Below are 52,708 nucleotides of genomic sequence, written 5' to 3' on the forward strand. Positions count from 1 at the left end.
TTGGTCTAAGAATGAATTTAATTGCTGGAATGGTGAATTGGATGCTCTTAAATTAACTTTCGCAAGAGATCTAATATGTGAACTTGATACATCTCAATTGAGTCATAAAGACGCATCAATATCCTAATGTGTAAGGTGATCACATCACAGATTGCTAGCGTATAATTTGATTCAAAGATTTAGGTGTTGTGCTGCAGTTTATCTATTATGCTCAATAGAGCAAATCAATTCATCAAACCGTAACTTGAGACCGCTATTCTCTTCATTAAGCCTAAGCTTTGACTTAAGCTGTAATAACAACGATACATGCATCACTCACCTGCTTTATAGCAGGTTTTTCTTTTGGTTCACTTAAGCTTTCAATATTGTATAAAATTTGCAGCCAAATATGGACTGCTGAAATCATCTTAATACGATGAAAAATGCCTTAACGCATAGGTCATATTACCTTTTAAATATCAGCTGTGAACTCGCCAAATACTAGATGTGTAAATCATTGCCATAATGATATCAAACACTTGTTGGAGGGGTTCATCATCAACACGCTCTGTAACTTAATGTACTTATTATTCATCATTTACCTTGGGTGGCCATTTAGCTTGTTTTAGCATCGGCGATCTCACGTTTAAATCAAAAGAATATAGAATAATGTAGAGCTTCAAATCTAAATGTTAGATACAGAAAACAATGATAGCAGATAGGCTAAAACTACTAAAAGATGACTAAAATGATCAAATTCTGCTACAGACTATAGAGAATCGCGTTTAAAAAAATCAACATTGCTTATAATGAAGTGCACTCTTGCTTGAATCATTGTGTCATTTATGGGTTGTTGTAATAAGCAAATATGCGTAAATAAGGGACCGAAAATCTCACTAAAAACTAAATCTTGATCATAGAATTGAGGCCATTCGTCACGCTTAATTGCAGATTGAAAAATATGTTGGCCAACTTTTTGGCGTTCTTGCCATAAGGCAAGGTTCATTTGTTTTAAATTAGGGTCAAAGGCAAGCATCATCAAGGTTTTACCAATTTGCGTTTGCAACAGCTGTGCAATGGCATGCAAATAATGTTGAAGATCAGCAATTAAATTTCCGCTATTGATGACACTTAATTGGCTATGTGCAAATTCTTTAATGGCATCAATCATTAACGCTTCACGAGTTGGCCAACGTCTATAAATTGTGGTTTCGTGCACATTCGCGCGTTGTGCAATCTGCCCAATGCTAAAGCCGATATAGCCTTGTTCAACCAGTTCAAATAAAGCATGCGTTAATACATCTTGACGTACTCGTGCACTACGTCCACCTGTGCGTTTTTTTATGGAAAGTTCTGCCATAGAATGTCTAAGAAATCATAAAAGTATAATGGGTGAGTGTACAAAAAATCAGCGTGACTATTCAACTTAATTAAAGCAAGATATATTGCTTTTAGGCGTGAATGGGCTTTTTTAGCAGCGCATACACTATAAAATACTAAAAATGCCATGAAATAATGGGATTAAAAGATTTATGTTATTTGAGCTGTTTTTACAGACGATGAGGTATGTATAGGCAAGTAAAAGTATAAATTGTCATAGTATTTTGTTTATACTGCAATTTGTTTAGACCAAGTGAGATAACCTTGTCATGCATAAAGATGTGATTGAAGAACAAAAATTGGTATGTGAGCAATATGGCTCTGCTTATCGCGCTGTGAGTGATCAAGACGTTGTTGCGATTGCTGTAGCATCTTTAAAAGAAGAAACCATTGTTGGAATTCGTCATTTGCCCGATAGCGATGGGATTGCTTGGTTTATTTATGGTGGTGAGTTACAAGACGGTGATGACTTTTTCCAAACCATGACTGTTAAAGAGCTTGAAGAGGCTTTTCCTGAAGCCTTGCCATTTTTAGCTTTAGAAACAGGCTATCGCTTTTTGATTGATCATGACGAATACGAAGATGTATGGCGTGAAGGTGAACTCGACATTTAACTTCTCTATTGCATATTGAGCTCACTGCGGTGGGCTTTTTTATCTTTATACAGCCCAAATGTTTTGAGCTGTATAATATCTGAGTTTACATTTAAGCTAGCTTATCAAGCTGCGAGTTTAAAATCATATTAAACTATTTTTCTAAAGCGCTGCAGTGTCACGTCCTGTGTGTACAGTATGAATTAGATCATCGAGTTGATAACCTAAATGTTGTGCATAAGCCAAATATTCTGCTTTGACGTCGTCATTTAAATGTACATCACGATGTAATAGCCATAAATATTTTTGCTGAGGTTCGCCGACCAAGGCGGTACGATAATCGGCATCAATTTTTAATACCCAATAATCTCCTTTGGTAAAAGGAATCCAACGTAGGCCTTCAGGTAAAAAGCTCACCTCAAGTTTGCCTTGGTTTGCATCGACTATAGTGGCTTCACCAATCGATTCATCCAATTCGGCGTTACCATCTAAGCAACGATTTTGTACACGAATTTTTCCGTCATCTTGTAATGAATATTGTGCAGAAATATCAGTGCTATCTTCTGGTTGATATTTCATGGGTAATCGAGCAATTTCATACCATGTACCTAAATAGCGGTTAAGTTCAAAATCTTGAACGGTGCTGACTTCTGACATTTTATTATCCTATGTGTTATAGCTGTGCATTGATTAAAGCCTAGTTGTATGTTTAACACCTTAATCAGTTTGTTCAGGTTATGTTGGTTTATGTGAGTATTTGCATCAGACGATAAATTTTGTAAAGTCAGTTTCCCAAAAATGGATAAGCTACGCGGTTCATAGATTTATAATTTAATTTTGAAGTTGGCAAATGATTGATGCCGTTCACAGCAATGATTTTTAAAAACAGCACGACAGGGCTTGTCGTGCACATGATGCGATTTATTGTGTAAATATTGATCAAAAGCTATCATGGCATTTTGCTTCTTTTATCTCTGTCTATGTCTGATCGTATTCGTGAAAAACTGCAAATTTTGGCTGATGCTGCCAAGTATGATGTGTCTTGTTCATCAAGTGGTAGTAAACGCCAAAACAAAGATAAGGGCTTGGGCAATACCGGTAATGGTATCTGTCATAGTTATACCGAAGATGGGCGCTGTGTGTCTTTGCTTAAAATTTTATTTTCTAATGTCTGTATTTATGACTGTGCTTATTGTGTGTCACGGCGTTCCAATGATGTGAAACGTGCTGCCTTTACTGTGCAAGAAGTGGTTGATCTGACCATCAATTTTTATCGTCGTAATTATATTGAAGGGTTGTTTTTAAGTTCAGGTATTTTTAAATCTGCTGATTACACTATGGAGCGTATGCTGCAGGTGGTTAAAAAACTTCGTCTTGAAGAAAACTTTAATGGTTATATCCATTTAAAGACCATTCCCGGTGCATCACCTGAAATTATTCAAGAAGCGGGTTTATATGTTGATCGTATGAGCATTAATCTTGAGATGCCAACTGAAGAAGGTTTGCAGAAATTTGCACCGGAAAAAAACCATGCCGAAGTGCAAAAAGATCTTGGCATTGTGCGTGATCGTCTGATTGAACTTAAAGATGAGCGTAAATTGATTAAGACTGTCCCTACATTTGTTCCGGCAGGGCAAACCACGCAAATGGTGGTGGGTGCGCATAGCGAAACCGATAAAGACATTATTTTAATGGCAGATCGTCATTATAAAGAGTTTAAACTCAAGCGTGTTTATTACTCGGGTTATATTCCAATCAATGAAGAAGACAAGGGCTTACCTATGGTTGGCTCGGCACCGCCTTTGTTGCGTGAAAATCGCCTGTATCAAAGTGATTGGTTGATGCGTTTTTATGGTTTTGAAGCCAACGAATTGGTGGATGATGAACACCCCAATTTAGATTTGGATGTTGACCCGAAATTGGGTTGGGCACTGCGTCATCCTGAATGCTTCCCCGTTGATATTAACCGTGCTGATTATCAGATGATTTTACGAGTACCTGGTATTGGTGTACGTTCGGCTAAAAAAATTGTCTCAGCACGGCGTTTTGCTCCTATTCGTATTGATCAACTCAAACGTATGGGAGTGGCTTATAACCGCGCGCAGCATTTTATCCGTTGTGTAGATAGTCCAAAATTTGCCAAAGAACAGCAGTCTGGGCAGATTCGTCAACATATTTTACAGGCGGGTCAATCTAAATATACACAGCAACTTTCACCACAATTGGGCTTTGGTTTCTGATGATTTATGTGTTTGACGGTACGATGACAGGCTTACTGAGTTGTGTATTTCGCGCATTTTCATTTAAGCAATTTGATGTGCGCATTACTCAAGATGCAAACAGCCAAAATGGCTTATTTGATGAGATGATTATCGTACCTTCTAACAATCAACATGCCCAACGTGTGTGGACAGCACTGAAGCGTAAAGTGTCGAGTAATTCGCTGCGGCATTTTTACTATAGTTTTTTATCTGAACAAGACCCAGCATTTAACCATATGTTTGGTTTTGCCTGCTATGTGTTTCAAAAGCAGTACCGTGTCGATCAAGACTATGGTCACGTTGATGTCTTAGGGATTAGTCAATGGGCGAAACAAGTCGGGCGTGAAAAGCACCGTATGGAGGCCTTTGTACGCTTTAAAAAATGCCAAGATGGGCTGTTTTTGAGCTTGGTGAAGCCAGATTTTAATGTCTTGCCAATTATCACGCGACATTTTAAACAACGTTACCAAGATCAACGTTGGTTGATTTATGATGAACAGCGTAAATATGGTATTTATTATGATCTACATGAGGTTCATCAAATTGAGATGAATCCGCAAGTCATTGATCAAAATATTGACACAGGCTTTAGCCAAGATTTTATGATTCAACTTGATGATGAAGAGGTACTTTATGACCAACTTTGGAAGGACTATTTCAATAGCGTTAATATTCAAGCACGTAAAAATTTAAAATTGCATATTCAATATGTACCCAAACGTTATTGGCGCTATATGAATGAAAAATATATTTAGTGTGTATTTACTGTATTTAATTAAGCCCAGATGGAGCCCAATCAAAGAAGAACTTTAATAGTTTTTCACCAATAAAATGAATAATTTTTCACTTGGCTGATATACATGCTATAGCATTAATCCGTTTAGCGTCTGCATCTTATTCTGCTGAGGTATGATCCATTGGTACTGTTGCAGCTGGTTGCATTGTTGCCTTAGGTTCGCGATTTGGCATGTAGTCAGGTTCAACCGACATGGCTAAATACAAAAAAGTAAAAAATACAGCAGTGATACCCGCGACAATTGCAACAAATTTCCAACCCAAAGTGGTAGATTCTAAATCGTTAGATGAGTGATCATTTTTCATAAAGTAACCTAAAGCACAAATAAATAATACGACAACACTATGATTATAAAACTAATTTGTATAAAAATCCACCTAGTGTTCTTTTGACGCATACTTTGTCTGATCAATATTAATTGCTTTTATCAAACTTATTAGCTATTGCAACTCAAACGGATAATCATATTATGAAATAACTTTAATCTTCATCTTTTATAATTTAACTCGATTTTAAAAGCGAACCTGACATTAAAAATCAAGTGCTTTGGTTATAATGGGTTAATTTTTCACGCCATTGACTAAAGATCAACATATCGTTTTAAAAAGTTAGATAAGATCTGCCCATGTATATTATTGAGCTTAAATCAGCAGTGAAAAGTTCTATCATCTTTATGTTAAAGCGTTTAGGGCTTTTAGATGTTGGTCGTGCCGAAAGCAATCTTGCAGTTGCCCAAGATCAAATTATGCATATCAGCCAGCAAGGTATGGACCTGATTACACAATGTGAGGGACTAAAACTCAATGCCTATTTATGTCCTGCTCATGTGTGGACCATTGGTATTGGCACTACTGTGTATCCAAATGGAAAAAGGGTACAACAAGGTGATGCCTGTACCCATGCGCAAGCTGTACAATATAAGCAACATGATTTAAAGCGCTTTGTTCAGCTGGTTAACCAAACTGTTTATGTCGAACTTAATCAAAATCAATTTGATGCTTTGGTTTGTTTAGCCTATAACATTGGAGCACAGGCATTTCGCCAATCTACTTTGGTTAAAACTTTAAATACAGGTGACTATAAATCAGCATCCGAGCAATTTTTAGTCTGGAATCAAAGTCGTGGGCAGGTGTTAAAGGGCTTGGTACGACGTCGAGCGCAGGAACGTCAGCTTTTTTTAAGCCAAAGATAGTTGTATTTACACTGGTCATTATTTTCAACGATGATTTGACGTCTTTTACTGCATTCACTTAGACGTTAATCATTGGATAGTATATTGCACTTCACTTAAGTATATTCAACAAAACTTATACTGACCAAAAGGTATACGTAATGGCAAATTACATAACGTATCACTATCAAGGAGTATGAGTTGTGAATGATTCAGATCAAGCTGTTAAACCGCATAAAGAATCAAATGATGATAAAGGCAATCAAGATTCGTATAAAAATACCACCCCTGAAAAGCAACCAAATCAGCAGCCTGAACAACCAATGAAAGAACAAAAGTAATTTATACCAAAAAAGATCCCTTATATTCGGGATCTTTTTTGTTTTTAAAATATTCAGTGTTAAGTTTTTTTAGAGTTTTTAGTTCACAATTCACCCACCTAATATTATATTTTTCAATAAAGTTATAGTGTTTTAATACTAAAGTTTTAAATTTTGCGCTATAAAAAACCAATTTAAATACAATTAGATAGAAAAATACTATTCAGAGTAATTTGCTAGTCTTTAGTCTTATTGTGCATTAAATATGAGGTACGTATATTCATGCTATAAAATAGAACTTAATAGTTTTTATTAAGTATGGACAAGTACTCATGGGAGATGAGAACGATGAAGACGGATAAAATAGATATCAATCCTATTGTCGATCACGCCAAATTTACGCCTTTTCACTTCAATGTAGTTGCTTGGTGTTTATTAATTATTTTATTTGATGGCTACGATCTTGCGATCAACGGTGTGGTATTGCCCATGTTGATGGAAGATTGGGGCTTAAGCGCAGTACAAGCAGGTATGCTGGCAAGTACTGCACTTGCTGGTATGATGTTTGGCGCGATGATTTTTGGCTCTTTGGCGGATAAGATCGGTCGTAAAAAAGTCATTATGATTTGTATTGTACTCTTTAGTGGTTTGACTTTTGCAGGTGGTTTTGCATCAAACCCAACTGAATTTGGTATTTTACGTTTCTTAGCCGGCTTAGGGATTGGTGGTGTAATGCCAAACCTTGTGGCACTGACCTCTGAATATGCACCGAAAAAAATGCGCAGTACCTTAGTCACAGGTATGTTCAGTGGTTATGCAGTTGGCGGCGTAATGGCAGCACTGTTAGGTTCATGGTTAACCCCAAGTTTTGGTTGGGAAGTTATGTTCTTTATTGCAGGTATTCCATTGCTCCTGTTGCCCGTTATTTGGAAGTTTTTACCTGAATCTTTAGGATTTATTGTTAAACAAAATGACCAAGAACAAGCCCGTAAGATTGTAAAATGCATTGCACCCAATGTGACTGTAAATGACAAAACTGTCTTTACCTTACCGCAAGAAAGTGTGCCTGAAGCTGCCAACGTGGTGAGTTTATTCCGCCGTGGTCGTGCAATGAACACTTTATTATTTTGGACAGCGTTCTTTACTTGCTTACTGACCATGTATGCTTTAAGCAGCTGGTTACCAAAATTAATGATGGCAGCGGGTTACTCAATGGACAACAGCCTCATGTTTATGATGGTGATGAACGTAGGTGCAGTTGTAGGTATTGTAGGTGGTGGTATCTTGGCGGATCGCTTCCATCTTAAACCTGTACTGATGTTCTTGGGTATCATGGGTGCAATTGTAATGAGTCTAATGGGCTTCCAAAGCAATGAATTTTTACTCTATATCTTGGTGTTCTTAGCAGGTGCTGCATCCATTGGTTCGCAAATGTTGCTTTATAGCTATGTTGCACAGTACTACCCACTTGCAGTACGTTCAACAGGTATTGGTTGGTCATCAGCAATTGGTCGTATGGGCGCGATTGTAGGTCCAATTTTAATTGGTGGTTTATTGGGCATGAACCTTCCTGCATACTTTAATTTTATTGCAGTAGGTTTACCTGTATTAATTACAGCGATTGCAGTTGCCTTTATCATGAATGAAAAAGACAAAGAGAAAGTTCAAATGACTGACGCGATCAGTGCCAAAGCTTAAAATAACATGATAAAAAAGCCTCCTTTAGGGAGGCTTTTTTTATGTTTAATATGCTTAAGCTTATTTAGTCAAATCACCGAAGCAACATGTGTGATATTTCAAGAAAATGTCACCAAAGTGCAGCGTTGTTGTCATCAAGTCAGGTTTAAATAGCCGAAGATTTAATCACTTGACTTAATTATGAAAAAACTCACCTTATCTTTGCTTACCTTAAGCATGTTGGCCCTGAGCGGTTGTAATGATGATAACGATAGCGTATCAGCATCAGCGAAACCGAGCGTCACTGAGCCGACTTTAATTTCATTTGCGAAACTCAAAGTAGATACTTATGCACAAGGACCAAACTCGGGTGCGTATGTCAAAGGTGCAAACGGGATCTATCCACCATTTATCGGTCAGCCTGTACAAGGTTTCTCAGCAGCGTTAAAAAACGCTGATGGGACCTATATGGCAATGTCAGATAATGGTTTTGGCTCACAAGACAATTCAGCAGATTACCTCTTACGTATTTACAAAATTACCCCTGATTTTCGTAGCAAAGATCAAGGTACTGGTGAGGTTAAGGTCCACGACTTCATTCAACTCAAAGATCCAAATGGTTTAATTCCGTTTGATATTATCAATGAAAATACACCTGAGCGTTTACTGACAGGTGCTGACTTTGACCCTGAATCAATGCAGCGTGAAGTAGACGGCAGCTTTTGGATTGGCGATGAATTTGGTCCATACCTTTTACACTTCTCCAAAGACGGTGTCTTATTAGATGCGCCTATTCCACTACCGCATCCAACCCAAGCAGGAGTTGAACTTCGTTCACCACAAAACCAACTTAATAAAGCCAATATCAACTACGTTGAGCCTTTAGTGCAACGTAGCGGTGGTTTTGAGGGAATGGCGATTTCACCAGATGGTCAGTATTTGTATCCATTGCTTGAAAAGCCTTTAAGCAATGACAGTACGGGTCAACTTATCTTGTCGCAATTTGACCTTAAAAAGAAAGCCTATACTGGTAAATACTATTTATTTGCATTAGACAGCAAAGCCACAGCGATTGGTGATTTCCAATTGTTTAGCGAAACAGAAGGGGTCATTATTGAACGTGATGACACTGAAAATAACCTAGGTGGATACAAAAAACTCATTAAAGTGAAGCTTAAAGAAGCAGGCCAACCAATTGAACGTGAGGAGATTGTTAATCTGATGGATATTGCCAATCCAAATTTACTTTATGGCACACCTCGTGATGGCGATATTGCCGTAGGTGAGCGTTTTGGTTTCCCATTCCAAACCATTGAAGACTTAATCATTGAAGATGCCAATACTTTAACTATTTTTAATGATAATAACTTCCCAGGTTCTTCAGGGCGAAATGCCAAACTTGCCGATGACAATGAAATGATTCAGATTACATTGCCGAAAAAACTGTATTAATAGACAAACAAAAAAAGCCAATCTTTTGATTGGCTTTTTTAGTTTAAAAAATAGCCTAAGTATTTTATAAAGCGCTATAATCTAAATTTAAACTCGACACTAAAAATTATGACACCTGCTTGCAAAATTCTTAAAGCTAAAAAAATTGATTACTCAATCCATGAATATCAACATGAGCCTCAAACAAAAAATTTTGGCTTAGAAGCAGCAGAAAAACTAGGTTTATCTGTACAAGAAGTCTTTAAAACGCTGTTGGTGAGCGATGACAAAAATTATTTTGTGGCAGTATTGCCTGTTGACTACCAACTCAATCTTAAAAAAATCGCCACTGCTGTTGGCACTAAAAAATTACACATGGCTGATCCTAAAGATGCCGAGCGCTTAACCGGTTATTTGGTTGGTGGAATTAGTCCACTTGGGCAAAAGAAACGCTTGAAAACTGTCATTGATGCTCATGCTGAAAAACTTGGCAAAATCTATGTCAGTGGTGGCAAACGTGGGTTAGACATTGGTTTAAATCCACAGGATTTAGCACACCTTTTAGGTGCAAGCTTTGCAGATATTGTGGATTAATTTAACGGCATGCTCTCATAAAAGAGCATGTTTTTTTGAGTTTAAAGGCCTAATTCTTTACGATATTTAGGCACCAACATATGGCTAGCTTTGGCCATACGCGTTAAAAATGGAACATTGATCATACCCACGATAGGTAAATACACCACACCTTTTTGACGACCCAACGTAATGGCCATCATTGGATTGTTGGTTTTGGCCTTATACGTCTTGAGAGCATGTGGTTGGTCTTCGAGTAGACAACGAATATTATGTGCTGCCACAGGAATTTGACCATTAATGTGCCAAGCCATTTTATTTTCAGCCAAGTCTGTAATATCGCCTAAAGCAAAAAGTCGCGGGTGATTTTTTACTTGCAAAGTACTTTCAACCTGTACTTGCGCACGTTGATTAAGTAGATCACCAAAGTGTGCCTGTAAATATGTAGTATTGGCACGTCCACCGATACACCAAACGAGTAAATCATACGCTATTTGTTGTCCATCTGCTGTCATGGCAACACCTGCTTCGGTGCATAGCGTATCTTTAGAATGACTGGCTTGCACAAGCTGCGTGTTAAGAAGTACATGAATACCACGGCGTTTAAAATCTTGTTGGATGTAAGTACTAACTTTGGCTGTCGTTCCACTGACTAAACGCGTTTGAGATTCAATAATGGTGATGTTTTTTTGTGGATAAAGTTCATTAATCTCACCTGCAAGTTCTACCCCAATAGGTCCGCCACCAACTAACACAATAGCTTGTGCTTTTTTGATGGCAGCAGAGAAATCTTGATAGAAATTTTGGCGCTGTAATTTACTTTGACTTTCCCCGCGTACTAAAGCGTTGCAAAAGTGACTGCCTGTGGCAATGACGCTGACATCTGCATGTAACTGGATCTCTTGCCCAGTCTTTAAGCGGACAATACCAGTGTAATCGGGATTAAGTTGAATTAAATGCCCTTGAATATGTTGTACTTTTGGCAAAGCTTGCTGAAAAGGAATGATGGCTTGTTCGGCAAAGTTGGCATCTACAATACTGCGTGGTGTTGCCATAGGAATTTCAAAATAGTCATTTGAATCGACTAAGGTGACTGCAAAGCTTTGGCAAAGTTTCTTGGCTAAAAAAGTCCCTGCCATACCGCCACCATAAATCACGATACTTTTCAATGTCTTTATCCTATGCGCTATATCAGCCATCCATGATACGCAATTTTCTCATAAGATGTAGAAACATTTAAAGGCTGATGGTGTGTCGCACATCGAAAAAGCAATGAGCATTGGCTATTTAAATAATCAGGTCATGTGGTGTTTTACTGAATGTGAATATTTTGATAAACACTGCTATCCATTAAGCTTTGATAATGCCTGTGTATCTTGAGTGATGTGAAAAAATATTCAGTTTTATTCTCTTATCCATCAAAAAAATGAGAAAAACCTTTCAGGAAAAGCAAATGTTCTATCGCTTTGCACTGATTTTTTTTCAATCTTAGTTGAGTTTAATTCAGTTTAAACACTTTTTTAAATGCCTCGCTCGGATGGATATAAAACGTTAAAACTCGGTAATCTTTATATAAGAAACTGATTTTAAATTAAATAATTTAATAAATTTCATTTGGCTTGATTTGATTTTTCTTTCAATCAACGCCATGTTGCACTTCAAAATATTCATTTTGATTACTGTTTATTCAAATTGAATTTTATTCATCTTTTATTGAAATTGTATCGTTTTACTCATGTAGTGATCTGCGTTTTAATCTCTCCATACAGAAATTTAGCTTTTACAAAAAATTTAAGGCGCATCTCCATGAGTACAGCATTTCAATGTTCAATCAAACGTATTCGTTTTGACGAAAACTACCAACCGGCCAACAACACCCGCTTAACCACTAATTTTGCCAACCTTGCCCGTGGTGAGAGTCGCCAAGAAAATCTTCGCCGTACACTTGCGATGATTAATCATCGTTTTAACAGCTTGGCAAGCGTAGATAATCCAAAGGGTGATCGTTACTCACTGGAAATTGATATTATTTCGGCAGAAATTGATATTGAAGGCAATGGTCAAACTTTCCCGTTCATTGAAACCTTAAAAAGTACCATTATTGATCATCATACCAATCAACGTATTGAAGGCATGATTGGCAATAGCTTTTCATCTTATGTACGTGATTATGACTTTAGTGTGGTATTGCCAGCGTTAGGTTGTCAAACAGGTGAAAAACCTGAAGATTTTGGTGATTTACATGGCAAGTTATATAAACACCTTGTGAACTCAGACGTATTTAAAGCTGAATTTAGCAAACAACCTGTGATTTGCTTAAGTGTTTCAACCAGCAAAACGTATTTCCGTACAGCCAATGTCCACCCAGTACTTGGTGTGGAATATACCAACGATGATGATTCACGTACCGATGAATATTTTGCCAAAATGGGTTTAAGCGTACGTTATTTCAAACCAGAAAATGGTAATGCACCTTTAGCCTTTTATTTCGCTGGTGACTTATTACGTGACTACACAGATTTTGAGTTAATCAGTGCAATTAGCACCATGGAAAGCTTCCAAAAGATTTACCGCCCTGAAATTTATAATGCAAATTCACCAGCAGGCGTTGTGTATCAGCCAAGCCTAAACTACGCAGATTATTCATTGACACGTATTGTGTATGACCGTGTTGAACGTGGTCAATTGGCAGTTAAACAAGGTAAATGGACACAAGAGAACTTCATTCAGCCTTACAAAGCCATTTTAGATGAATGGGCAGCCAATTTTAAAGATCGCGCAAACAGCAACGCTGCTTGATCCACCCTAATATTCAAACATTTAAATAAAGAAGATTCATTATGGCAATTTTACTCCCAACCTCAACCGCAGGTAGCTTACCAAAACCAACTTGGCTTGCAGAGCCTGAGACATTATGGTCGGCATGGAAACTAGAAGGTGAGGAACTGCTAGAAGCAAAACGTGATGCGCTCAAACTGTCTTTGCATGAACAAGTACATGCAGGTATTGATATTGTCAGTGACGGTGAACAAACGCGTCAGCACTTTGTGACGACTTTTATTGAGCATCTTGAGGGTGTCGACTTTGAAAAGCGCGAAACCATGCGTATTCGTAATCGTTACGATGCAAGCGTGCCTTCAGTTGTCGGTGAAGTATCGCGTAAAAAAGCGGTCTTTGTAGAGGATGCAAAATTTCTACGTAGCCAAACCACGCAACCTATTAAATGGGCATTGCCTGGTCCAATGACCATGATTGACACATTATACGATGGTCACTACAAAAGCCGTGAGAAATTAGCGTGGGAATTTGCTAAAATCCTTAATCAAGAGGCACTTGAGTTAGAAGCAGCGGGTGTAGATATTATTCAATTTGATGAGCCTGCGTTTAACGTATTCTTTGATGAAGTGAATGATTGGGGCGTTGCCACCTTAGAGCGTGCGCTTGAAGGCTTAAAATGTGAAACAGCCGTGCACATTTGTTATGGTTACGGTATTAAAGCCAATACCGACTGGAAAAAGACTTTAGGCAATGAATGGCGTCAATACGAGCAAGCATTTCCAAAACTACAACAGTCGAAGTTAGACATCATTTCACTAGAGTGTCAGAACTCCCGTGTACCGATGGATTTAATTGAACTCATTCGTGGTAAAAAAGTCATGGTCGGTGCAATTGATGTTGCCACTAATCAAGTGGAAACTGCTGAAGAAGTGGCCAATACTTTACGTAAAGCATTGCAATTTGTAGATGCCGATAAGCTCTATCCATCAACCAACTGCGGTATGACTCCTTTGTCTCGTCAAGTAGCACGCGGTAAACTCGAAGCCCTCAGCGCGGGTGCTGCAATTGTGCGTCAAGAACTCGGCGCTTAACACGACGTGTGATGATTGCCATTGGCGCAAAGCAATTGCCATCAGGGCAATCATGCACACATCATATATACATTTGAGATCAAAGAGATGATTGAAGCAACTGACTTTAGAAATGCAATGTCTTCATTAACGACTGCTGTGAACGTAATCACCACACAAGGACAAGCAGGGATGCATGGTTTTACAGCATCAGCTGTGTGTAGTGTGACGGATACACCACCGACATTGTTGGTTTGTATGAATCAATCTTCTCGCTCACATGCACATTTTATTGAAAATAAAGTGTTGTCAGTGAACGTATTAAGCACACAGCATGAACAGATCTCCAACGCTTTTGCCTCAAGTAAATTCACCTCAGAAGAGCGTTTTAATTTGGGTAAATGGAGTACATTGCACACAGGCTCACCGATTTTACAGGATGCTTTGGTGAGTTTTGATTGTGAAATCGAGCAGATTCAAGCCGTGGGTACACATAGTATTTTTATGTGTCGTGTGGTTGCCATCCAACAAAGTCAGCAAGATGGCAGCTTGGTGTATTTTAATCGCGGTTACCATCATGTTGGATCAAACCCAAGTGTTTAATGGGATGTTGTGATTCACCTTTAACTCCTATTGTGAAGTAAATATTTCGTGGAACTTATTATTTTCCTCGCCATCGGTGCACTTGCAGGATTTGCTGCAGGACTGTTTGGTGTTGGCGGTGGTACCATTATTGTACCGCTACTTTTTATTGTGTTTACCCAAATGGACTATAACCCAGATGTGATTATGCATTTGGCGTTAGGGACTTCACTTGCCACTATTATTGTCACCTCTATTAGCTCACTGATGGCACATCATAAAAATGCTGCGGTGATATGGCCGGTGTTTAAAAATCTTGCCGTGCCAATGGCATTAGGTGGTTTTTTTGGGGCAGGCGTTGCCGGTGAGTTATCTAGTTTATATCTACAAGTACTTGTCGGTATCTTCTTGATTTGGGTGGCTTATACCATGTTTACGGGCGCTAAGAAAGTCATTGACCCAAGCCAGACGTTACCCTCAACACCACAACAACTCGCCGCAGGTTCTGTGATTGGTGTAGCTTCGGCCATCTTTGGGATTGGTGGGGGCAGTTTAACGGTACCTTATTTGACGCGCTATGGCGTGGTGATGCAAAAAGCCGTGGGTACTTCTGCTGCTTGTGGTTTACCCATTGCAATTGCTGGGGCACTCGGCTTTATGTTCTTTGGGATGAACAAAGACATTGAAGTACCCAATACCGTAGGCTTTGTGCATATTTATGCATTTTTAGGTATTAGTATCATGAGCTTTTTTACCGCCAAGTTGGGTGCAAAAACAGCGCATGCCTTATCACCTGCAATGCTTAAAAAATGTTTTGCAGTGTTATTGGTGATTGTCGGTATTTTCTTTTTGGTTAAAGGCTTTAGTTAAGTATTTTGGGTCAATTTAGCTGCGAAAAGAGCCTATTTTGATAGGCTCTTTTTATTCTTAGATATTGAATAACAACAGGTTTATTTTTATTTTACGCTTAAAAACACAAGCTTTGTGTTTTGATTTATTTTTTTAATTTGAGCCTCTCCTTAACATGATTGAACTACGACATTTAAAAACACTGATTGCTTTACGTGACCATGGTACATTGGTCGCGGCGGCCGCCGAGCTGTGTTTAACACCATCGGCCGTGTCCCACCAACTCAAAGAATTAGATCAATTGTTTGATACAGACGTGGTATTACGTCGGACCCGTCCTGTGAGTTTTTCTAATGTAGGGCAGCGTTTACTGGATTTGGCCGATGAGATTTTGCCGCAAATTCAAACCGCTCAAACCGATATTATGCGCATTTTACATGGTCAAACAGGTCGCATTATCTTCTCATCAGAATGCCATAGCTGTTTTGATTGGCTGATGCCTTTACTCAATCAGTACCGCTATCAATATCCCGATGTAGATTTAGATTTTGCCGCAGGTTTTGAATCAAATCCACATGAACTGCTACAACTTGGTGAATTTGATCTGTTGATTACCGCTGACCCAATAGCCCTAAAAGGGATTGAATATTGTCCAGTTTTCGACTATGAATCACGTTTGGTGCTATCGACCACACATGCTCTGTTAAAAGCTGAAAATATCAGCATTGAAGATTTGGCAGAAGAAACTTTAATTACTTATCCGGTGGATAAACACCGCTTAGACATCATGGCAAAATTATTTATTCCCGCCAATATTATGCCAAAACATATTCGTACCACCGATCTTACCCAAATGTTAATTCAATTGGTCGCCAGTGGACGGGGAATTGCTGCATTACCTGATTGGGTGGTGAATGAATATGAGCAAAAAAATTGGGTGGTGTCACGGCGTTTAAGCTGTGTAGCTGAGCAGGGTTTACGAAGAACCTTATATGCAGGTTATCGCAGTGAAGATAAGGACAAAGATTATTTTGAAGGATTCTTAAAACAACTGAATAAATTTTCAAAGTTAAGAAGCTCATATTATGCTTAGTCAATGATAAAGGTTTGAAATGCTATCTTCTCAGGTTCAACTTAACATGAGCGTGAGAAGAAATTTATGCTGAATGATGATGAGCATATCTTTTAAATTAAAACCAATGACTTTTTCTAAAAAAATTATAGCCATATGATATTTCTTGATTATTTTTATGCCATAAATCCTGTTATGCTATTTAAGACTTAACTTCACATAGATGATGAAACATGACATATCAAGACGAAACACTCGCCATTCATGCCGGCTACTCGCCAGAAAGCACCACCAAAGCAGTGGCGGTACCCATTTACCAAACCACGTCTTATGCCTTTGATAACACGCAACATGCCGCCGATTTATTTGATCTTAAAGTGCAAGGCAATATTTACACCCGTATCATGAATCCGACCACTGCTGTGCTTGAACAGCGTGTTGCAGCACTTGAAGGTGGTATTGGTGCACTAGCATTAGCCTCAGGTATGGCAGCCATTACCTATGCTATTCAAACTATTACCGAAGTTGGTGACAATATTGCGTCTGTATCTACGCTGTATGGTGGAACCTATAACCTATTTGCACATACCTTACCTAAACAAGGAATTGAGGTACGTTTCTTTGATTATCAACAACCTGAAAGCTTGCGTGATTTAATTGATGAAAAGACCAAATTGGTATTTGTTGAATCTATTGGTAATCCACTTGGCAACATTATAGATTTAGAAGCCATTGCTACGATTGCACATGAATATGGTGTGCCAGTGGTTGTAGATAACACAGTGGCTACCCCAGTTTTACAAAAATCATTTGATTTTGGTGCCGATATTATCGTGCATTCACTGACCAAATATATTGGTGGGCATGGTAATTCTATCGGTGGCATGATTGTCGATAGTGGTAAATTTCCATGGGGGAAATACCCAGAGCGCTTTAAAGTATTAAACACGCCAGATCCTAGTTACCACGGGGTTAATTATGTAGAGGCTTTAGGTGCTGCGGCGTATATTGCGCGTGCACGAGTGGTACCTTTGCGTAATACGGGCGCTGCAATCAGCCCACAAAATGTTTTTTTAATTTTACAAGGCCTAGAAACCTTAAGTTTACGTATGGAGCGCCATACCGAAAATGCGTTAAAAGTGGCTCAATATTTACAGCAACATCCTAAAGTCAACTGGGTCAATTATGCAGGTCTGCAAGATCATCCACAGCATGCTTTGGCGCAAAAATATGTGAAAGGTAAGCCATCGGCAATTTTATCTTTTGGGGTACAAGATGGTCGTGCCGGTGGTACGCGTTTTATTGATGCCTTGCAACTGTTTACGCGTTTGGTCAATATTGGTGATGCCAAAAGTTTGGCCTGTCATCCTGCCACCACCACGCATCGTCAGTTAAGTGCAGATGAGCTTAAAGCAGCAGGGGTGAGCGAAGATATGGTGCGCTTGAGTGTAGGTATTGAACATATTGATGATTTAATTGCAGATTTAGCACAAGCTTTAGAACAAGTATAAGTGAGTTTTCAACCCATGCATGCATCAAATGTGTGGGTTTTTAAATAGATTAAGTGAGGTTGAAGATCTTAATAATTTTACTGTTGATCACGATTTGAAAAAAGTGATCCAAGTTTGGATCAATCGTTCCGCCTTCAACTTAATGCAATGAATGTCAAAAGAGGATTATTTTAATCTTTTAGTATCAAAGGTAACGTTAATGACATGCTGTATAGAAAATTGATCTAGGTTTATATTTTTTTAACGATGTTGTAAAAATATCAAGCATAAAAAAAGGTACGCTAAGCGTACCTTTTTGATCATCAACTGCTTCTAAAATTATAGAGCAACGATGTTTACAGCGTTAGGGCCTTTTTGACCTTGCGCGATGCTGAATTCAACCTGTTGGCCTTCAGCTAAAGTTTTGAAACCTGAGTTAGCGATTTCGCTGAAATGAGCAAAAACGTCTGGACCAGATTCTTGTTGAATGAAACCGAAACCTTTAGTTTCGTTGAACCATTTAACTGTACCTTTAACTACTGGTGAGTTTGACATCGTATATCCTTCATTTGAAATAATTTTAGCCATTAAATGACTGGGTGTAACTTTGAAAATACTAAAGAATGGGACTTAAAATCTAACAAACGCAGGATTATGAATAAAACGACGAAGTACACAAGAGATTTATCGCAACAAGACTTTTTTTCTAGTTAAGCCAAGTATAACTTAAAAAATCAATTAATCAAGTTTTCTTATAATTATATTGAGTAAATTTATAAAAAAATTGATAAGTATTTGTTAAATATCAGTTTAAAAAAATAAAAAACTTAGATTTTTTATAAAATTTTGAATATGTTTGACAGTATTGGCTGTGGGGATTATCTTGCACATTGTATAAGGTGCTTCTATTAAGAAGTGAAACTGGGAAGTTAGTTTAATGAGCATTCGTTAAAAGCTAACACTGCCCCCGCAACGGTGAATAACGCATCGCGTTTAAGTCCGGAGACCGGCCTCATACACAACCTAAACAATGCGGTGGGCGTTATCAGGGATTGTATGATTGTCTGTTTAAGACAAATCGTGCTTGCCCAACAATCGCCTTCGCATTTTATATCACTATTCGCACGGGCGGTGCGATTTTGGGCTACGTCAAATATGTACACATCTAACAACACCATGCTTGCGGGTGTAATTCTATCCTCGCGATCTACTCTAGCACCTTGCATCCATATAGGGCTCAATTTCACTGCACACAGCCATCTGGCGAGTTAAGCAGTGACTCAGTGTGCTTATTGCTTGGTTTATCTCCAGTAAGAGCATGACCTAAATTTCAAGTTAAGCCTATATCAATATTGGGTGATCTCAATCGACTTGATTGTGGTTTAACGCTTCATATCAGCTGTGTTTGGTGCAGCGCGCATTTTAAGCATTCTTTTTATCAACCCCGCTATGGTGTGTTGAGGTCAATCAATCATGCAAATTTTTAAAAAAACTATCTTAGCAAGTGTCATTTCAGCATCTCCTTTGATGCTATATGCCAATCAAATCCAATTGGCTGATAACGCTACAACCTTCAATCAACAAGCGCTTGCCATTGGTCAAGATGCAGCCGCTAAGTCAGGTGATTCAATTGCCATTGGTCATGAAGCGATTGCGCAAGGTGGTGTGTTTGTATCGTCTTTAACCGGTGAAAAATATTATCCAGCTACCGCAGTGGGTGCTGCTGCACAAGCCACCTCAGATTATGCGACAGCTGTGGGCGCCAGTAGTCGTGCTACGGCTCAATCTGCCACTGCACTTGGTCGTCAAGCCATGGCTGATGCAGAAGGTAGTGTCGCAATTGGTTGGGGCGCTATTGCACGTGAAGTAGGTGATGCTACATCTGCTAAAAATGCAGTTGCCTTAGGTAAACAAGCCAAAGCAGAAAATGATAACGCCACGGCTTTGGGTGCATCATCAACAGCACATGGGCGTGTGTCTGTGGCATTGGGCAACTTCGCTGGTGCTTATCAAGAAGGCTCAGTGGCTATTGGTGCAGATGCCAAATCTCACGTCAAAGGCTCGATTGCGATTGGTCAAAATGCAGTGGTTCAAGTCAAAGACATTAAGGCCGCAGGTGTGACAAGCTATTTAAGCGATATTGCCAATCAAGATGCACGTTTTGGGGTAGTCTCTTTTGGGCAAAAATCAACGCGCTTTAATGTGCCTGATACCACGCGTCGTTTAACCTTTGTGGCCGGCGGAATTGATGATACTGATGCAGCCAACATTGCCCAACTTAAAGTATTAGATGGTAAAATTGCAGGCTTAAAAAACCAGATTGATGATGTGTTACTTGGCCATACAAGCTCATCTCAAAGTACAGCACTGCAAAGCCAATTAGATGAATATCAACAAGAATTACAAAATTTAAAAACCCAGTATAGCACTATAGCTGATACGCTTGAGCACAGTGATGCCACAGACTTAAGTACACAAGCAAAATTGCACGAGCAAAATGTAGCCATTGAACAGACACAACAGCAGTTGAGTCAAATAGAAGATAGAGTTACAACACAAAGTGAAACCTTAGCAGTACAAGGGCAGGAGCTCACACAACATCGCAGTGCAATTTTTGATTTACAAGACACTATGGCGCAATATATGCCAGCGCTTGAACAAAATGTCGCTGATCTCAACCAACGTGTCGATCGTTTAAACACTCAGGTGGAACAAAATCGTCGACGTGCTGATGCTGGTGTAGCAGGTGCGATTGCGATCGCTTCGTTGCCTCAACCTAGCGCCATGGGCCGTACGTCAGTGGGCATGGCTATGGGTTTTAGTGGTGCTGAAAGTGCAGTGTCTATGGGCGCTGTACATCAACTTATGCAAGGTCAAGCCTCGGTAAAAATAGGTACTGCGTTTAATAGCCAAGACAAACCTTCAGGTGGTGTGGGTTTTGGTTGGACATTTAATTAGTTTTTTAAGCTTAGCGCGAGGATCGAATCTAGCCTCGCGCCATGACGTTTAGATTTACCTGATTTATTTTTGCCATCTATTGGTTTCTCTCATGTTTGGTCAATATACATGTGGTGTATTGATCTGTAGCAGTCTATTACAGTTGTAAATCTTATGAAAAGTAACATCTCATCAGCTGCCCAAGCTTTATATGCGTCGAATAAAGCTGAACACATTGGCAGTTTTTTAAGAGCTTTAACATTAAAAAAAGCCCGTTATGACTTTGCCGATCGGGTCATTTATGAAGAAACCTTACGTCAAGTTGAAAATACTGAAATTGACAATTTAATTGATATTCAGCTTGATTTAGATTGTTCGGTCATGACTGATGGTGATTTTCGCCGTGCATGGTGGCATTTTGACTTTTTAGAACAATTCAATGGCATTGATGGCTATAAAACCCGTCACGGCCTGCAATATAAAGATGCTATCAGTAAAGCTTATGATGTGCGTGTAAGTGATAAAATCTCCTTTCATGCTGATCATACTTGTTTGGCGCATTATCGTTATTTACATGACGCGATTGAGGGTTTTGCCACTGCAAAATACTGTATACCGAGTCCTAATATGATGTTATTGCCACATGTGCGTCAGAATCGAACCTATGGCGATGATCTACAAAGTTACATTCAAGATTTAGGTCAAGCCTTTAAAGATGCCATTCACGCCTTATATGCTCAAGGTTGTCGTTATATTCAGATCAATGATCAGTTTTTAGCGTATTTAAGTGATGATCGTTACCGCGAGCAAGAGCTGCTCAATGGTATGAACCCAATTCAATTGGCAGATTATGCGGTAACAACCCTGAACTTAGCTTTAGCAGATAAGCCTCGTGATTTGGTGGTTGGATTGCATATTGAACGGGGAAATTTTAGCTCGAGTTGGTTGTATCAAGGCGATTATGCCTTTGTATTTGCGCATATCTTAACGCGTCTTGAAAACATAGACCGTTATTTTTTAGAATTTGATACACCACGTTCAGGTGACTTTACATGTTTAGCGCAACTCGAACATGTTGATGCAGAGGTTTTTTTAGGTTTAATCTCCACCAAAACAGAAATTATTGAACAACCTAAGCAGATTATTGCGCGTATCCATACTGCGGCCCAATATTTACCCTTATCACGCTTAGGGTTATGTTTACAAAGCGGTTTTGCATCTACCGAAGAGGGCAATAAGGTGTCTTATGATACACAATGGAAAAAAATTAAATTGATGAATCAGGTGGCTCAGCATATTTGGGCTTAATGTTATACTCAGCTCAGATAAACAGCCAAGTGGGTGATCATTTGGCTGCTTTAGCGTATTGCATACATGGTAATCGTTAATTTTTTTGAAGATCATGACTTCAATGCATACCACTGGAAAATTCACTTACACTCAGGGTTAATATGAGCATTTCAACTGCGCTGCCATCTTTAGACAGTATTTTACTGGCGCATCAACACCTCAAGCAACAGCGTCCGTTGGTGCAATGTTTAACCAATACGGTTTCAGTGAATTTTATGGCCAATGTCCTGTTAAGTGCAGGTGCTTCACCAGCAATGGTGGATAATCCTGAAGAAGCAGCAGAATTTGTAGAAGTTGCACAAGGCATTATTATTAATTTAGGTACGCCCACCACCGCATTGGTTGAAGCCATGCGTTTAGCAATTGCTAAAGCTCAACAAATCGGTAAACCTTGGGTACTAGATCCGATTGCAGCAGGCGCCTTATCATGGCGTGGTCAATTGGCCGCTGATTTTTTGTATTATCAACCGACAGTCATACGTGGCAATGCGTCTGAAATTATTGGTTTAGCGGGTTTGGGGCACAATACTAAAGGCTTTGATAGCTCTAATGATCCGGCTGATGCTGTAGACGCAGCACGCTCATTATTACAACATACTCAAGTCGTCTCAGCCTCTGGCGCAGTTGATCATATCATTGCCAAAACGGTGCAGCAGGGCATAGAACAATATTGGCTGGCTAAAATTAAAGGTGGCAGTGAGTTTTTCCCATTGGTGACCGCATCAGGCTGTGCGTTGGGCGCTTTAGTGGCAGCCTATGCTGCTGTAACTGACGCATTTAATGCAGTAGTGAGTGCCCATGCACATTTTGCTGTGGCTGGCAAAAAAGCACATCTGTTGACACATGCACCCGGGGATTTTCAGCGTGAATTTATTAACCAATTATATTTAGTCAATGCCGATGACTTTGCAAACCACTTGCAGTTGAGTATCGATGAGTTAAATGCGCTATGAGTGCATGCTTATCAAGAACATCATATTCATAATGCTCAATATGTTGCTTTAGCCAAAAAACTAGTGATAGTCCTTTTCAATATCAATGCCCATTGCTTGAGCAATTTATTCAAGATTTTGAAAGTTCAGGGCAATTTAAACACATTGATACTGAATTTTTACAGATCTTTTCCAAGACATCATTATTTATTGTGGCAGTGGCATCACAGCAAGTGTTACTGCATTAACTGTTGGTAGCATAAAAGCTAGGACTCAATATTGCAAATTGTGTAATTTTTGAAGACGCTGAAGTAGGAATTATTGCAGCGCAGCGTGCAAATGCACGTGTGATTGTTGTAGGTGAATCATTTTATTTGCTTCGCGGCATTCAAAATTACACAGCACTTGAATATAGCCACCTGTAAGCCTGTGTTACATAGATATAGGTATTTATATATAAATACCTATATTTTTAATGGCTAAGATTTAAAAATCATCACACCACAAACCCCAATACATTACTCGCTCATACCAACCATATATTGCGAGCAATTAGAATCTGAAGACGCGGCTTGAATTTGCTCTTGATTAATTTGAAAAATTTTCGCTGTGCTACTATCTGCAAGTTTTTGTTTGGTGAGTTGTCCTAATTCTCGGACTTGTTGTGGTGTGAGCATGTTATTGTCCACTGCGACAGTTAAGGTGGTACAGGTAGCATTAATGGCATTATACTTAGCTACGGTTTGGCTATTGATGATGTAACCTAAAATTGCCCCAATCACTAAGCTTACGATCACGATCAAACTAGTTTTTGCTGTGGTCATAGTATTTATCCAAAATCATGTATCAAACAAAGTTAATAGATCATCTGGCCAATAAACAAGATTAATTGTGTGAATTTTTGAGCACAGCACATGTTTTTGATACTGTTATATGAAAATAATTCATCAAATGAATGAATAATAGTAATAGCACCCAAGGTATAATAAAAGATTGCTTCTTTTGTGCGATATGCTTTCGCTTGCCTCATGCATACTTTCTCCTCTTTGCTGCAAAAACAGCAATTTAGCATCTTAATTGAACATCTTACTCATTTAGCGCCACAGCCTAGCCTATCGCATTTAGCCGGCTATCCTTGCGTGATGACCTTGGCTGATCGGGTACATAGTGATGATGATCCTGCACCTTTAGACCGCGCGCAGCATGGTGCAAGTGAGCTTGAAAAAGTTTTACATTTTTCGGGTAAAGGTCGCGATATCAAAGATTTCTAACAATTTTTGCAACAGGTACAGGCAGCAGGATTAAAAAATGTACTGTTACTCACAGGCGATAAGTTAAAGTCGCATTGTTTTGACCAACACCGAACCCGTTATCTTGAATCAGTCAATGCAGTGATGGCGGCTAAAGCGCATGGTGGATTTTGCATTGGAGTGGCATTTAATCCATTTAAATATCGAGCTGCTGAAAAACAGGCACAATATTTTAAATTACATAAGAAAATTAAAGCAGGTGCTGACTATATCATTACGCAATTGGGCTATGACTTAAATGCTTTGCGTGAATTAAAAGATTTTATGCAGCAGCATCATTATCAACATCCTGTTTTTGCATGTGTGATGCCACTGACCTTGGCGCGTGCGCAATTTATGCGTCGAGCCAAAGTGGCTGGTATTGTCATCACAGATCACATGTTGGCTGTGCTTGAACACGAAAAACAACAAGGTTTGCTTGAGTACGCTGAGCGCCGTGCTGCTTTACAGATCGTGATTTGCCAATATTTAGGTTTTGCTGGTGTGCATTTGTCGGCTTGTCATCAGCTTGCAGCACAACAGCGTTTAGAAACCTATATTCACGAATATCGTGGTTTAAGTTTGGCAGAATGCGAAGCACTTTGGCAGCAACTGTGGCAACTGAACAGCGGTCATGAGTTTGTGCCTGATTATATCTTGAGCGAAAAACAAGTGACACGCAAAGATTATCTCAAGTATCAACAATTTCATCTGATGCATGAAACGGTTTTTGCTTCAAAAATTGCTAAAGGTGTTGGGCGTATTTTATTTAAAGCACCAATTTGGCAAAATAAAGTGGTGGCACGCAGCTTAATTCAAGCTGAACATGTCAGCAAACATAGCGTGGTGGGGTGCGAAAGTTGCGGACAATGTCGTTTAGCCGAAACTTTGTATATTTGCCCTGAAACGTGCCCCAAAGGTCTTGCCAACGGACCTTGCGGTGGAACACACGGCGATTTGTGTGAGTTTGGGGATCGTGAATGTATCCACTCGGTCAAAGCACGCTTAGCTCAGGCAGTTGGTCAAACTGATCTATTAACACAACCGTTAATTCCAACCGTGCCTATTGAAGTACGTGGCAGTAGTTCTTGGAAAAATTGGTATTTGGCCTAAAAAAAAGCCCGCAATGCGGGCTTTTTTACATTTTTAAGCTGCGGTACTGCTCTTGACTTGCGCAAAGCTGTCATTTAATACGTTTAATGCGGCTTTAAATTGCTCATCAGGAATGGTTAATGGATATAAGAAACGAATCACATTGCCATGTTTACCGCACGACAATAACAGTAAACCGTGTTCCATGGCATAGCGCTGAATTTGTGCAACCTGTTCTGCATTTTGAAGTTCGACCGCCACCATAGAGCCTAAACCGCGTATATCTTGAACAAAAGTATAGCGATCTTTAAGCTCTTCTAAGTGTTCAATCAGCTGAGCACCCAATTTATTGGCACGTTCACACAGCTTTTCTTCGTGAATCACGTCTAATACTGCATGGGCAGCAGCAACTGCTAAAGGATTACCCGCGTAAGTGCCGCCTAAGCCACCCGGATGCGGTGCATCCATAATCTCTTGACGACCAATCACCGCCGAAATTGGAAAACCACCGCCTAAGCTTTTGGCCATGGTCATTAAATCAACTTTAACTTCAGGATGATAATCCATAGCAAACACTTGGCCTGTACGCGCAAAGCCGGTTTGAACCTCATCAGCAATCAGTAAAATTCCGTGTTGATCACATAAAGCACGCAAACGGCGGAAGAACTCAGGTGGAGCAACATGAAAACCACCTTCGCCTTGTACCGGTTCCACAACAATCGCGGCAACAGATTCAGGTGCAATATCAGTAGTTAAAATATCATCAATGCTATTCATGGCAGCATCAATGCTAACTCCATATAAAGCATTTGGATATTTGGCATGAAATACGCCCGCTGGCATTGCACCAAAGTCACGTTTATACGGCAGGACTTTGCCTGTCATGGCCATGGTCATAAAACTACGCCCGTGAAATGCACCCGAAAAGGTGATAATGCCATGGCGACCTGTGGCAGCACGCGCAATTTTTACAGCATTTTCAACTGCTTCTGCACCGGTTGTAAATAAAGCGCCTTTGGCAGGACCTTGAATCGGTGCTAAAGCAATTAAACGTTCTAACAATTCAACATAACTGGCGTAAGGGCTGACCTGAAAAGAGGTGTGTGTAAAGCGATCAAGTTGGGCTTTAACTGCATCAATCACTTTAGGATGGCGATGACCTGTATTAAGGACTGCAATGCCACCGGCAAAATCAGTATAAGTTTTGCCTGTTGTGCTCCAAATGGTGGCATTTTCTGCACGATCCACATACCAATCACATAACACGCCAATACCACGTGCTAAATTTTTTACTTGTTTTTGTTGAATTTGTTGTTGTTGCATTTGTTATTGTCCTTAAGAAAATCATGTATAGCGCTAATGTGGCTGAAGTTATGCGAAGGAACGAGTACCAATTATGAGATTAAATAAGGAGCCAATTTTATTTTCCCAATCTTCATGTTGGTGTGAATGTTGCTTATTACGCTAAGCTAGGCTTAGGATGAAGCAAAGCGATCATTCATATAGATAAACGGATTTTATCGAATATAACAAGGAACAGAATGTTAAAGCACACTTTATTGGCGGACTATATTCAACAAGCCTTGCCTGAACAAACACATGGTGCCTTGTATCAACGCTTGTTTGGCTGTTTAGTTGACGCAATCGCCACAGGAGTTGTGGCATTGGGCAGTAAATTACCAGCGTCACGTGATTTGGCCCTTGAACTCAAGGTGTCACGTAATACAGTGCTCAATGCCTATCAATTATTAGAAGCGCAAGGATATATCCAAGGCTTTACCGGGCGTGGTACCTGGGTAAGTGAGCAACTGCCCGATGACTATCTCAACGCCAAGCCCAATCAGCAACCACAGCTTCCCCCTTTTGCCAAAACCAAACAAATACTGTCACAACGTGCTCAACAGTTCATGCAGCATGTCCATCCGCGCCCCATTCAATGGGGCGCTTTTGTGCCGGGTATTCCAGATGTGAATGAATTTCCACATGCTTTATTTAGCAAAATTCAAAGTCGTATAGGGCAAACACCAGATACTGCCAGTTTGATGTATAGCCATTGGGGAGGCAATGACGAGTTAAAGCAGAGTTTATGCGACTACTTAAAAATGGCACGCTCGGTACGCTGCGAGCCGAGTCAAATTATTATTACAGATGGTACACACCAATCCATTGATCTTATTTCACGTGCTTTATGCGATGTAGGAGATGTAGTGTGGATGGAAGATCCAGGCTATTGGGTGGTACGTAATATTCTGAGCATCAATGGTTTAGATGTTTATGCACAACCTGTAGATGAACAAGGTTTAAATCCCAAACCAGATGCACCTAAGCCCAAGCTGATTTTTGTGACCCCATCGCATCAATATCCATTGGGCTCACATTTAAGTCTAGCAAGACGCCGTGAATTACTTGATTTGGCTCGGCATGAACAAGCCTTTATTGTTGAAGACGATTATGACAGTGAATTTCGCTTTACGGGACAGCCTTTTCCGTCTTTACAAGGTTTAGAACAAGATACCCCTGTAATTTATCTTGGAACGTTTAGTAAAACCATTTATCCAGGGCTCAGGGTCAGTTATATGGTGGTTCCGCACGTATTGGCTGATACCTTTAAACTCATGCTAGACGAGTTACATCGTTCAGGACATCAACTGACGCAACGTGCCTTAGCCAAATTTATGGATGCAGGTCACTATGTTGCTCATATTCGGCGTATGCGCGTGTTATACGCCAAACGGCGCCAATATCTGATTGAGTTGATTGAGCGCTATATGGGCGCAGATATGATCCATCCATTAAGTTTAGATGCCGGCTTACATCTCGTTTTGCGTCTGCCTATCACAATCAATGACCAAGGTCTTGCAGAGTATGCTTATCAACATGGCATTAAAGTCAAAGCCTTATCTTTGTACTATAGCCCACAGCACCCTGCACCCGAGCGTGGTTTGTTATTGGGATTTGCCAGTGTTCCTGAACAAGAAATGCTATCGGCTTTTTTAACCTTAAGACAATGTATGGCCGATTATCAACAAGGTACATCCCCAACTGCCTAAGGTTTTTGAGCACGCACCTATGATTGGTACCTATAAAAGCTCATAAAGTGGTACTCGTCGTAGTGTTTAAAACAAGACACATTGCTTATGTAGTTTGATTGACGCGAACGTTATGTTCACATATTGAAGCATGCATCTAGCTTCAACATAAAAATAAAAAATCTCTGGCGCAAAGCTACGGCCTGTAGATCAATAGATAAGGAATAACAAGTGATGCAGACAAAAGAAAGTCCAGGATTAAGCCAAGCCTTAAAAACCCGTCATTTAACCATGATGTCAATTGCAGGCGTGATTGGTGCAGCTTTGTTTGTTGGCTCAGGTGGAATTATTGCTAAAGCCGGACCTGCAGCGATTCTAGCCTATATCGCAGGTGGGGCACTGGTGGTGTTTATTATGCGTATGCTTGGCGAAATGGCTGCCTCCTCACCAAGTACAGGTTCATTTTCTACTTATGCAGAACGTGCTATTGGTCGTTGGGCAGGATTTACCATTGGTTGGTTATATTGGTGGTTTTGGGCCTTGTTAATGGCATGGGAGGCGTACATTGCAGGTTTAATTTTACATGAATGGTTTCCTGCTTTAAGCGTGAATATGTTTACCCTCGTGATGACCCTGTTTTTATGTAGCATTAATTTTATGCAGGTTCGAAAGTACGGCGAGGTTGAATTTTGGTTTGCTTTAATTAAAGTAGTGGCCATCTCAGCGTTTATTATTGTGGGTGTTGCCGCAGTCATGAATTTTTGGCAAGGCGGTGCGGCAACAGCAGGTTTTTCTAACCTCACTGCACATGGCGGCTTTATGCCAAATGGTATAGGTCCTGTATTAATTGCTCTGCTTGGTGTGATGTTTTCATTTTTAGGGGCTGAGATTGTCACCATCGCTGCATCTGAATCAAAAAATCCTGTTCAAGAAACTCGCCGTGCGATTAAGTCGGTGGTATGGCGAATTTGTTTATTCTATATTGGCTCAATTTTCTTAATTGTATGTTTAGTACCTTGGAATGACCCATTACTCGGTCAAGCAGGTTATGGTAGTTATCGACGTACTTTGGAGCTTTTAGGCATTCCTGGCGTGCAATGGGTGATGAATTTTGTGGTGCTCACATCTGTGAGTAGTTGTTTTGTGTCAGGGCACTATACGGCATCTAGAATGTTATATTCATTGGCACAACGTGGTGATGCGCCAAAGTTATTTAAACAAACCCGTGCCAATGGTACCCCTATTTTTGCCGTTATTGCTTCATGTAGTTTGGCAGTTGCACTGGCTGTGCTTAATTTCTTTGAATCGCTACGCCCAAAAGATATTCTTGATCTATTAATGAATACAACAGGTATGATTGCGCTATTGGTGTATTTAGTGATTGCCATTTCTCAATTACGTTTACGACGCCAAATGCAGCAAAGCGGGCAACAACCTGAGATTAAAATGTGGCTATTTCCCGGCTTAACATATTTGGTTATCTTCTTTATTAGTGCCTGTTTAATTGCCATGATGTTTATTGCAGAATATCAAGTGCTGGTTGTGTCTACAGGAATAGCGACTTTGGTGTTAATGAGCATTGGTTTAGTACTGCAATATAAACAAAAAGCGAAACTTGCAGCTGCTCGTCCACGTTTTAAGCCCCTCCGTCGAGGCTGATAAAACAGTGAATTTGTGCAAAGACTGTAAAAAACTGCTATTGAGGTCACAGCATTTCAGTTATAACCATAGATGAAAAAACAAACATCTGGCGCAGTTAAAATCGCCTTGATGCTATAAATTATTCTACGATGACTCACAATTAAAAATACTGATAGGATGTAAATTTAACGATGTACCCAAATACCCAACTTTATATTAATGGTCAATGGCAAGACGCTCAATCTGGTGATAGCTTGGCTGTGATTAACCCAGCCACAGAACAAGAAATTGGACGTGTTGCTAAAGCCCAAATTGCCGATTTAGATCAAGCATTGCAAGCAGCAGCGCAAGGTTTTGAAGTCTGGAAAGCCACAGCTGCTGCTGAACGTGCCAAAATTATGAAAAAAGCAGCACATTTGCTGCGTGAACGTGCCAATGATATTGCCCGCATTATGACACTTGAACAAGGCAAACCGCTTAAACAAGCCAAGATTGAAACGCTTAGTGCAGCAGATGTGATTGAGTGGTTTGCTGGTGAAGCTGTGCGTAGTTATGGTCAAGTGATTCCATCACGTCAGCAAGATGTGCATAGCTATACTGTAAAAACACCTGTTGGTGTGGTGGCAGCCTTTACCCCATGGAATTTCCCAATTAACCAAATTGTACGTAAAATGTCAGCAGCACTCGCAGCGGGTTGTTCTATTATTATTAAAGGACCAGAAGAAACACCTGCTTCACCTGCACAGTTAATTCAAGCATTTCATGACGCAGGTGTACCCAAAGGGGTCGTCAATTTGGTCTATGGTGAACCTGCGGAAATCTCAGCTTATTTAATTCCGCACCCAGTGGTCGGTAAAATTTCTTTTACAGGCTCAACACCTGTAGGCAAGCAACTTGCAGCACTTGCAGGTCAACATATGAAAAAAGCCACCATGGAACTTGGTGGGCATGCACCAGTATTAATTTTTAAAGATGCAGATTTAGATGTTGCGGTGAGCGAAATGCTGGCTTCAAAATTTAGAAATGCAGGTCAGGTGTGTATTGCACCGACTCGCTTTTTAATTGAACGTGAAGTTTACGACCAAGTGGTTGAAAAAATTAAGCAACAGGTCGAAGCGCTTAAAGTGGGGAGTGGTTTGGATGACGGGGTTGATGTCGGCCCAATGATCCATGCACGTGGTTATGCCAATATTCAAAAGCTCATTCGAAATGCCTTAGACAAGGGTGCAAAATTGGTCTGTGGTGGTCATGCACTAGAAGGCAAGGGCTACTTTATGCAGCCTACAGTTCTTAAAGATGTGCCTTTTGAAGCAGATTGCATGGACAAAGAGCCATTTGGTCCATTGGTGTTATGCCGTCCATTTGATAGCTATAGTGAGGCTGTAGCAGAAGCCAATCGTTTAAGCTTTGGCTTAGCAGCTTATGCGTATAGTCGTAGCAATAAAGTGTGTTTAGATTTAGGTCGTGATATTCAAAGTGGTATGCTCACCATTAATCATGTTGGTTTAGGTTTTCCAGAATTGCCATTTGGTGGTCTTAAAGATTCAGGCTATGGCACTGAAGGTGGAAGTGAAGCGATTAATGCTTACTTTGATACGCGTTTGGTGACTGTTGCAGCACGTTAATTGTATTCAATTAAAAGACGCCCATAGAGGCGTCTTTTTTATCTAAAATTGGCTGCTATATTTGAAGCTATCATCGAGCAATTAATCAGTATTTAATGCCCACGGGTCAGGAAAGATGCTTTTTAGTCAATCTGCTTAAATGCTGTCTAAGTTTTCCAAACTATGAAAAATCACATCTACATTCAGTACATCATTGTGTTTTCTGAAGATAACAGTCACTCATAAATACGTGAATTAACCTACACCTTCTCAAATGAGGGAAAACTTAATTGCAAAAATTTGCTTGATATTGGTACACAAACTGAGTTTTTGTTGCTGTTGAAGTTGGTGCATTATATTGTGCTAAACCTTTTAAAGCACCAAAGCTTAAAGCAGCACGATTAACCACTTTTTGTGTGAAATTTGCATTCTGATCTGAATATTTAAACGAAATTTCGGCTATAACAGGGTTTAGATTGGCGTAAGGCATTTGGGTATACCACAAGCTTAATTCTAAATCGGCATCGAATTCGCCTAAATCAATCGTTGCACCAGCATATTTACGTTCATAGATGGTTAAACCACTGACTTGGTTAAGGGCTCGATTATTACTCAGGTCATAATCATTCTTAAACCCTGCAAATAGAGTGTTGATATCCTCAAAATCATTTATGCTTCGTGACGTTGGAACGGTTGTGGACTTGCTTGAGACGACAACAAAACCTAAATTATCTTTACGAGTAATATCATCTTCTAGTTTTGTTTTCGCACCCGATACATTGCTGGTCAAATCTTTAAAGTCAGTAATATAATGGTCATATCCACGATATTTTAAAGTGACTTCTTTTTTACCATTTTCAATACGTTCTCTGAAGCTGTATCCCATATTCTTTAACGTACAGCTTCCTTGAGTATCGTAAAAGCGGATTTCTCGTTGTGTATCAAAGCTCATGGCACCAGTGACATTGCGAGTGATGCTATTTTCAATCGCATTTTTCGCTGCTGAAAAATAGCGATTTATGTTACTTGCTTCATTGCCATAACTAAAATGTATGGGATCTAAGAATACTTTATATTCACGAGAGGTGACTTTTGGAGATGCATAACTGAGCGATGGTAGAACTGTCAGTGCCAAAAATGTCATCAAGGTCAAAGTTTTTATTTTCATTTTTCACTCTAGATCAAGATTGAAGTTAAGAAGCCCAAAAGTTTTAGCTTTTGGGCTTTATGTATGGTTATGGGTTAAAAAGATTTAACTGATCAGCAATATATAAAGTTGGGGTATCGACGCGCATGCGCACATTATCCAAATATTTTTGTTCTAAACCGTTGGTGGTCCAAAGCCCCATATCGTCATCATTCAAAATCCCAAGTGTTTGTCGGTTAATCAACCATAAACCTTCCATTTTGTCATGTGCATAACCGACACGTTTACCCATATCCAACACCAATGTCTTACTTACAGGCTGAATATTGAGCGCTTGTAATGCTTCCCATTTTTTATCCTGATTGATGAAATACTGCTCTAGGGTTTCACCTTGAATGGTTAAACCAAGTTGAGGGTCTTGCACAAGATCCCCTTGAGTTGCCATATCTTCCAAATTGGTCGCGTCTTTTAAGTTAATACGATAAACATGTTTCATGATATTGGGATCATTTTTAATGAATTTGCCATCACGTTCTAACACTAAAAATTCGTGATCATTAATCGCAATAATCGCTGAGTTTGAGTTTGCATCAATTTCTTGACGATACAGATATTGAGCAACTTTGCCTGTTTCAAGATTGATGGTCACAATACGTGTTAAGGTTGATCTATTCACAGCTTTGCTTGGCAAATCCATAGTTGATTGCATAATCCCAACTAAGGTTTTTTGATCAGGGGTAATGGTTAAACCTTCCATACCACGGTTGGCACGGCGATGACTGAATTCTTGCGGTAAAGTGAATGTATTGCGCAGATCATTCACAAAAGGATTAATACGACCAATTTCTTTTCCACTGGCATCATAGTGCACCATGTGAGGACCATATTCATCACTCACCCAAAATGTCCCATCATTTAATGCCGCCAAACCTTCAGAGTCCAAACCATAATCGTCAAGTTTGATTGGATTGGTGGTTGGGTCATACGGTTTTGATGAATCTTGAGCAATGACCTTGCCATGAATATCGTAAGGGGTTTCGCCTGTACCACCGAGTGCAGCCGTATTAGGCAAGCCACTAATATTCTGTCCATCACGATCTTTTAATAAAATGGTTTTGATCATGTTGATTGAGCCATCCTCTTGTGCCTCAAATAATCCAATTTTAGGTACATAGTCAGGCATTGGGAAAATCTTACCGGCTCCATTCACGCCATCGTTATAGTCAGCATTCGGACCACGATCTGTGATGGCGTAAAATTGTTTATTGTTGGTCGGATGTGCCGCAACATCAGAGCCAAAGCCACCTTGTCGCAGGGTAAATGCACTTGCAATCGTGGTTCCGTTGGCTTGAAAGCTGGTTAAATTTTGGTAAGGTAATGCAACACCTTGGGCAAATAGGTTGGGACCACATTGGAGTGAACTTTGTTGGACTTCATTGCTCTCTAACAGACCATTTTGATTTTGGTCCAAACCACTTTCAATACGTGTGCCAGCACTCCAGCAATCAGCATTACCAAGTACTAAAGGCGTCTGTTGAATCAAGCTATTTAATCCATTTTGACCATTGTCCCCATCATCACCGCATGCGGTTAAGAAAAGTGTTGAAGCGAGTAAAGCTAAAGTGATTGGTGTTTTTTTCATTGTTAATAAGCATTGTTATAAAGTAAGGCTGTATGGTAGGAAGCAAAAATGACATTTATGTGAAAAAATATAAATCATTCAGGATATTAAAATCTTAGATAAGCATTTGGGTTTAAGTATCCTCTTAATTGTTCAACATAGCTTTCATTTTCTAAAGCAGTGCCAAAATTATATTTAAAGGTTGTGTTGGCTGCTTCATGATGAATACTCAATACTTTGAATTGTATGTAGCTAAGCAAAATCTTACATAGCTTATAAGTGTGTATGGTGTGTTGCTTAAATCGCATCTGTGATCATCATTGCAATTGTTTAATATTTTTAATCAATGTTTTACATTTTGGTTTGATTGTTGAATATATTCTCGGGGATATAGGCAAGAGAGATGATTTGTATTTAATAAAAACTAAACAATGTGTGTGTTTTTAAAGTTACTTAAAGTTGGATGTGTTTTTAGGGACTTCATAAAACGGTCATAGCTTTGTCATCTTGATGACATTGCTACACTTTAGTGTGACGGACATTCAAGATCAGGATGTCATTTCATGCGTACTCCCCACAAAATTCTCTCTAGTAGCATCATGTTGGCGTTATTCACCACCTTAGTTGGCTGTAATGACAATGATAAGGCACAGGTCACCACTCCTCAAGTTGAAACACTGCCTCAAGTGGAGCAGCCACCACTGGCAGCACAAACCCAGTATCGCGTTTATCCTTATTTACAAAACCCAACTCATGATGCCATGAGTATTTTATGGTTAAGTGAAGATGATCAGCCAGTGACGGTCACGGTTGAGGGCGTCGGCACATTTAAGAGCCAACCGGTATTGGCTAAAAATTTAGATTATTCTGATGGGGAGCTTGCCTATATTCATGGCGAGAAAAATTTTGGTCAGATTTTTGCCCATGTTGCCAAAGGTCAAGCCCCAAGTTTACCGTATCAGCATCGTATCCGTATCACAGGTTTAACTGCCAATACACAATATACGTATCAAGTGGGCAGTGACCAACCTGAGCCATTTGTGTCGAGCTTTACTACAGCACCTCAGACCTCATCTGCCACGCCAATTAATTTTGTGGTGATGGCAGATATGGAAACAGAACCTGAATCTACTCAAAAAACAGTTGCTTGGGCTGCAAATGCCAAAGCCTCAGGTGGTTGGAAGTTGGCCAGTGACCCAAATACCTATCAGCGTCAGTATTTAGTAGATCAAACTCAAGGCTATCAACAAACTTTAAAATATGCGGCAAGTTTATCGCCGCGTTTATGGTTGATTGCCGGAGACTTGGTAGAAAAGGGTGGTCGTCAACTCGATTGGGATGAATTTTGGCGACATGCTGCAGGCGAGTGGGGCAATATGGCGTCTTCTACGCCTATTTTACCTGTGTTAGGTAACCATGAAAATTATTGGCATCCAAATGCTGGTGGTTATAGTGCTGCCGCCGTACGCCGTGCTTATGATAAATGGGAAAGCTATTTTGAATTACCAGATAACCAAGCCCGCGACCCACGTCATCAAGAGCGTTATTACCGTGTTGATTATGGGCCGGTGACTTTTATTCATTTAGATTCATCCAACGGCGATGACAGCGATGCAAGTAAAGACACCAATTTAGGCTTAAATGGTGCCGAGGCACAGGTACCTGACTTTAATGAAGGTTCAGAACAATGGCGTTGGGCTGAGCGTCAATTGGCTGATGCACGTGCGCAAGGCCAGATTATTTTTGTGCAATGGCATCATATGGCTTATGGCACAGGTGTGCATAGCTTAGTGTCGGGCAATGCTGGTATTGTTAATAATGAAGATAGCCAATCCGGCTTACCTATGCGTGTCTATCATCCTTTATTACGTGATTATGGCGTGACGGCAGTGTTCTCAGGACACAATGAGTTACTCGAAACCGTGACATTAGATGGTATCCATTATTGGGATGTCGGGATTGCAGGAGATGGCTTACGTGGACCGGGTTATGTACCAACGACCACTTATGTGCCTTTTGAGTTATTGCCTGAGGCAGCTCAAGCCACGCATTGGAGCGCACATGGTGATGCTGATGAAGTTTGGCAAGGTCAGCGTTTAGTGGCAGGCGGCAAACATTATGGCTTCTTACATGTTAAAGTTGAACCCACTACAATGGGTCAATATCAAGTGGTGTTTGAACCACGTTATTCACTACCTGTGACCGATGCTTTGGGCAAAGCCACGGGCGAGTTTAAAACAGAAATTTATGATCATGTGGTGAAAGTTCAGGTGCAGCCAAAATCTTAAGCTGATGGCTTGAATATTCATATAAAACTTCATAAGGTGGAGAGATATTCAACTTATCTCTCCCGTTATGATTGTTCGCGATAAAAATAATAGTCTTAGTTTACTGTTTGCATGGTCAGGCACCATTTTACCCAAAGTCTTAGGAGCTTTGCTCTGTGTGGTACTCATTTCGACCTTACTTTTGTATTTTAGTCAGCAGCATTTGATTCATTTTCCTCAAGTCCCTGCCATTGGGTTTACCATTTTTGGGGTAATTTTATCGATCTTTTTAAGTTTTCGGAACAATGCCAGTTATGAGCGTTGGTGGGAAGGGCGTAAACTTTGGGGGGCTTTAATTGCCCATTCACGTCATATCAGTCGTGATAGCCAAGTATTAGATGCACCGGCACGGCGTGTGCTGATGTATCGTGTTATGCTATTTAGTCACTTACTGCGCGATCGTTTGCGCCGTGAGCACCAAGATTTTTCAAGCTATACTGATCATGTCAACTTGAATCAGGCTGAGTTTGAGGCTTTGCCAAGCCATCTAAATGCCGCACAATGGGTTTTAGAGAAAATTCAGGCAGATTTGGTCCATCAACTTAAAAATAGAAACATCTCAGATATTGTCTATCAAGGCTTAACCCAACATATTGTGCAGCTGGGCAATATTCAAGCCGGTTGTGACCGGATTGCCAGTACACCATTGCCTTTTGCTTATTCGGTGTTGTTACATCGCGCCGTGTATGTATTTTGCTTAATCTTGCCCTTTAGTTTAAGTCAAAGTTTAGGACTATGGACACCGCTTTTGGTCGCAATGATTGCGTATTTGGTGTTAGGTTTAGATGCTTTAAGTGCAGAATTAGAAGAGCCCTTTGGACGACAAGACAATGATTTGGCTTTAGATTCCATTGTACGTTTGGTTGAGCGTGAAATGCGTACCGCTTTAGGTGATGCTATTCCTGCTGCCATTACAGCACAGCGCGATAATTTAACCTAAAACATAACACCAAATTCCGACCAAAAAATAGCCTAAGTATTATATGAAATTTAAAATTGCTTATACAAAATAAATTTACGAAAAACTCAACTAAAGAAGAAAAAATTAATTGAAAGGTGATCTTTTAAAGGTCGTGTAAAATCCAATTGGCACTATAACTGTGCCAATGCATAGATTTTTTTAGTGGAATATGCACTCATAGTGCATATATCGTCTTAGCGTTCATCAAGTCTATTTTTTAGATATAACCAACGAGGCACAGCATCTTTAATTTTAAGATGCTTGTTGCTTACGCTGTTGTAAGCTACGTAAATGTAAAAAAAACTGCTCTACGATTAAATTAGGTCGGCAGCCTTTACGCGTGATCATACAAATTTCAGTGGTGTAATGCATTTTTTTAGGCAAAATAGCGCAAATCAAACCATCGTCTTGCCATTTCTTCGCATAGTGATTCGGTAAAAAGCCTAAATATTTGCCACTTAAAATTAAAAAAGCAATGCCTTCACGGTCAGTTGCCGTTGCGGTGCAATTTAAATGTTGGTGTAAGCGTACAGCGCGTTCCGGCATGGCATAGTTTGGTCTCACGGCAGCCCAATGAGCCAAATCATTTAAATTTAAGTCTTTTTGCTGTGCCAGTGGATGATTTTTGGCGCAATATAAATATGAATCTTCGGCATACAGTGGAGTGTAATCTAGCCCTGAAAGCGGTGTGACTAAAGGCACTGCACCTAAGTGTAAGCGTTGATCAAGCACCTTACATTCAATATCACAAAGCGTACTCATACTTAAGTTTAGACAGACATCAGGATGTTCTTCACTTAAATGTGCCAAACTTTCTGTAATTAAATCATGATGCATAGTGACCAAATTATTAATTAACCCTAAATGTAGCTCACCTTTGAGTTTTTTATGCATGTGGTTGATTTTATAACGAAAATCTTCAACCGCGCGGTTTAAGTCTTCCAAATAGAGTAAGATTTCTTGTCCTTCTTCGGTCAAAGAAAAACCGGCACGACCACGCTGACATAGGCGTAAACCGATTCGATTTTCAAGATCGGTCATATGTAAACTAATGGCAGATCGGCTAATCCCTAAGACACTCTCTGCTGTAGTAAAGCTGCGACACTCGGCAACCGTTTTAAAAATTTTTAGTAATTTTAAATCAAAATCAGTGATTTGCTGTAATTTATTGGCTTTCATTTTAGTTGAGCTTTTTTATATCTAAAGTTGAGTGAATCTAAATTTATCTCGTTGCATAAGCGCTCTACACTCAAGCTATAACTTCAACAATAAAGCGATGCATATGAACAATATCAATAATTTAGACAACCTCAATTACCAAGCACATTGGATGCCATTTTCAGCAAATCGTCAGTTTCAACGTGATCCACGCTTTATTTTATCTGCCCAAGGGCATTATTTGCAGGATCAACACGGACGCCAAGTCTATGACTCGTTGTCTGGTTTATGGACCTGTGGTTTAGGTCATTGTGTCCCTGAGATTCAACAAGCAGTCGCCAAACAACTTTCGCAGCTTGACTATGCTCCGGCATTCCAATTTGCCCATCCATGGTCTTTTAAGTTAGCAGAAAAAATCGTTGAAAAGATGCCCGCTGGTCTAGAACATGTGTTTTTTACCAATTCAGGCTCAGAATCTGCAGATACATCTTTGAAAATGGCGCGTGCCTACTGGCGTGCTAAAGGTTTACCAAGCAAAACCAAATTGATTGGCCGAGCACGTGGCTATCACGGCGTGAATGTTGGCGGTACCAGTGTAGGTGGCATTGGGGGTAACCGCAAAACTTTTGGTCAGTTACTCGATGCCGATCATCTGCCGCATACTTTACAGTCACATTTACAGTTTCAAAAGGGCTGTGCCCAAACGGGTGGCATAGAACTTGCTAATGAGATGCTCAAGCTGATTGAGCTGCATGATGCATCTAATATTGCCGCATTAATTGTGGAGCCGGTGGCGGGTTCAGCAGGGTGTATTGCACCACCGGTTGGTTATTTAAAACGTCTACGTGAAATTTGTGATCAGCACAATATCTTACTCATTTTTGATGAGGTGATTACCGGTTTTGGTCGCTTAGGCACTTGGACGGGTGCTGAGTATTTTGGTGTAACGCCTGATATTTTAAATTTTGCTAAACAAGTCACCAATGGTGCAATTCCTTTAGGTGGCGTGGTGGCAAGTCGCGAGATTTATCAAACCTTTATGCAGCAAGATTTGCCTGAACATATGGTTGAATTTGGACACGGTTATACCTATTCAGCACATCCGGTGGCATGTGCGGCGGGTTTAGCCACCATTCAAGCCTTAGAAGAGCAACAAGCGATTGAAAGTGCAGCTGAGCTTGCACCTGAATTTGAGCGCCTATTGCACAGCTTAAAAGGCACACCACATGTGATTGACATTCGTAATTGCGGTTTGATTGGCACGGTACAGTTGGCACCACGTCATGGCGATGCTGCAATTCGACCTTTTGAGGCAGGTCTTAAACTTTGGCAAGCAGGTTTTTATGTCCGCTTTGGCGCAGACACCTTGCAATTTGGTCCAATGTTTAATGCCAAAGCACAGGATTTACAACGCCTAGTGAATGCTGTAGGCGACACTTTATATCAATTAGAAACAACAAAAACGGCATGCAGTGCTTAAGGAAAATAAAATCATGAACTTTAACGAAAAATTTAATCAAGCACCAAATGCAACTGGCTTAGTCGGTCACTTTATTGCAGGTCAGTTGACGTATCAGACTGAACGTACGCAAAATATTTATAACCCTGCGACCGGTGAAATCACCAAACAAGTGGCACTCGCAGATACGCAAACCGTAGAACATGCGATTGCTGTGGCACAGGCTGCTTTTCCGGCATGGCGTGATACTCCCGTAATTAAGCGTGCGCGTGTCATGTTTAAGTTTAAAGAATTGCTTGAGCAGCACAGTGCAGATATTTGCCAGTTAATTGGTCAAGAGCACGGCAAAATTTTGCATGATGCAGCAGGTGAGTTGCAACGTGGTATTGAAAATGTCGAGTATGCCTGTGGTGCACCTGAATTATTAAAAGGTGAATATAGTAAAAATGTGGGTCCAGATATTGATTCTTGGAGTGACTTTCAGCCCTTAGGTGTAGTGGCTGGAATTACCCCATTTAACTTTCCTGCTATGGTGCCTTTGTGGATGTTCCCTATGGCATTGGTATGTGGCAACACCTTCATTTTAAAGCCTTCGGAAAAAGATCCATCAACCAGTTTATTCTTGGCTGAATTACTTAAAAAAGCGGGATTACCCGATGGTGTATTTAACGTCGTCAATGGGGATAAAGAAGCCGTTGATACCTTATTACATGATCGACTTATCCAAGCGGTGAGTTTTGTAGGTTCAACCCCGATTGCTGAATACATTTATGCTACTGCCACGGCGCATGGCAAACGCTGCCAAGCACTTGGTGGTGCTAAAAATCATGCCATTATTTTACCCGATGCAGATGTCGACAATGTGGTCAGTTCACTGCTAGGCGCAGCATTTGGTTCATCAGGTGAGCGTTGTATGGCGCTGTCGGTTGCAGTGGCAGTCGGCGATGAAATTGCTGACTTGGTCATTGAAAAATTACAAGCCGAAATCAAAAAACTCAAATATGGCCACTACGCAGATACCAGTAATGATTTTGGTCCTGTGATTAGTGCTGCACATAAAGCCAAAGTAGAAGGCTATATTCAAAGTGCCGAAGAGCAGGGTGCCAAAATTGTCGTGGATGGTCGTGGCGCTGCACCGAGCGGGTATGAGCAAGGATTTTTTGTTGGACCCACCTTAATTGATCAAGTCACGCCAGATATGCAAAGCTACCAAGAGGAAATTTTTGGTCCAGTTTTACAGATTGTACGTGTAAGCACCATGCAAGATGCTATGCAACTCATTAATGAACATGAATACGGCAACGGTACTTGTATTTATACCCGTGATGGTGAAGCAGCACGCTACTTTAGTCATCATATTCAAGTGGGTATGGTTGGAATTAATGTACCATTACCTGTGCCTGTGGCGTATCATAGCTTCGGTGGCTGGAAACGCTCCCTGTTTGGTGACTTATATGCCTATGGTCCAGATGGCGTACGTTTTTACACACGTCGTAAAACCATCACGCAACGTTGGCCGGCGGCAAATGTACGTGAAGCCAAACAATTTTCTATGCCAACTTTAAACTAAACCTCACAGGGAAATATTGAATTTCCCTGTTTTTTATTGAGAACTTTGTGATGTTATAACAACAATAAAGGACGATTCCCCTATGGAAACACCAACCAAACTGCCTGAAGGGCTGAGTAATCGTCATATCATGATGATTAGCATTGGCGGCGTCATTGGCGCTGGCCTATTTGTTGGATCTTCCGCTGCAATTGCCAAAGCTGGTCCTGCGGTGGTAGTTTCTTATATCTTAACCAGTATTTTAGTCTTTCTCGTCATGCGTATGCTTGGGGAGATGGCAGTGATGCAACCCGATACAGGTTCTTTTTCCACCTATGCCCGCAAAGCCATTGGGCCATGGGCGGGCTTTAGTATTGGTTGGCTGTATTGGTGGTTTTGGGTCTTAGTGATTCCTATTGAAGCAATTGCTGGTGCCGCCATCTTAAGCTCTTGGTTCCCCATGGTGCCTGCATGGCTGTTTGCCTTTGCTTTTGTAGTCATCTTAAGTATTGCCAATTTCTTTAGTGTGAAAAATTTTGGTGAATTTGAATTTTGGTTTGCATTAATTAAAGTCGTTGCAATTGTTGGCTTTATTGCTGTTGCACTCATGGCAGTGCTTGGCTTTTGGCCTTTAGCCCCTGAGGTGAGCGGTGTTGCCAACTTAATCCAAAACGAAGGCTTTATGCCAAATGGTTTGGGCAGCGTATTGGGTGCAGTATTGATTACAGCATTTTCATTCTTTGGGGTAGAAATTTTATCTATTGCTGCGGCTGAAGCGAAAAACCCACAAGAGAAAATCCAAAAAGCCACCAATTTGGTTCTTTATCGCATCATCTTATTTTTTGTGGTGTCCATTTTCTTAGCGGTGTCTTTAATTGACTGGCGTTCACCTTTATTACAGCAATACGGGACTTTCCAATATGTGTTGATGACCTTAAATGTACCCGGCACCAAGTTAATTATTGATAGTGTGGTGTTTATTGCAGTAGCAAGTTGTATGAATGCTGCATTATTCACCTCATCACGTATGCTATTTTCTTTGGGCACACGCGGCGATGCACCAAAAATCATGACTAAGCTAACCCAACATGGTGTGCCACGTATTGCTGTACTTGCTTCAACTGTCATTGGTCTAATTACATGTTTAGCCAACTATCTATTTCCAGGACAAGTGTTTGGTTTCTTACTCTCTACAACAGGTGCAATTGCATTACTTGTTTATCTCGTGATTGCGATTTCACAATTACGCCTACGTCGTTATTACATTGCCAATAACATTGAAGTGCCATTTAAAATGTGGCTTTTCCCATGGCTCACTTGGTTTGTGATTATTGTGATTTTAAGTGTACTGGGTTATATGTTCTTTTCACCACAATATAGTTATGAAACGATGTTATCGCTTGGTATTACCAGTGTGGTGGTGATTTTAGGGATTATTGTGACCCGAAAACGTCAACGACGTTCTCAACATGTAGCTTTAGAACCTATTGCTAAACAACCTTAAAATCATTTACATAAAAAAGGCGCTAAAAAGAGCGCTTTTTTTTATATATATGAGCTACATTAGATTCATTACCCTAGTATTGAATTAATATCCTATATCTTTGAAAAAGTTAGCTATTTTCTAAATGTTCAAAAATATTATCACTTATATGAATGCAACCTACATTTGAGCCATTTTTAATTATTACCATAAACAATCCAAAGTATTGTTCGGGCATCAATAAAATAGATTTACATCCCTAGCTTGAGCCTATTTTATAAAAACCTTAGCTTTTGGCTGTGATCATGATTTTTGATAAGATATGTGCTGAATATTTCTTGATAAAAACCAATGTATTCAGCACCAGAAATTTTGCAAAAATAATCAAACTAATTGGCAATCAAAGTGAAACTATAAATCTAAACAGGGTGAAAGCCAATCTAAGATTGTTGTTTAGCTTTTTGGCGTAAGACATATAAATATAAGTTTTCTACTTTTTCGCGTGCCCATGGTGTGGTACGTAAGAAGCGTAATGACGATTTAACACTTGGATCTATACAAAAACATCGAATTTCAATTTTACGGCTTAAGCCTTCAAAGCCACCGTAATAATCCAACAATTCATCCAAAATATCAGCAAGTTTTTTACCGTGCAATGGGTCATTGGAAGTGTTCATAACAGATCAACTATATTTTGGGAGGTGAGTATTATAACCTGAGCAATTTATAAAATCAGAGGATTAGGATTTAAATATGATTAACTCGATGGGAGCTATTATGAAAAAGGAAAATCAGCTATTTGACCGTTAACAAATTCTCATTGATGTATATGCACAATATTTATTCGGTAAAATGACATTGCGGCAATTTCGAACTACTGAACAAAAATGTACTTGGGCGATCACAAGAAAAAAATTAAAAACCGGTCTTATACTAAGACATGAACATATCGTTTAAAAGATAATCTAGTAACTGAAAAACTTATGAAGCGATTTCGATTTTCCGCTATATACACCAACATATTAAGCCGTCCGCTAATAAAACCGCAAAAATGCATTCTTTAAAAGCGGACATTTCTATTTTGGGTTTACAGGTAGTGTTATTCACCAATTAAAATGTCTATGCGAAAAACCATTTAAAATGTCGTGTTTTTAACTGCAAGAGTCAAGTACAGGATTCAACTTTCTTTGTTCAATGATGGCCTTTTGAGCTCTACGACTCGGCATACTTTTCTTCAGACGTGAACGCTTATTTTGCTTTTCTAATTCTTCATGCTGCTGTTTGATATGCTCAAGTACAGCACCTAATCGTTTATTCTCAACAACTTCATTTTGTTGAAGTTCAGCCAGTTTATTAAATATTCGGTAATTAATTTTACGACCTTCATGCATGATCGCCACAGTGCCATCTGGATATTCTAAAAATGAAATATATTGTCCAATTAGCTTTTGATTAAATTCATTCGCTTCAAGGATATAAACACATTTGTCATAGGTAATCGTTAAGCTTTTGGTCACTTTACGAGGCTCTTGCCAAGTAAAAATATCGTCAAGTTCAGATTGAGACTCTGTTAATGGGCGATGTAAGTTTTTTGAATTTCTAGCACATTTGCCAAACTTCTGATTGAATTGTTCAATAAAGCAGGGCAACCAAGCATTTGCTTCCTCAATTGAGCTGATGTTTTCTAAACGCATCTCTTTAATCAAACGATCCTGAAGCGTTCGATTCGCACGTTCTACACGTCCTTTTGCTTGAGGTGAGTTGGCAAAGATAATATCGATATTTAATTCATTCAAAATGCGTCCAAATTGCGTTATTTGGCTATTTTGGCTTGATTTCTGATTCACCCTAAAGACAGAGTGTTTATCACTGTAAAATGCTACAGGCTTACCGTATTGTTCAATATAAGCTCTCGTTGAAAGCATATAATCAAAGGTCGTTTCTGCTTCACAGAACCGCAAGTGCAACAATTTTCCTGTCGCATCATCGATATAAACCAATAAACAACACTTTGCAGCTCGCCCTTCAAACCAATCATGATATGAACCATCAATTTGGATCAATTCACCGAAACAGTCACGGTTATAGCGTGGTTGATATGGACGTTTCTGGCGTTTAGCACGTGGAATCCATAGGTCATTGGCGGTCATCCAACGACGAACTGTTTCTACAGGAATATGTAGATCAAACATACTGGCTAGCTTTTCATGGGCTAATGTGGGACCAAAACCAAGGAGGTGTTCAGAAATGATGGAAAGGCACTTAGATTTCATGACGTCATCATGGCGACGATGACCAGGTTGGCCACGACTTGCATGAACTAAACCTGAAATACCATCTTGATTAAACTTGCATAACAAACGCGTAATTTGACGTGTTGAAAGATTAAGTATTTCTGCAGCACGGACTTGAGTAATACGTTGATCTCGAACATCTTGCAGGACAGCAATACGTTGAATTTCTTTGTCAGACATAGTGATCAGCATCTATATTCATATCCAGTCCATGATGGTCAAACCATCATAAACTAGACATTTTTATTGGTGAGGATATAGACACTTTAAATGGGTTCTAACAGGTAGATTTCGTATAATGAATATTATGTTAAATGACTTATACCTGATAATAACTTCATATCTTCTTTTATTAAACGAAAATTCAATAACTTAAATAATTTCAATTTCATTTGTAAAATATGATATGTTGACCTCAAGAATACTTCATAAACTTTACTATGTTTGCTTTAAAAACAATTCATTTGGAAAAGAAAGTTTCAAACGAAAATCAAATAATTCTTTTGTTTGATCTGGATTCATCATGTCCATGTTTGTACCCTATGCTGTACACCATGAAATTTCTTAGATTTCAAAGTATCTCTACTCAGCATGCAGATTTAATCGCAATAAAATTTTGGTATGAATTTTGGTTTGAAAAGTTTTCGACATCTTTTTGTGAGTCGTTCTACTCGACATCCTATAACTTTGAGATCATCCAAAGTGAAATTGATAATTTTATTGTCTACTTAGAAAATAATAAAAAAATTGAAAGTAATCTTATCCGGCTAAGACATACAGACCATACCAATTACACAACAATTGGCCATAGAATTAGATCCTTTCTAAAGTTTTACAATTTTTTGATTGATGAATACTTAAGCATCCAATCACAGCCGCAACTCACGTTGAAGGAAATTCAAAAAATTAAAGAAAACTTAAATAAATATATGACAATAAAGAAAAAAATTATAAATAATTTTTCAAAAGCTAATAAAACAATTAAAAGTGAAATAAATTATAATTTTAAGAGTATGAATCAGGAAATGATTAAAGGATTGTATTCAGTTATTTCACCGAGCAAATCTAATAGATGCAATGAATTAAATCCTTTTAGATCTAAAAGTGTGCAACTCAGGAATTTTCTGATCATACATCTCATGCTTAACTATGGTCTTAGAATTGGTGAACTTATGCTACTAACAACTAATTCCATTAAAAAATCAATTCAGAATCATAATTTTAGCTTAATTATTACAAATACAGATGATGAGTTCGATGAACGATCGAAAAAGCCAAAAATCAAAAATGAATATTCGTACCGAGTAATAAAACTACAGGAACGAGACTATAGAATTATTCAAATTTATATAAATGAGATCCGAAAAGAAATTCCTTCACAAATCTTATTTACATCTTTAAAACCTCCCTACTCTGCTTTAAGTTATGCCAGTGTTAAAAAAATATTTGATCAGGTAGATTTCTCATTAAAATCATTGTTGCCTGAGTGTTTTGATACTTCAGCTTATGATTCAATAGAACGCCTAACTCCACACGTATGTAGACATTCTTGGGCTTATATGATGTTAAGCTTTTCTTTTGAGAAGTATAAGAAAGAAAATGTTAGTTACTCTGATCTAACACAAAGTGTAAGTGATGCTCTGCTAAAAGCACAGGATGATCTAAGAGCCTTAGGTGGTTGGTCTCCTACAAGTGCAATGCCCATATATTACGGTAAACGTTTTATTGTAGAACGTGCTAATTTTATGAACTTGGCTCGGATAATTGATTCCAGTGTTAAATTATGAATGATAAGAATATGCCTCAACTTAATCTGGATTTTGAAAAAAATGATGATAGCTCCAGTGAATTTATTATTTTCCATGATGCTGATCTTAGTCTCATAGAATCTTTGCATTTACCAACAATCATTAAGTTTCATAGAGCAGATAAGTTTGATAGTAAGTTTATTCAAACATCTAATGAAGTTTGGGCTTTTACTTACTCAGGAGAACGGATTCAGCTGAATTTTTCTAAGCTATTGTCGTTTGAAATAAAATTAGTGAAATATTTTTTGGCAAATTTTATTCAAACTAATACACCATCTTCACTTGATGTTATATTTCACGCTTTTATATATGCGATTAAATTTTTAAAAAGAAATCAATTAACACTCAACTTTCATAATTTAAAATCCGTACTCCTTAATCTAGCAAAAATTAACAATCATACATATTTCTACAATTTAAAATTTTTAGTTAAATTATTGTTTTTAGAGGGCTTTCATGGTTTTGATATTAATCAAGAATACGAATTGGAATTCCTTGAACGCCCTAAGGCCTTTAATTCAAAATTATATTATCAACAGTACGAAGATCTGATCGATTACCCTATTATCACAATGATTCAACAGGGGTTTTCAAAGCTAAATCACAATATAGTGAACTCAAATAAAGACATTGATAATCAAACCCTACTCTATTCTTCCATACTTGGATTGATTTATGTAACTGGTCTTAGGCCTGTGCAGTTAGCTAAACTATCCGCTGAAGACATAAAAATAGATACTACTCGTACGACAGATCAATTCCATCGATACAGCATACTAATCCCATATGCAAAACAAGCACGTTATGTACATGAAAAAATAGCAATAAAACTGCCAGAAGAAGTCGCTGAGATTATTCAGGCTTATATCGAAAGATTTAAATTAAATCCTAAAGATAAACTATTTCAGATGGGGGCATATTCAGCACATTTTTGTTTGAAAGCTATTAATACACAATTATTTGATTTTTCTCCTGAAATCTATAGAAAAGCGGTTCTTTCAGGTGAAATAATAAGGCAAAAGTACTCCTTTTCAGATTTTAGACATCACGTTGGTTATAGTTTGGCTATGGCAGGGTCTTCTGCTGAAGAGATTGCTTATATCTTAGGTCATTCTTCTGTTGTAACTGCTAGACATTATATTTTCTCTACCCCTGAACTTGCTCAAATTAGAGCGCAAGCACTTGGTAAAAATTCTCTGTATAAACAAATGATCGCTATGCTCCTGACTGGAAGGCTTTTTTATAAGAAAGATTGGCTTCAGAAAAAAGTACTAGGAAATATTGGTAGCAAAATTCATTATGATATTGGTGGGTGCTCCTACGAAGACAAATGTTTATTTCAACCAGTTCGCAATTGCTATGGTTGCATGTACTTTCATCCTTTTATAGATGCTAACCATAATCATGTTTTAGAAAGCATACAATGTGAAATCAATGATCTTATTAAGCTATCAGATGGAATTGGGGTATCTAGAAATCCATTGATTCGAGTACATGAGTCAACTAAATTCGAAATTGAATCTGTAATAGCTCGTTGTGCATTACAGAAGGATGACATTCATGAACATTGAAAAATATAATGCTTTTATTGACGAACAAAAAAATTACTTTAATCAGAATTTACAGTCTAATTTTAAATGGAATTGGGACGATTCATCTTGGTATGGTGGTACGATAGGATCTGGTTGGCTGTTATCTAGAAGTGGTAAAACACATTTCACTTTTGGCACTATTAAAAAATTGAAAGGTATCGAAAACAATACTATTGATCCTATTTTTCAAGAGTTTATTAAATCTGTACTTATTCTTAGTTATCGTAAATCTAATTCCAAAGCATCACCTCAAAAACTATATGCAGAATTTTTAATCCTGAAGCGTTGGTATAGTGCTCTATATTCTGAAAAAATCGAGAGCATACATCCCTGCTATTTATCTACATTAATATTAAATAAGTCTTTTGAAATTTTGGCAGAAAATTCGAGTAAAACAAATCTTCCTGATCATGCTGGTACATACCTTAGATTACAAGAGATGTTAAATTATTACGGTTTTACTGAACTACCTTTAGAATTTTCTCAAAAATACCTCTATATAAATCGCCAGAATAGAACCCCAAATGCCAAGAAAACAAAAGCTTTAATAGATCAATTAGAACTTGATGAAGATGATCTAGATAAAGAGAAGCTGATTTCTATTCGGACATTTATCAATATTGTGTCCTTAATTGGTTTGTGCGAAACGAATGGTGAAAAGATTGTTCTGAATCTTTTATTATTACTCATAGTCACGGGTTTACGTTCAACGGAAGCAATACTTTTAAAAACAGATGCATTAAAAAAGCAACCTATACTTGATCCAGTAAGCAAAGAGCATCTAACTTTAGATGGTATCAAGCAATACACATTGGGAATTCAATACCATGGTGCGAAAGGAGCGGGCTTTAGAATCCACTGGGTTGAGCCTTTATCTGCAAATTTAGTTGAGACAATATTTCAGTCAGTATTAGGTCTCACCCAAGAATATAGAGAGCATCTGTATTATATCAGGTCAAAAAATTGTTCAGATTTTTTACCAAAATCAATTGATGATATTGATCAAGATTATGTGGAAATAGATGATCTGATTGGAACTGTTTTTGGGGTTAAATATACATATAGAGGCCGAGCTGGACAGCGTGAAGTAGTTATTAAAACTCTAAAAAATGTATCTATCTTCAAGGAGATAAAATCTAATCAATGTATCGAAAAATATTATTTAAAACATGATATTAATACTTTTATTAAAGGATTAGCTAATTATGACTCCGAATACCCTATAGATCATGTTTTTAATTATGAAGGAAAAACTGAAAAAATTGCTTATGAAGAATTACTTTTTATTCATGAGTTTAGATCTGCAACTCTACAAAGAGCTTTCATCAATAAAACAAACATCATTCCTCTAAATGGAATGTTAATAAATAGCTTTTTTGGAAATTCTTTAAGTAAGTCTGTTTTTGAAAAATATAATTTACTTGAGAATGAAAAAGAGCATTCAAAACTAACAAGCCATATCCCACGCCATAATATTAATACTTTCCTTGCTTTAAGTGGACTAGCTGAACATCTACAAGCAATGCTCATGGGGCGTGTAGACATTAAGCAAAACCAGTATTATCAACACTTGGCGTTAAAACAACGTAAAGTCACAGCTAGTTTGCTAGAAAAACATGAATTGGCACTTTATGAAAATGATAAACAAGAATTAAAGCCAAGCTATCCAATTGATTCTATTAAATATGATGGATTAATGTACTTTTCAGAAAAATTGGATCTAGAAAATAATTTAAAGATGAATTTACAAACCTTTGACTCGAAAAATGAAGTGGCGAGTTATGTAAAGGAATCTTTCTTTGATGAATATTTTCAAGATATCGCAGAGTCATTTAATGAATTGGTTAAAGAAAATAATTCATTAGCAGACTCCTTGGTCCAACGCCATGCTTGTTTACATCCCTTGCCTTTTGGTGGTTGTATACGTGAAGTGGCTGTACATGATTGCCCTAAACGTCTTGCTTGCCAATCAGGTGGTCAATGTGGAAACTTTGCTTTAACTGGCCGTAAAGGTGAATTAAAAGTACTACAACACACTTTGAATAAGTTGCTAGATGAGTTTGCACATATAGAGCAAATCGTAATCCATGATTTATCTTATAGCGAAATGCTTGATGAGTTACGTCAAAAATTACTTTATTTGAATGATTTAAAAACTAAAGCACTTGATAGACAAAATAGCTTAACACCTATTCCCATTTTTCCTTATGGCGATGCGATCACTAAATTACCAACAACCTTAAGTGAACTATTCGCTATAGAACAGCAAAAAATTGAGACTAAGGAAGCCTAATATGTTACGTGGTAAACAATTAAATGAAGTCATCGAACAAGAATTGCAAATGATGTTGATTGAAGGTTTTGAAAAATCCCCTATTTCGCACAAAGCTCTTCATAGTCGTCTAACAGCTAAGGGGTACATATCAGGTGGGCTAAGTACTTTGAGTTCTGCTGAACGAAAGAAGCTCATATCCCTGTATGTATCTGAGCAGATTTCTCCACTAAATCTAAAGACAAAAGAACAGCAACTTTATGTGAATAAAAAGACAAGACAAGCTCTTACGGATACCAATAAAAATCTACGCACACAAATTGATGATTTGGAGTCACAGCTTCATCAGAATACTGAAACACTTATAGATATTATAGAAGAGGTAAAGTTACGAACCAATTTGAAGATAGACCATCTACTAGCTCCTCACCTTCTCAAAAAATATTTATCACGGGAGTAATATTTTAGGATCAACATTGAGTGTTTGTGAGATTTGATAGAGTTTTTCAACAGTAATGCTGACTTCCCCTCTTTCAATTCGCCCCAAATAGCTACGATCAATCGTTGTTAATAAGGCTAATTGTTCTTGGCTAATAGATTTAGTTTTTCGAGTTTCCCTTATGTTAGAGCCAATCGACAGAGCTAGTTCTTGATTCATAGGTGACAACGGTAAATACAAGAACTATCAGGAATTGAAGGGTTTTAATCCACGGACTATAATCCTCATTATTTGAGCGATGAATATGGAAATTCAAAATTTACCAATGTTTAAAGAACTTTCACGAGTATTCTGTAGCTACAATATTGAGTCATGGCAAACTGTAGATTTTTGGAATAAAGTTAAACTTTTGAAAGTAGTGGATAGTAATGTTAACTATCAAAGTGTTTATCGGCTAATACTTCGATTAGTTAAAGATGGCTATTTAACGGTTGATGTTGCAAAAAGTAGATATGGACAAACAACCTATACTGAAGCTGAAAATTTGCATGATTTACGATCACAGTTTTGCATTGAGTCAACATCTACCCTTCAAGAACTAAATTTGAAAAAAGAAGAGTTTGAGAGGGCTTTGTTGCACAAACCTATCTGTAAAGGCTTTTTCAGCGATATAATTTTCAAATGAAGAAGCCTACACACAAA

Annotated in this window: 43 protein-coding genes, 1 pseudogene and 1 riboswitch; of the genes and pseudogenes, 31 read left to right on the top strand and 13 right to left on the bottom strand. The window is 38.8% G+C overall.

Annotation, left to right across the window (positions count from 1 at the left end; genetic code table 11):
- Nucleotides 1-748: 748 nt before the first annotated feature.
- On the bottom strand, nt 749-1,339 hold the full coding sequence (locus Q0017_RS05050) for a TetR/AcrR family transcriptional regulator (RefSeq protein WP_298143583.1): 591 nt from the start codon (nt 1,337-1,339) through the stop codon (nt 749-751).
- A gap of 289 nt (nt 1,340-1,628) precedes the next feature.
- Here Q0017_RS05050 and Q0017_RS05055 point away from each other — a divergent pair, with 289 nt between their 5' ends.
- Nucleotides 1,629-1,973, top strand: coding sequence for a hypothetical protein (locus Q0017_RS05055; RefSeq protein ID WP_298143586.1), 345 nt, complete (start codon nt 1,629-1,631; stop codon nt 1,971-1,973).
- A 141-nt stretch (nt 1,974-2,114) separates the two neighbouring features.
- On the opposite strand, the gene Q0017_RS05060 is transcribed toward Q0017_RS05055, so the two are convergent.
- Nucleotides 2,115-2,609, bottom strand: coding sequence for a lipocalin family protein (locus Q0017_RS05060; RefSeq protein ID WP_298143588.1), 495 nt, complete (start codon nt 2,607-2,609; stop codon nt 2,115-2,117).
- Nucleotides 2,610-2,932: 323 nt separating this feature from the next.
- On the opposite strand from Q0017_RS05060, the gene Q0017_RS05065 reads away from it, so the two are divergent.
- Nucleotides 2,933-4,192, top strand: a complete 1,260-nt coding sequence (locus Q0017_RS05065) for a putative DNA modification/repair radical SAM protein (protein WP_298143591.1) — start codon at nt 2,933-2,935, stop codon at nt 4,190-4,192.
- Nucleotides 4,189-4,968 carry a TIGR03915 family putative DNA repair protein gene (locus Q0017_RS05070; protein WP_298143734.1) on the top strand — a complete coding sequence of 260 codons (780 nt, stop codon included), beginning with the start codon at nt 4,189-4,191 and terminating at the stop codon, nt 4,966-4,968. The genes Q0017_RS05065 and Q0017_RS05070 overlap by 4 nt, the downstream gene beginning before the upstream one ends.
- 139 nt (nt 4,969-5,107) lie before the next feature.
- On the opposite strand, the gene Q0017_RS05075 is transcribed toward Q0017_RS05070, so the two are convergent.
- Nucleotides 5,108-5,314, bottom strand: a complete 207-nt coding sequence (locus Q0017_RS05075) for a hypothetical protein (protein ID WP_298143594.1) — start codon at nt 5,312-5,314, stop codon at nt 5,108-5,110.
- 320 nt (nt 5,315-5,634) lie between these two features.
- Between Q0017_RS05075 and Q0017_RS05080 the strand changes: the two genes are divergently transcribed.
- From Q0017_RS05080 to ybaK, 5 genes are all read left to right on the top strand, one after another.
- Complete coding sequence (locus Q0017_RS05080; protein ID WP_298143597.1) at nt 5,635-6,201, top strand: lysozyme; 567 nt, start codon at nt 5,635-5,637, stop codon at nt 6,199-6,201.
- Between the two features lie 182 nt (nt 6,202-6,383).
- Nucleotides 6,384-6,521, top strand: a complete 138-nt coding sequence (locus Q0017_RS05085; RefSeq protein ID WP_298143601.1) for a hypothetical protein — start codon at nt 6,384-6,386, stop codon at nt 6,519-6,521.
- Between the two features lie 327 nt (nt 6,522-6,848).
- Complete coding sequence (locus Q0017_RS05090; RefSeq protein WP_298143604.1) at nt 6,849-8,198, top strand: aromatic acid/H+ symport family MFS transporter; 1,350 nt, start codon at nt 6,849-6,851, stop codon at nt 8,196-8,198.
- 177 nt (nt 8,199-8,375) lie between these two features.
- The gene (locus tag Q0017_RS05095) at nt 8,376-9,629 is read left to right on the top strand and encodes an esterase-like activity of phytase family protein (protein ID WP_298143737.1); all 1,254 of its coding nucleotides are present in this window, start codon (nt 8,376-8,378) and stop codon (nt 9,627-9,629) included.
- A 108-nt stretch (nt 9,630-9,737) separates the two neighbouring features.
- Nucleotides 9,738-10,202 (top strand): Cys-tRNA(Pro) deacylase, encoded by a 465-nt coding sequence (gene ybaK / locus Q0017_RS05100; protein ID WP_298143606.1) that lies wholly within the window; start codon nt 9,738-9,740, stop codon nt 10,200-10,202.
- 41 nt (nt 10,203-10,243) lie between these two features.
- On the opposite strand, the gene Q0017_RS05105 is transcribed toward ybaK, so the two are convergent.
- Nucleotides 10,244-11,350: an FAD-dependent oxidoreductase gene (locus Q0017_RS05105; RefSeq protein WP_298143610.1), complete on the bottom strand. Its 1,107-nt coding sequence runs from the start codon at nt 11,348-11,350 to the stop codon at nt 10,244-10,246.
- 637 nt (nt 11,351-11,987) lie between these two features.
- Between Q0017_RS05105 and Q0017_RS05110 the strand changes: the two genes are divergently transcribed.
- The 6 genes from Q0017_RS05110 (at nt 11,988) to Q0017_RS05135 (ending at nt 18,043) form a co-directional block, all read left to right on the top strand.
- Nucleotides 11,988-12,980 carry a putative oxygenase MesX gene (locus Q0017_RS05110; protein ID WP_298143613.1) on the top strand — a complete coding sequence of 331 codons (993 nt, stop codon included), beginning with the start codon at nt 11,988-11,990 and terminating at the stop codon, nt 12,978-12,980.
- A 41-nt stretch (nt 12,981-13,021) separates the two neighbouring features.
- On the top strand, nt 13,022-14,050 hold the full coding sequence (locus Q0017_RS05115; protein ID WP_298143616.1) for a methionine synthase: 1,029 nt from the start codon (nt 13,022-13,024) through the stop codon (nt 14,048-14,050).
- Nucleotides 14,051-14,137: 87 nt separating this feature from the next.
- Nucleotides 14,138-14,632 (top strand): flavin reductase, encoded by a 495-nt coding sequence (locus Q0017_RS05120; protein ID WP_298143619.1) that lies wholly within the window; start codon nt 14,138-14,140, stop codon nt 14,630-14,632.
- 48 nt (nt 14,633-14,680) lie between these two features.
- Nucleotides 14,681-15,481 (top strand): sulfite exporter TauE/SafE family protein, encoded by an 801-nt coding sequence (locus tag Q0017_RS05125; RefSeq protein ID WP_298143622.1) that lies wholly within the window; start codon nt 14,681-14,683, stop codon nt 15,479-15,481.
- A gap of 154 nt (nt 15,482-15,635) precedes the next feature.
- Complete coding sequence (locus Q0017_RS05130; RefSeq protein ID WP_298143625.1) at nt 15,636-16,553, top strand: LysR family transcriptional regulator; 918 nt, start codon at nt 15,636-15,638, stop codon at nt 16,551-16,553.
- A 212-nt stretch (nt 16,554-16,765) separates the two neighbouring features.
- A complete protein-coding gene (locus Q0017_RS05135; RefSeq protein ID WP_298143628.1) occupies nt 16,766-18,043 on the top strand; it encodes an aminotransferase class V-fold PLP-dependent enzyme in 1,278 nt (425 codons plus the stop codon).
- 318 nt (nt 18,044-18,361) lie between these two features.
- Here the strand turns inward: Q0017_RS05135 and Q0017_RS05140 are convergent, their stop codons facing one another.
- The gene (locus Q0017_RS05140; protein ID WP_297426409.1) at nt 18,362-18,577 is read right to left on the bottom strand and encodes a cold-shock protein; all 216 of its coding nucleotides are present in this window, start codon (nt 18,575-18,577) and stop codon (nt 18,362-18,364) included.
- Nucleotides 18,578-18,902: 325 nt separating this feature from the next.
- Nucleotides 18,903-19,052: riboswitch (cobalamin riboswitch) on the top strand.
- Nucleotides 19,053-19,495: 443 nt separating this feature from the next.
- Between Q0017_RS05140 and Q0017_RS05145 the strand changes: the two genes are divergently transcribed.
- From Q0017_RS05145 to thiM, 3 genes are all read left to right on the top strand, one after another.
- Nucleotides 19,496-20,980, top strand: coding sequence for a YadA-like family protein (locus Q0017_RS05145; RefSeq protein WP_298143631.1), 1,485 nt, complete (start codon nt 19,496-19,498; stop codon nt 20,978-20,980).
- A gap of 153 nt (nt 20,981-21,133) precedes the next feature.
- Nucleotides 21,134-22,267 carry a 5-methyltetrahydropteroyltriglutamate--homocysteine S-methyltransferase gene (locus Q0017_RS05150; protein ID WP_298143634.1) on the top strand — a complete coding sequence of 378 codons (1,134 nt, stop codon included), beginning with the start codon at nt 21,134-21,136 and terminating at the stop codon, nt 22,265-22,267.
- Nucleotides 22,268-22,410: 143 nt separating this feature from the next.
- Nucleotides 22,411-23,262: a hydroxyethylthiazole kinase gene (gene thiM / locus Q0017_RS05155; protein WP_298143675.1), complete on the top strand. Its 852-nt coding sequence runs from the start codon at nt 22,411-22,413 to the stop codon at nt 23,260-23,262.
- 497 nt (nt 23,263-23,759) lie between these two features.
- Here thiM and Q0017_RS05160 read toward each other — a convergent pair whose 3' ends face one another.
- A complete protein-coding gene (locus Q0017_RS05160; RefSeq protein WP_298143677.1) occupies nt 23,760-24,065 on the bottom strand; it encodes a hypothetical protein in 306 nt (101 codons plus the stop codon).
- Nucleotides 24,066-24,269: 204 nt separating this feature from the next.
- On the opposite strand from Q0017_RS05160, the pseudogene Q0017_RS05165 reads away from it, so the two are divergent.
- A pseudogene (locus Q0017_RS05165) lies at nt 24,270-25,643 on the top strand (methylenetetrahydrofolate reductase C-terminal domain-containing protein).
- Between the two features lie 33 nt (nt 25,644-25,676).
- Here Q0017_RS05165 and gabT read toward each other — a convergent pair.
- Nucleotides 25,677-26,945: a 4-aminobutyrate--2-oxoglutarate transaminase gene (gene gabT, locus Q0017_RS05170; RefSeq protein WP_298143680.1), complete on the bottom strand. Its 1,269-nt coding sequence runs from the start codon at nt 26,943-26,945 to the stop codon at nt 25,677-25,679.
- Between the two features lie 218 nt (nt 26,946-27,163).
- Here gabT and Q0017_RS05175 point away from each other — a divergent pair, with 218 nt between their 5' ends.
- From Q0017_RS05175 to Q0017_RS05185, 3 genes are all read left to right on the top strand, one after another.
- Entirely contained in the window at nt 27,164-28,672 is a 1,509-nt protein-coding gene (locus tag Q0017_RS05175) for a PLP-dependent aminotransferase family protein (RefSeq protein ID WP_298143682.1), read from the top strand.
- A gap of 213 nt (nt 28,673-28,885) precedes the next feature.
- Complete coding sequence (locus Q0017_RS05180; RefSeq protein WP_298143684.1) at nt 28,886-30,310, top strand: amino acid permease; 1,425 nt, start codon at nt 28,886-28,888, stop codon at nt 30,308-30,310.
- 173 nt (nt 30,311-30,483) lie between these two features.
- Nucleotides 30,484-31,917 (top strand): NAD-dependent succinate-semialdehyde dehydrogenase, encoded by a 1,434-nt coding sequence (locus tag Q0017_RS05185; RefSeq protein WP_298143687.1) that lies wholly within the window; start codon nt 30,484-30,486, stop codon nt 31,915-31,917.
- A 265-nt stretch (nt 31,918-32,182) separates the two neighbouring features.
- Here the strand turns inward: Q0017_RS05185 and Q0017_RS05190 are convergent, their stop codons facing one another.
- Nucleotides 32,183-33,064 (bottom strand): hypothetical protein, encoded by an 882-nt coding sequence (locus Q0017_RS05190; RefSeq protein ID WP_298143690.1) that lies wholly within the window; start codon nt 33,062-33,064, stop codon nt 32,183-32,185.
- Nucleotides 33,065-33,131: 67 nt separating this feature from the next.
- Nucleotides 33,132-34,685 carry an esterase-like activity of phytase family protein gene (locus Q0017_RS05195; protein ID WP_298143693.1) on the bottom strand — a complete coding sequence of 518 codons (1,554 nt, stop codon included), beginning with the start codon at nt 34,683-34,685 and terminating at the stop codon, nt 33,132-33,134.
- A gap of 542 nt (nt 34,686-35,227) precedes the next feature.
- Here Q0017_RS05195 and Q0017_RS05200 point away from each other — a divergent pair.
- On the top strand, nt 35,228-36,952 hold the full coding sequence (locus Q0017_RS05200; RefSeq protein ID WP_298143696.1) for a metallophosphoesterase: 1,725 nt from the start codon (nt 35,228-35,230) through the stop codon (nt 36,950-36,952).
- 67 nt (nt 36,953-37,019) lie between these two features.
- Nucleotides 37,020-37,931, top strand: a complete 912-nt coding sequence (locus Q0017_RS05205) for a bestrophin family protein (protein WP_298143699.1) — start codon at nt 37,020-37,022, stop codon at nt 37,929-37,931.
- Between the two features lie 273 nt (nt 37,932-38,204).
- On the opposite strand, the gene Q0017_RS05210 is transcribed toward Q0017_RS05205, so the two are convergent.
- Complete coding sequence (locus tag Q0017_RS05210; protein WP_298143702.1) at nt 38,205-39,131, bottom strand: LysR family transcriptional regulator; 927 nt, start codon at nt 39,129-39,131, stop codon at nt 38,205-38,207.
- Nucleotides 39,132-39,234: 103 nt separating this feature from the next.
- Between Q0017_RS05210 and Q0017_RS05215 the strand changes: the two genes are divergently transcribed.
- The 3 genes from Q0017_RS05215 to Q0017_RS05225 all read left to right on the top strand — a co-directional run bounded on the left by Q0017_RS05215 (nt 39,235) and on the right by Q0017_RS05225 (nt 43,622).
- Nucleotides 39,235-40,590, top strand: a complete 1,356-nt coding sequence (locus tag Q0017_RS05215; protein ID WP_298143705.1) for an aspartate aminotransferase family protein — start codon at nt 39,235-39,237, stop codon at nt 40,588-40,590.
- Nucleotides 40,591-40,603: 13 nt separating this feature from the next.
- Complete coding sequence (locus tag Q0017_RS05220; protein ID WP_298143708.1) at nt 40,604-42,139, top strand: CoA-acylating methylmalonate-semialdehyde dehydrogenase; 1,536 nt, start codon at nt 40,604-40,606, stop codon at nt 42,137-42,139.
- An 82-nt stretch (nt 42,140-42,221) separates the two neighbouring features.
- Nucleotides 42,222-43,622: an amino acid permease gene (locus Q0017_RS05225; protein WP_298143712.1), complete on the top strand. Its 1,401-nt coding sequence runs from the start codon at nt 42,222-42,224 to the stop codon at nt 43,620-43,622.
- Between the two features lie 419 nt (nt 43,623-44,041).
- Here the strand turns inward: Q0017_RS05225 and Q0017_RS05230 are convergent, their stop codons facing one another.
- Together Q0017_RS05230 and Q0017_RS05235 are read right to left on the bottom strand one after the other, a co-directional pair.
- Entirely contained in the window at nt 44,042-44,278 is a 237-nt protein-coding gene (locus Q0017_RS05230) for a VF530 family protein (protein ID WP_298143715.1), read from the bottom strand.
- Between the two features lie 474 nt (nt 44,279-44,752).
- Complete coding sequence (locus tag Q0017_RS05235) at nt 44,753-46,087, bottom strand: ISNCY family transposase (RefSeq protein ID WP_298143717.1); 1,335 nt, start codon at nt 46,085-46,087, stop codon at nt 44,753-44,755.
- A 248-nt stretch (nt 46,088-46,335) separates the two neighbouring features.
- On the opposite strand from Q0017_RS05235, the gene Q0017_RS05240 reads away from it, so the two are divergent.
- Genes Q0017_RS05240 through Q0017_RS05255 form a run of 4 tightly spaced genes read left to right on the top strand, consistent with a single transcriptional unit; the run spans nt 46,336 to nt 52,027 of the window.
- Entirely contained in the window at nt 46,336-47,682 is a 1,347-nt protein-coding gene (locus tag Q0017_RS05240) for a site-specific integrase (protein ID WP_298143719.1), read from the top strand.
- 11 nt (nt 47,683-47,693) lie between these two features.
- A complete protein-coding gene (locus Q0017_RS05245; protein ID WP_298143721.1) occupies nt 47,694-49,274 on the top strand; it encodes a site-specific integrase in 1,581 nt (526 codons plus the stop codon).
- On the top strand, nt 49,264-51,588 hold the full coding sequence (locus Q0017_RS05250) for a hypothetical protein (RefSeq protein ID WP_298143724.1): 2,325 nt from the start codon (nt 49,264-49,266) through the stop codon (nt 51,586-51,588). Before Q0017_RS05245 ends, Q0017_RS05250 begins: the two co-directional genes overlap by 11 nt.
- Before the next feature lies 1 nt (nt 51,589).
- Nucleotides 51,590-52,027: a hypothetical protein gene (locus tag Q0017_RS05255; protein WP_298143727.1), complete on the top strand. Its 438-nt coding sequence runs from the start codon at nt 51,590-51,592 to the stop codon at nt 52,025-52,027.
- Here Q0017_RS05255 and Q0017_RS05260 read toward each other — a convergent pair.
- Complete coding sequence (locus Q0017_RS05260) at nt 52,016-52,225, bottom strand: helix-turn-helix domain-containing protein (protein WP_004894668.1); 210 nt, start codon at nt 52,223-52,225, stop codon at nt 52,016-52,018. The two genes, Q0017_RS05255 and Q0017_RS05260, sit on opposite strands and share 12 nt — an antisense overlap.
- Before the next feature lie 85 nt (nt 52,226-52,310).
- Between Q0017_RS05260 and Q0017_RS05265 the strand changes: the two genes are divergently transcribed.
- Nucleotides 52,311-52,691 carry a hypothetical protein gene (locus tag Q0017_RS05265; RefSeq protein ID WP_298143731.1) on the top strand — a complete coding sequence of 127 codons (381 nt, stop codon included), beginning with the start codon at nt 52,311-52,313 and terminating at the stop codon, nt 52,689-52,691.
- The last annotated feature ends 17 nt before the right edge of the window (nt 52,692-52,708 follow it).

The sequence above is a fragment of the uncultured Acinetobacter sp. genome, assembly GCF_947624825.1.
Lineage (GTDB): Bacteria > Pseudomonadota > Gammaproteobacteria > Pseudomonadales > Moraxellaceae > Acinetobacter.

Bases quoted from the DNA above. Each gene is read 5' to 3' on its own strand.
- Q0017_RS05250 (WP_298143724.1), top strand. From the start codon at position 49,264: ATGAACATTGAAAAATATAATGCTTTTATTGACGAACAAAAAAATTAC.
- Q0017_RS05065 (WP_298143591.1), top strand. From the start codon at position 2,933: ATGTCTGATCGTATTCGTGAAAAACTGCAAATTTTGGCTGATGCTGCC.
- Q0017_RS05245 (WP_298143721.1), top strand. From the start codon at position 47,694: ATGCCTCAACTTAATCTGGATTTTGAAAAAAATGATGATAGCTCCAGT.
- Q0017_RS05115 (WP_298143616.1), top strand. From the start codon at position 13,022: ATGGCAATTTTACTCCCAACCTCAACCGCAGGTAGCTTACCAAAACCA.
- gabT (WP_298143680.1), bottom strand. From the start codon at position 26,945: ATGCAACAACAACAAATTCAACAAAAACAAGTAAAAAATTTAGCACGT.
- Q0017_RS05210 (WP_298143702.1), bottom strand. From the start codon at position 39,131: ATGAAAGCCAATAAATTACAGCAAATCACTGATTTTGATTTAAAATTA.
- Q0017_RS05150 (WP_298143634.1), top strand. From the start codon at position 21,134: ATGAAAAGTAACATCTCATCAGCTGCCCAAGCTTTATATGCGTCGAAT.
- Q0017_RS05140 (WP_297426409.1), bottom strand. From the start codon at position 18,577: ATGTCAAACTCACCAGTAGTTAAAGGTACAGTTAAATGGTTCAACGAA.
- Q0017_RS05260 (WP_004894668.1), bottom strand. From the start codon at position 52,225: ATGAATCAAGAACTAGCTCTGTCGATTGGCTCTAACATAAGGGAAACT.
- Q0017_RS05080 (WP_298143597.1), top strand. From the start codon at position 5,635: ATGTATATTATTGAGCTTAAATCAGCAGTGAAAAGTTCTATCATCTTT.
- Q0017_RS05175 (WP_298143682.1), top strand. From the start codon at position 27,164: ATGTTAAAGCACACTTTATTGGCGGACTATATTCAACAAGCCTTGCCT.
- ybaK (WP_298143606.1), top strand. From the start codon at position 9,738: ATGACACCTGCTTGCAAAATTCTTAAAGCTAAAAAAATTGATTACTCA.
- Q0017_RS05090 (WP_298143604.1), top strand. From the start codon at position 6,849: ATGAAGACGGATAAAATAGATATCAATCCTATTGTCGATCACGCCAAA.
- Q0017_RS05195 (WP_298143693.1), bottom strand. From the start codon at position 34,685: ATGAAAAAAACACCAATCACTTTAGCTTTACTCGCTTCAACACTTTTC.
- Q0017_RS05225 (WP_298143712.1), top strand. From the start codon at position 42,222: ATGGAAACACCAACCAAACTGCCTGAAGGGCTGAGTAATCGTCATATC.
- Q0017_RS05235 (WP_298143717.1), bottom strand. From the start codon at position 46,087: ATGCTGATCACTATGTCTGACAAAGAAATTCAACGTATTGCTGTCCTG.
- Q0017_RS05060 (WP_298143588.1), bottom strand. From the start codon at position 2,609: ATGTCAGAAGTCAGCACCGTTCAAGATTTTGAACTTAACCGCTATTTA.
- Q0017_RS05240 (WP_298143719.1), top strand. From the start codon at position 46,336: ATGTTTGCTTTAAAAACAATTCATTTGGAAAAGAAAGTTTCAAACGAA.
- Q0017_RS05185 (WP_298143687.1), top strand. From the start codon at position 30,484: ATGTACCCAAATACCCAACTTTATATTAATGGTCAATGGCAAGACGCT.
- Q0017_RS05230 (WP_298143715.1), bottom strand. From the start codon at position 44,278: ATGAACACTTCCAATGACCCATTGCACGGTAAAAAACTTGCTGATATT.
- thiM (WP_298143675.1), top strand. From the start codon at position 22,411: ATGAGCATTTCAACTGCGCTGCCATCTTTAGACAGTATTTTACTGGCG.
- Q0017_RS05055 (WP_298143586.1), top strand. From the start codon at position 1,629: ATGCATAAAGATGTGATTGAAGAACAAAAATTGGTATGTGAGCAATAT.
- Q0017_RS05145 (WP_298143631.1), top strand. From the start codon at position 19,496: ATGCAAATTTTTAAAAAAACTATCTTAGCAAGTGTCATTTCAGCATCT.
- Q0017_RS05160 (WP_298143677.1), bottom strand. From the start codon at position 24,065: ATGACCACAGCAAAAACTAGTTTGATCGTGATCGTAAGCTTAGTGATT.
- Q0017_RS05075 (WP_298143594.1), bottom strand. From the start codon at position 5,314: ATGAAAAATGATCACTCATCTAACGATTTAGAATCTACCACTTTGGGT.
- Q0017_RS05205 (WP_298143699.1), top strand. From the start codon at position 37,020: ATGATTGTTCGCGATAAAAATAATAGTCTTAGTTTACTGTTTGCATGG.
- Q0017_RS05190 (WP_298143690.1), bottom strand. From the start codon at position 33,064: ATGAAAATAAAAACTTTGACCTTGATGACATTTTTGGCACTGACAGTT.
- Q0017_RS05265 (WP_298143731.1), top strand. From the start codon at position 52,311: ATGGAAATTCAAAATTTACCAATGTTTAAAGAACTTTCACGAGTATTC.
- Q0017_RS05120 (WP_298143619.1), top strand. From the start codon at position 14,138: ATGATTGAAGCAACTGACTTTAGAAATGCAATGTCTTCATTAACGACT.
- Q0017_RS05220 (WP_298143708.1), top strand. From the start codon at position 40,604: ATGAACTTTAACGAAAAATTTAATCAAGCACCAAATGCAACTGGCTTA.
- Q0017_RS05200 (WP_298143696.1), top strand. From the start codon at position 35,228: ATGCGTACTCCCCACAAAATTCTCTCTAGTAGCATCATGTTGGCGTTA.
- Q0017_RS05255 (WP_298143727.1), top strand. From the start codon at position 51,590: ATGTTACGTGGTAAACAATTAAATGAAGTCATCGAACAAGAATTGCAA.
- Q0017_RS05050 (WP_298143583.1), bottom strand. From the start codon at position 1,339: ATGGCAGAACTTTCCATAAAAAAACGCACAGGTGGACGTAGTGCACGA.
- Q0017_RS05110 (WP_298143613.1), top strand. From the start codon at position 11,988: ATGAGTACAGCATTTCAATGTTCAATCAAACGTATTCGTTTTGACGAA.
- Q0017_RS05180 (WP_298143684.1), top strand. From the start codon at position 28,886: ATGCAGACAAAAGAAAGTCCAGGATTAAGCCAAGCCTTAAAAACCCGT.
- Q0017_RS05130 (WP_298143625.1), top strand. From the start codon at position 15,636: ATGATTGAACTACGACATTTAAAAACACTGATTGCTTTACGTGACCAT.
- Q0017_RS05215 (WP_298143705.1), top strand. From the start codon at position 39,235: ATGAACAATATCAATAATTTAGACAACCTCAATTACCAAGCACATTGG.
- Q0017_RS05135 (WP_298143628.1), top strand. From the start codon at position 16,766: ATGACATATCAAGACGAAACACTCGCCATTCATGCCGGCTACTCGCCA.